The 57,671-nt window shown below is 47.5% G+C and carries 54 protein-coding genes and 1 tRNA gene (2 of these 55 running past the window's edge); 40 read left to right on the top strand and 15 right to left on the bottom strand.

Annotated elements, in window-relative coordinates; genetic code table 11:
* The 6 genes in view from AC3WU2_RS10360 to AC3WU2_RS10335 are tightly spaced (at most 35 nt apart) and all read left to right on the top strand, a layout consistent with a single transcriptional unit that may run on beyond the window.
* Positions 1-455, top strand: partial view of an ANTAR domain-containing response regulator gene (locus AC3WU2_RS10360; RefSeq protein WP_492453795.1) — the 3' portion only. It extends 205 nt beyond the left edge of the window; 455 of the gene's 660 nt are visible here — the last part of the coding sequence; the start codon falls outside the window, past its left edge; it ends in the stop codon at positions 453-455.
* Positions 452-1,960, top strand: coding sequence for an ethanolamine ammonia-lyase reactivating factor EutA (locus tag AC3WU2_RS10355; RefSeq protein ID WP_492453793.1), 1,509 nt, complete (start codon positions 452-454; stop codon positions 1,958-1,960). Before AC3WU2_RS10360 ends, AC3WU2_RS10355 begins: the two co-directional genes overlap by 4 nt.
* 33 nt (positions 1,961-1,993) lie before the next feature.
* Positions 1,994-3,355, top strand: a complete 1,362-nt coding sequence (locus tag AC3WU2_RS10350; protein WP_492453791.1) for an ethanolamine ammonia-lyase subunit EutB — start codon at positions 1,994-1,996, stop codon at positions 3,353-3,355.
* Positions 3,356-3,390: 35 nt separating this feature from the next.
* Positions 3,391-4,293, top strand: a complete 903-nt coding sequence (gene eutC, locus AC3WU2_RS10345; RefSeq protein WP_492453789.1) for an ethanolamine ammonia-lyase subunit EutC — start codon at positions 3,391-3,393, stop codon at positions 4,291-4,293.
* A gap of 32 nt (positions 4,294-4,325) precedes the next feature.
* Positions 4,326-4,451 (top strand): hypothetical protein, encoded by a 126-nt coding sequence (locus AC3WU2_RS10340; protein ID WP_018756962.1) that lies wholly within the window; start codon positions 4,326-4,328, stop codon positions 4,449-4,451.
* A 34-nt stretch (positions 4,452-4,485) separates the two neighbouring features.
* Positions 4,486-6,015, top strand: coding sequence for an amino acid permease (locus AC3WU2_RS10335; protein WP_492453788.1), 1,530 nt, complete (start codon positions 4,486-4,488; stop codon positions 6,013-6,015).
* A gap of 75 nt (positions 6,016-6,090) precedes the next feature.
* On the opposite strand, the gene AC3WU2_RS10330 is transcribed toward AC3WU2_RS10335, so the two are convergent.
* Together AC3WU2_RS10330 and AC3WU2_RS10325 are read right to left on the bottom strand one after the other, a co-directional pair.
* Positions 6,091-6,510: a universal stress protein gene (locus AC3WU2_RS10330; RefSeq protein ID WP_492453786.1), complete on the bottom strand. Its 420-nt coding sequence runs from the start codon at positions 6,508-6,510 to the stop codon at positions 6,091-6,093.
* A gap of 60 nt (positions 6,511-6,570) precedes the next feature.
* Entirely contained in the window at positions 6,571-7,782 is a 1,212-nt protein-coding gene (locus AC3WU2_RS10325; RefSeq protein WP_492453784.1) for an MFS transporter, read from the bottom strand.
* A gap of 210 nt (positions 7,783-7,992) precedes the next feature.
* Here AC3WU2_RS10325 and AC3WU2_RS10320 point away from each other — a divergent pair, with 210 nt between their 5' ends.
* From AC3WU2_RS10320 to AC3WU2_RS10310, 3 genes are read left to right on the top strand one after another with little or no spacing between them, the layout of a single operon-like run.
* Positions 7,993-8,415 (top strand): MarR family winged helix-turn-helix transcriptional regulator, encoded by a 423-nt coding sequence (locus AC3WU2_RS10320; RefSeq protein WP_492453782.1) that lies wholly within the window; start codon positions 7,993-7,995, stop codon positions 8,413-8,415.
* Positions 8,416-8,464: 49 nt separating this feature from the next.
* Positions 8,465-9,193 carry a class I SAM-dependent methyltransferase gene (locus AC3WU2_RS10315; protein WP_492454039.1) on the top strand — a complete coding sequence of 243 codons (729 nt, stop codon included), beginning with the start codon at positions 8,465-8,467 and terminating at the stop codon, positions 9,191-9,193.
* A gap of 12 nt (positions 9,194-9,205) precedes the next feature.
* Positions 9,206-10,186, top strand: coding sequence for an MBL fold metallo-hydrolase (locus AC3WU2_RS10310; protein ID WP_492453781.1), 981 nt, complete (start codon positions 9,206-9,208; stop codon positions 10,184-10,186).
* A gap of 51 nt (positions 10,187-10,237) precedes the next feature.
* Here AC3WU2_RS10310 and AC3WU2_RS10305 read toward each other — a convergent pair whose 3' ends face one another.
* From AC3WU2_RS10305 to AC3WU2_RS10295, 3 genes are all read right to left on the bottom strand, one after another.
* Complete coding sequence (locus tag AC3WU2_RS10305; RefSeq protein ID WP_492453779.1) at positions 10,238-11,476, bottom strand: RNA polymerase sigma factor; 1,239 nt, start codon at positions 11,474-11,476, stop codon at positions 10,238-10,240.
* Between the two features lie 516 nt (positions 11,477-11,992).
* A complete protein-coding gene (locus AC3WU2_RS10300) occupies positions 11,993-12,439 on the bottom strand; it encodes a Dps family protein (protein ID WP_018756970.1) in 447 nt (148 codons plus the stop codon).
* Between the two features lie 96 nt (positions 12,440-12,535).
* Positions 12,536-13,096: a phosphatidylglycerophosphatase A family protein gene (locus tag AC3WU2_RS10295; protein WP_379345604.1), complete on the bottom strand. Its 561-nt coding sequence runs from the start codon at positions 13,094-13,096 to the stop codon at positions 12,536-12,538.
* Between the two features lie 189 nt (positions 13,097-13,285).
* On the opposite strand from AC3WU2_RS10295, the gene AC3WU2_RS10290 reads away from it, so the two are divergent.
* From AC3WU2_RS10290 to AC3WU2_RS10280, 3 genes are all read left to right on the top strand, one after another.
* Positions 13,286-14,368 (top strand): GerMN domain-containing protein, encoded by a 1,083-nt coding sequence (locus AC3WU2_RS10290; protein WP_492453777.1) that lies wholly within the window; start codon positions 13,286-13,288, stop codon positions 14,366-14,368.
* Positions 14,369-14,530: 162 nt separating this feature from the next.
* Positions 14,531-15,292 (top strand): ribonuclease PH, encoded by a 762-nt coding sequence (rph, locus tag AC3WU2_RS10285; RefSeq protein WP_018756973.1) that lies wholly within the window; start codon positions 14,531-14,533, stop codon positions 15,290-15,292.
* A gap of 8 nt (positions 15,293-15,300) precedes the next feature.
* Positions 15,301-15,927 (top strand): XTP/dITP diphosphatase, encoded by a 627-nt coding sequence (locus tag AC3WU2_RS10280; RefSeq protein WP_018756974.1) that lies wholly within the window; start codon positions 15,301-15,303, stop codon positions 15,925-15,927.
* Positions 15,928-16,093: 166 nt separating this feature from the next.
* On the opposite strand, the gene AC3WU2_RS10275 is transcribed toward AC3WU2_RS10280, so the two are convergent.
* Both AC3WU2_RS10275 and AC3WU2_RS10270 read right to left on the bottom strand, forming a co-directional pair.
* Positions 16,094-17,179 carry a GNAT family N-acetyltransferase gene (locus AC3WU2_RS10275; protein ID WP_492453774.1) on the bottom strand — a complete coding sequence of 362 codons (1,086 nt, stop codon included), beginning with the start codon at positions 17,177-17,179 and terminating at the stop codon, positions 16,094-16,096.
* 198 nt (positions 17,180-17,377) lie between these two features.
* Complete coding sequence (locus AC3WU2_RS10270) at positions 17,378-19,297, bottom strand: acyltransferase family protein (RefSeq protein ID WP_492453772.1); 1,920 nt, start codon at positions 19,295-19,297, stop codon at positions 17,378-17,380.
* Between the two features lie 504 nt (positions 19,298-19,801).
* Between AC3WU2_RS10270 and AC3WU2_RS10265 the strand changes: the two genes are divergently transcribed.
* Positions 19,802-20,032 carry a hypothetical protein gene (locus tag AC3WU2_RS10265; RefSeq protein ID WP_492453771.1) on the top strand — a complete coding sequence of 77 codons (231 nt, stop codon included), beginning with the start codon at positions 19,802-19,804 and terminating at the stop codon, positions 20,030-20,032.
* 58 nt (positions 20,033-20,090) lie between these two features.
* On the opposite strand, the gene asnB is transcribed toward AC3WU2_RS10265, so the two are convergent.
* Positions 20,091-21,935 carry an asparagine synthase (glutamine-hydrolyzing) gene (asnB, locus tag AC3WU2_RS10260; protein ID WP_492453769.1) on the bottom strand — a complete coding sequence of 615 codons (1,845 nt, stop codon included), beginning with the start codon at positions 21,933-21,935 and terminating at the stop codon, positions 20,091-20,093.
* A gap of 176 nt (positions 21,936-22,111) precedes the next feature.
* On the opposite strand from asnB, the gene AC3WU2_RS10255 reads away from it, so the two are divergent.
* Positions 22,112-22,234: a hypothetical protein gene (locus AC3WU2_RS10255; RefSeq protein WP_018756980.1), complete on the top strand. Its 123-nt coding sequence runs from the start codon at positions 22,112-22,114 to the stop codon at positions 22,232-22,234.
* Positions 22,235-22,417: 183 nt separating this feature from the next.
* Here the strand turns inward: AC3WU2_RS10255 and AC3WU2_RS10250 are convergent, their stop codons facing one another.
* Positions 22,418-23,347 carry a DMT family transporter gene (locus AC3WU2_RS10250; RefSeq protein ID WP_492453767.1) on the bottom strand — a complete coding sequence of 310 codons (930 nt, stop codon included), beginning with the start codon at positions 23,345-23,347 and terminating at the stop codon, positions 22,418-22,420.
* Between the two features lie 148 nt (positions 23,348-23,495).
* Here AC3WU2_RS10250 and AC3WU2_RS10245 point away from each other — a divergent pair, with 148 nt between their 5' ends.
* The 8 genes from AC3WU2_RS10245 to ppdK all read left to right on the top strand — a co-directional run bounded on the left by AC3WU2_RS10245 (position 23,496) and on the right by ppdK (position 32,852).
* Entirely contained in the window at positions 23,496-24,800 is a 1,305-nt protein-coding gene (locus tag AC3WU2_RS10245; RefSeq protein WP_492453766.1) for an efflux RND transporter periplasmic adaptor subunit, read from the top strand.
* The gene (locus AC3WU2_RS10240; RefSeq protein ID WP_492453765.1) at positions 24,797-25,519 is read left to right on the top strand and encodes an ABC transporter ATP-binding protein; all 723 of its coding nucleotides are present in this window, start codon (positions 24,797-24,799) and stop codon (positions 25,517-25,519) included. The genes AC3WU2_RS10245 and AC3WU2_RS10240 overlap by 4 nt, the downstream gene beginning before the upstream one ends.
* Positions 25,516-26,673 carry an ABC transporter permease gene (locus tag AC3WU2_RS10235; protein ID WP_492453763.1) on the top strand — a complete coding sequence of 386 codons (1,158 nt, stop codon included), beginning with the start codon at positions 25,516-25,518 and terminating at the stop codon, positions 26,671-26,673. Before AC3WU2_RS10240 ends, AC3WU2_RS10235 begins: the two co-directional genes overlap by 4 nt.
* Positions 26,674-26,748: 75 nt before the next feature.
* On the top strand, positions 26,749-27,429 hold the full coding sequence (locus AC3WU2_RS10230; RefSeq protein ID WP_492453761.1) for a response regulator transcription factor: 681 nt from the start codon (positions 26,749-26,751) through the stop codon (positions 27,427-27,429).
* Positions 27,426-28,883 (top strand): sensor histidine kinase, encoded by a 1,458-nt coding sequence (locus AC3WU2_RS10225; RefSeq protein WP_492453760.1) that lies wholly within the window; start codon positions 27,426-27,428, stop codon positions 28,881-28,883. The genes AC3WU2_RS10230 and AC3WU2_RS10225 overlap by 4 nt, the downstream gene beginning before the upstream one ends.
* Before the next feature lie 46 nt (positions 28,884-28,929).
* The gene (locus AC3WU2_RS10220) at positions 28,930-29,559 is read left to right on the top strand and encodes an RNA polymerase sigma factor (protein WP_492453758.1); all 630 of its coding nucleotides are present in this window, start codon (positions 28,930-28,932) and stop codon (positions 29,557-29,559) included.
* 156 nt (positions 29,560-29,715) lie between these two features.
* The gene (locus AC3WU2_RS10215; RefSeq protein WP_492453757.1) at positions 29,716-29,916 is read left to right on the top strand and encodes a hypothetical protein; all 201 of its coding nucleotides are present in this window, start codon (positions 29,716-29,718) and stop codon (positions 29,914-29,916) included.
* A 227-nt stretch (positions 29,917-30,143) separates the two neighbouring features.
* The gene (gene ppdK, locus AC3WU2_RS10210; protein WP_492453755.1) at positions 30,144-32,852 is read left to right on the top strand and encodes a pyruvate, phosphate dikinase; all 2,709 of its coding nucleotides are present in this window, start codon (positions 30,144-30,146) and stop codon (positions 32,850-32,852) included.
* 168 nt (positions 32,853-33,020) lie between these two features.
* Here the strand turns inward: ppdK and AC3WU2_RS10205 are convergent, their stop codons facing one another.
* Positions 33,021-33,260: a helix-turn-helix domain-containing protein gene (locus AC3WU2_RS10205; RefSeq protein ID WP_492453753.1), complete on the bottom strand. Its 240-nt coding sequence runs from the start codon at positions 33,258-33,260 to the stop codon at positions 33,021-33,023.
* A gap of 20 nt (positions 33,261-33,280) precedes the next feature.
* Entirely contained in the window at positions 33,281-34,561 is a 1,281-nt protein-coding gene (locus AC3WU2_RS10200) for an adenylosuccinate synthase (RefSeq protein ID WP_492453751.1), read from the bottom strand.
* 129 nt (positions 34,562-34,690) lie between these two features.
* Here AC3WU2_RS10200 and AC3WU2_RS10195 point away from each other — a divergent pair, with 129 nt between their 5' ends.
* Entirely contained in the window at positions 34,691-35,569 is an 879-nt protein-coding gene (locus AC3WU2_RS10195; protein ID WP_492453749.1) for a LysR family transcriptional regulator, read from the top strand.
* A 65-nt stretch (positions 35,570-35,634) separates the two neighbouring features.
* Here the strand turns inward: AC3WU2_RS10195 and ku are convergent, their stop codons facing one another.
* The 3 genes from ku to AC3WU2_RS10180 form a co-directional block, all read right to left on the bottom strand.
* Entirely contained in the window at positions 35,635-36,492 is an 858-nt protein-coding gene (gene ku / locus AC3WU2_RS10190) for a non-homologous end joining protein Ku (protein WP_492453747.1), read from the bottom strand.
* Between the two features lie 133 nt (positions 36,493-36,625).
* On the bottom strand, positions 36,626-37,192 hold the full coding sequence (locus AC3WU2_RS10185) for a TetR/AcrR family transcriptional regulator (protein WP_492453745.1): 567 nt from the start codon (positions 37,190-37,192) through the stop codon (positions 36,626-36,628).
* A 344-nt stretch (positions 37,193-37,536) separates the two neighbouring features.
* Positions 37,537-38,298 (bottom strand): SDR family oxidoreductase, encoded by a 762-nt coding sequence (locus AC3WU2_RS10180; protein WP_492453743.1) that lies wholly within the window; start codon positions 38,296-38,298, stop codon positions 37,537-37,539.
* A 320-nt stretch (positions 38,299-38,618) separates the two neighbouring features.
* Here AC3WU2_RS10180 and AC3WU2_RS10175 point away from each other — a divergent pair, with 320 nt between their 5' ends.
* Together AC3WU2_RS10175 and yjcZ are read left to right on the top strand one after the other, a co-directional pair.
* On the top strand, positions 38,619-38,726 hold the full coding sequence (locus AC3WU2_RS10175; protein WP_492453741.1) for a YjcZ family sporulation protein: 108 nt from the start codon (positions 38,619-38,621) through the stop codon (positions 38,724-38,726).
* A 328-nt stretch (positions 38,727-39,054) separates the two neighbouring features.
* Positions 39,055-39,159 (top strand): sporulation protein YjcZ, encoded by a 105-nt coding sequence (gene yjcZ / locus AC3WU2_RS10170; protein WP_492453740.1) that lies wholly within the window; start codon positions 39,055-39,057, stop codon positions 39,157-39,159.
* Between the two features lie 941 nt (positions 39,160-40,100).
* Here the strand turns inward: yjcZ and AC3WU2_RS10165 are convergent.
* A tRNA-Arg gene (locus AC3WU2_RS10165) sits at positions 40,101-40,177 on the bottom strand.
* A gap of 111 nt (positions 40,178-40,288) precedes the next feature.
* On the opposite strand from AC3WU2_RS10165, the gene AC3WU2_RS10160 reads away from it, so the two are divergent.
* The 15 genes from AC3WU2_RS10160 to AC3WU2_RS10090 form a co-directional block, all read left to right on the top strand.
* Positions 40,289-41,233 (top strand): hypothetical protein, encoded by a 945-nt coding sequence (locus AC3WU2_RS10160; protein ID WP_492453738.1) that lies wholly within the window; start codon positions 40,289-40,291, stop codon positions 41,231-41,233.
* A 190-nt stretch (positions 41,234-41,423) separates the two neighbouring features.
* Positions 41,424-42,710 (top strand): trigger factor, encoded by a 1,287-nt coding sequence (tig, locus tag AC3WU2_RS10155; protein WP_379345653.1) that lies wholly within the window; start codon positions 41,424-41,426, stop codon positions 42,708-42,710.
* 380 nt (positions 42,711-43,090) lie between these two features.
* The gene (clpP, locus tag AC3WU2_RS10150) at positions 43,091-43,681 is read left to right on the top strand and encodes an ATP-dependent Clp endopeptidase proteolytic subunit ClpP (protein WP_018756999.1); all 591 of its coding nucleotides are present in this window, start codon (positions 43,091-43,093) and stop codon (positions 43,679-43,681) included.
* A 12-nt stretch (positions 43,682-43,693) separates the two neighbouring features.
* Positions 43,694-44,953 carry an ATP-dependent protease ATP-binding subunit ClpX gene (gene clpX, locus AC3WU2_RS10145; RefSeq protein WP_018757000.1) on the top strand — a complete coding sequence of 420 codons (1,260 nt, stop codon included), beginning with the start codon at positions 43,694-43,696 and terminating at the stop codon, positions 44,951-44,953.
* Between the two features lie 120 nt (positions 44,954-45,073).
* The gene (ispG, locus tag AC3WU2_RS10140) at positions 45,074-46,177 is read left to right on the top strand and encodes a flavodoxin-dependent (E)-4-hydroxy-3-methylbut-2-enyl-diphosphate synthase (protein ID WP_018757001.1); all 1,104 of its coding nucleotides are present in this window, start codon (positions 45,074-45,076) and stop codon (positions 46,175-46,177) included.
* Positions 46,178-46,400: 223 nt separating this feature from the next.
* Positions 46,401-47,831, top strand: coding sequence for an alanine/glycine:cation symporter family protein (locus AC3WU2_RS10135; RefSeq protein ID WP_492453735.1), 1,431 nt, complete (start codon positions 46,401-46,403; stop codon positions 47,829-47,831).
* Between the two features lie 272 nt (positions 47,832-48,103).
* Entirely contained in the window at positions 48,104-49,837 is a 1,734-nt protein-coding gene (lonB, locus tag AC3WU2_RS10130) for an ATP-dependent protease LonB (RefSeq protein WP_492453733.1), read from the top strand.
* 102 nt (positions 49,838-49,939) lie between these two features.
* Positions 49,940-52,279: an endopeptidase La gene (gene lon, locus AC3WU2_RS10125; protein ID WP_492453731.1), complete on the top strand. Its 2,340-nt coding sequence runs from the start codon at positions 49,940-49,942 to the stop codon at positions 52,277-52,279.
* Positions 52,280-52,311: 32 nt separating this feature from the next.
* Entirely contained in the window at positions 52,312-52,950 is a 639-nt protein-coding gene (yihA, locus tag AC3WU2_RS10120; RefSeq protein ID WP_492453729.1) for a ribosome biogenesis GTP-binding protein YihA/YsxC, read from the top strand.
* A 179-nt stretch (positions 52,951-53,129) separates the two neighbouring features.
* Complete coding sequence (locus tag AC3WU2_RS10115; protein WP_492453727.1) at positions 53,130-53,717, top strand: non-ribosomal peptide synthetase module; 588 nt, start codon at positions 53,130-53,132, stop codon at positions 53,715-53,717.
* 309 nt (positions 53,718-54,026) lie between these two features.
* Positions 54,027-54,425 carry an adenosylmethionine decarboxylase gene (speD, locus tag AC3WU2_RS10110; protein WP_018757007.1) on the top strand — a complete coding sequence of 133 codons (399 nt, stop codon included), beginning with the start codon at positions 54,027-54,029 and terminating at the stop codon, positions 54,423-54,425.
* Positions 54,426-54,547: 122 nt separating this feature from the next.
* On the top strand, positions 54,548-55,090 hold the full coding sequence (locus AC3WU2_RS10105) for a hypothetical protein (protein ID WP_492453725.1): 543 nt from the start codon (positions 54,548-54,550) through the stop codon (positions 55,088-55,090).
* Between the two features lie 170 nt (positions 55,091-55,260).
* Positions 55,261-56,661: a glutamyl-tRNA reductase gene (hemA, locus tag AC3WU2_RS10100; RefSeq protein ID WP_314587096.1), complete on the top strand. Its 1,401-nt coding sequence runs from the start codon at positions 55,261-55,263 to the stop codon at positions 56,659-56,661.
* Positions 56,662-56,675: 14 nt separating this feature from the next.
* On the top strand, positions 56,676-57,503 hold the full coding sequence (ccsA, locus tag AC3WU2_RS10095) for a cytochrome c biogenesis protein CcsA (protein WP_018757010.1): 828 nt from the start codon (positions 56,676-56,678) through the stop codon (positions 57,501-57,503).
* 5 nt (positions 57,504-57,508) lie between these two features.
* On the top strand, positions 57,509-57,671 hold the beginning of the coding sequence (locus AC3WU2_RS10090; protein WP_492453723.1) for a precorrin-2 dehydrogenase/sirohydrochlorin ferrochelatase family protein. 506 nt of this gene lie beyond the right edge of the window; 163 of the gene's 669 nt are visible here — the first part of the coding sequence; the start codon lies at positions 57,509-57,511; its stop codon lies beyond the right edge, outside the window.

The following is a 57,671-nucleotide window of genomic DNA, read 5'->3' as shown; positions in this document are numbered from 1 at the left end:
TTCAAGCGGCAAGACGGATTCATAAGATGAGTGACCGCTGGCCGCAAGGCTCTCCTGCTGTCATACTGCTAACCGCTTATAGCGATATGACTTATGTTGAACAAGCGAAGGAAGCGGGCGTTACGGCTTATCTCGTGAAGCCTGTAACAGAGGAGCGACTCATCCCAGCGGTTGAAGTTGCTTGCGGGCAGCGGGCACAATTCTTGCGAGTGAAGCAGGAACTGCAAGCGCTTAGACAGTCTCTAGAGGATCGGAAGTGGATCGAACGTGCGAAAGGCAGATTAATGACGGAGCGTGGTCTCATGGAGGAGCACGCCTATTCTTGGCTGCGAGAGCAGAGTATGAGTGAACGGATATCGATGGCCGGACTAGCGATGCAGATCGTACAAGAACCGTTGAATGATGTCCCGGAAGGGTATAGGGGCCATAGCACAATGGGAAGGAGCGTCCTATGAGACCGGGCCGACGGGAAGAATGGCTTACCAGCGTGGGGATCGACGTCGGAACAAGTACAACCAAGATGATCGTCAGCAGGTTGCGGATTGCCCGCATGTCCAGCACTTTTGCACTTCCGCGGTATGCGATTGTTGAACGCCTTATACAGTACGAGAGCCCGGTAATTACGACCCCATTGATCCAGGATCAAATCGATGAGCTAGCGATTGGTGAGTGGGTGCGTGAACAATATCTCGTGGCGAATATATCGCCGCAGGATGTGATGTCGGGGGCGGTTATTTTTACAGGGGAGAGTGCTGGGAAATCCAATGCAGCCCCCTTCTTGCAGCAGATTGCGGAAGACTCCGGCGCCTTCGTGGTTGCGACAGCGGGGAGCGACTTAGAAGCCGTGCTCGCAGCGAAGGGTTCGGGGGCTGAAGCCTACTCCAGGGAGAGTAAGGACATCATCGTCAATGTGGACATTGGCGGTGGGACGGCGAATGCTGCTTATTGCTATCGCGGCAACGTCATCCACACCGTAACCTATCATGTTGGCGGGCGCCTGATCCGCCTTGAACCGGATGGACGTATCCAATATGTTGCGTCGGCACTCGAACCCTGGTTGCGCATGAACGCGTTCCAGCTCCGCGCAGGGGAGCGATGCACATACGATGATCTTCGCGCCATCGCTGCGGCATTGAGCCGAAGTCTTCTATCCGGATTATCCGGAGCTCAAGGGCTAGCAAACGGGGTGGATCCTGCTGCAGAACTTCTTCGAATCGGTCGTGAGAAAAGCCGCCATAAAGCCCCTCCGATCTATACACGCCTTATGGTATCCGGGGGAATCGGCCAATGGTTCTATGCGAAAGAGGCATCTCCGCGCAGCTTACATGAAGTTACAGTACACGGCGACATGGGTCCACTGCTCGCGAGCGTACTGCGAGAAAGTTGTGATCAAATGGGGATTATCACCGCTGTGCCCTCCCAGACGGTTCGAGCGACGGTGCTCGGGGCCGGGATGCAGAGTACCGAAGTAAGCGGATCTACGGTCTACGTTGAGGATGATATTTTACCGCTTCGTAACGTACCGATCATTCAGCTTCCGCCATTGGATCGAACAAGGACTTACGAACAATGGATGGCTACGTTTGGTACGTTTTTTGAACAAGCAGCCAAGTGGTATGGTGGATTATCAGGCTCCATCGCTTCCGGAGAACAACGAAGTCAAGAGATGGGGATTGCACTTCCAGCGCTCGAGCATCTTTCTTATATGGCGTTTGACAAGCTCGCGGAGCAGTTAGCCGCGCAATTTCGCACCCATTGCCCGCATGTGGAGACACTCGTGCTGGTCTGTGAGCAGGATATGGCGAAAGCTTTAGGGCATCGACTGCGTCTCCTGTTACAAGGCCATCCCAAATTGGTCTGTATTGATCAGATTCGTGTGACGCATGGAGACTATGTCGATATTGGGCTGCCAGTACAGGATAGAGCGATTCCCGTCATGGTGAAGACACTAGCCTTCTAGAGGTAGTTCAAATAGAGAAAGGAGGTGGCCCCAATGAAGATGACCATCCATTTACTTGGCAGAACCTATCAATTCGCAAACCTTAAGGAGATTATGGCCAAAGCCAATGAAGAGAAGTCCGGGGATCAACTCGCTGGGATTGCGGCTTCGGATAATAGTGAACGGATGGCAGCGAAGGCGGCGCTCGCAGATGCATTGCTCTCAGATATTCGCAATGAGCCCCTCCTTCCGCCAGAAGAGGATGAAGTCTCTCGCATTATCGAGTCGCAGGTGAACGAGAAGATCTATACGGAAATTCGCAATTGGTCGGTTGCGGAACTGCGCGAATATCTATTGCACCCGAAAACGACACAGCCGGAGATTATCCGAATGAGTCGCGGCTTAACGAGTGAGATGATTGCGGCAGTAGCGAAGCTCATGTCGAATCTGGATCTGATGCAGGCGGCATCGAAGATTGAAGTGCTGACGCATTGCAATTACACGATTGGGCAGCGTGGCGTACTGTCGGGCCGGGCGCAGCCCAATCATCCGACGGACGATATTCTCGGGATTAAGGCAGCACTCTATGAAGCACTCAGTTATGGGATCGGGGATGCTGTAATTGGAATTAACCCGGTGATCGATACGACGGATAGTGTTCGTGAAGTGATGAAAATGACCAAAGAAGTCATGCAGAAGTGGAGTATTCCGACACAAAACTGCGTCCTCGCGCATGTCACGACACAGATGAGAGCGATTAAGCAGGGGGCACCAGCGGATATGATATTCCAGAGCCTGGCAGGGACGGAAGCGGGTAATAAAGCCTTCGGTATTCATGAGCAGCTGCTCGATGAAGCGGATGATCTAATTCATCGTGACGGAACTGCGGCAGGGCCCAATCTATGGTATTTCGAGACGGGGCAAGGATCAGAGCTCTCAGCTGAGGCGCATTACGGCATAGATCAGGTGACGCTTGAGGCCAGATGTTACGGATTGGCGCGCAAGTATAAGCCCTTTCTTGTGAACACGGTGGTTGGATTTATTGGCCCAGAGTATCTCTATGATAATAAGCAGGTCGTTCGGGCGGGTCTGGAAGATCATTTTATGGGCAAAATGCATTTGCTCCCGATGGGGGTAGACGTCTGCTATACGAATCATATGAAGGCAGATCAGAACGATATGGATAATCTCGCGGTGCTGCTTGCTGCAGCTGGGGTGAATTATTTGATTGGCGTTGCTATGGCAGATGATTGCATGCTGAATTACCAGTCGACTAGTTTCCATGACATTGCGACTGTACGCGAATTGTTCGGGAAACGCCCTGCGCCGGATTTCGAACGCTGGCTGGAGGATATGGGGCTGATGCAGAACGGTCGACTGACTCCGTTAGCCGGTGATCCGACGTTGTTCATGTAACGAGCTTAAGAGTCTAATCGAGAGGAGGAACTCGGATGAACGATTCGAGCACGCTCAATTGGCTAGTCGATCAAGTGATGAAGGCGCTGGAGAAGAAGGTGGAGGATAGGGAATCCAAGCCTCATATGATTGCTGAAGCTGCAACCTCTTATGAAATGTTAGCTCAATCTCACAGTGGCGAGCTGCCTTCAGACCATTCGATCGATGAAGTGCTTCCTCATAACATTCCCGAACCTAGATGGGCAGAAGGAATGGAGGAGCTGCTCGCGAGCACGCCGGCGCGCATAGGCGTCTGGAGAACGGGAACTCGGCCGCTCACTTCAACCATGCTGGCACTGCGTAATGCACATGCGGCTGCGATCGATGCGGTGTTCAGCGAAGTATCGCCAGACCTTCTGCAGGAGATGAATTTGTTCACCGTCGAGACGCATTATGGGGACATGGAGACCTTCCTGCGCAGACCGGATAAAGGCCGTCGGATCAATGATGAGGGAGTCGCCCTCATGAGAGAGAAATGTGTGCACAGACCGCAAGTACAAATTGTCGTGGCAGATGGCCTCAGTGCAAATGCCATAGAGAGCAATATACGTGACGTATACCCCTCCTTAATGAATGCGCTTGAGGTCTATGGCTTATCCTGCGGAACGCCTTTCTTCGTCCGAGGCGGGCGTGTAGGCTGCATGGACCACATTGGTGAAATTCTACAGCCCGAGGTGCTCGTTCTGCTCATTGGCGAGCGTCCGGGTCTTGTCTCCTCTGAATCGATGAGCGCTTATATGTGTTATCGCCCTCATGCCGGAACGGTCGAATCCGATCGTACCGTCATCTCGAATATTCATCGCGGCGGAACCCCACCGATTGAAGCGGGAGCCCATATGGGCACCGTGCTGCACAAGATGCTAGAGCAGCAGACCAGCGGCATCAAACTCATCATGTAGCGATCCGAATCCACGTGTGAGGAGGTGAGAAGATGAACTTGATTCTCGGGATTTTATTGGTGATCTTAACCTGTGCTGTCATTCTCGGTATTGTATTGCTCGCAAATCGCAATATTCGGAATTATGACGAGAAGAATCACGAGAACTTCTTAAGTTAATGGTATGAAGCGGAACTGATAAGGAGGGAAATCCATGAGTCAAGTCTCAGAACAACAACGGCAAGAGGACAAAAAAGATTTGAATCGATTCGGTTATGCGCAAGAATTATTGCGTAGTATGGGCGGGTTCTCGAACTTTGCGATTTCATTCTCGGTCATATCCATTCTCACAGGAGCCGTCTCCTTATATGGACATGGACTGCTCTATGGCGGTCCAGGGATGATGGGGTTTGGATGGCCGCTCGTTGCGCTCTTCGTCATCTTGGTCGCTGCTTCGATGGCAGAGCTTGCTTCAGCGATTCCGACGGCTGGCGCATTATATCACTGGGCATCGCTGCTCGGAAATAAGCGGTGGGGTTGGTATACGGCTTGGATCAACTTGATCGGCCAGATCGGTATCGTGGCAGGAATCGATTATTCGGTTGCCTTATTCGCCGATCCATTGCTGGCTTCCGTGTTCGGCTATACGTCGAATGATACGACGATACTGATCGTCTTCGCGATCATCCTGCTCAGCCATGGGATCTTGAACCATGTGGGAATCAAGCTGGTGGCGAAATTTAATGACATTTCAGCTTGGTACCATATCATCATTGTAGCTGTACTGGTTGTAAGTCTTGCCTTCTTCACGAACTCAGGGCTGAAGCCGCTTGATTATATTTTTCAAGTCGGACAGACGTTCTCCGATAAGCCTTATGCCTTTGCATTCTTGATCGGACTCCTACAGGCGCAATGGACGTTCACGGGTTATGATGCTTCCGCGCATACGATTGAAGAGACGATCAATCCGCGGATTCGCGCGCCATGGGGGATATTCACATCGGTTGCCTATTCCTTCGTCTTCGGATTTATTATGCTCGTATTCGTGACGCTATCCATCCAAGATGCAAGTGCGGCAGCGGGGGCGAGCAATGCATTTATCTATGTCATCACGGAAGCGCTTGGCGGTACGTTCGGCAACATTCTCCTCTGGCTCGTGACACTCGCGATGTGGTTCTGCGGCCTATCTTCGATTACCTCGTTCTCTCGCATGATGTACGCATTCTCCCGCGACAAAGGCATGCCGTTCAGCAAGCAGTGGGCCGAGATCTCGCGTAAATTCCGCACACCTGCAAAAGCGATCTGGCTTGCCGTCATTCTCTCTTTCATTCTCGCTGCGATTGACTATATTCTGAAGCTCATTAATCCAGATAACACCGTTGGGACGATTGTCTTTATGACGGCGATCAGCGTCGTAGGTCTCTATGTCGCTTATGGGATTCCGATGCTGCTGCGCTTAGTCGCACAAGCCAAAGGCAAATTCCAGCCGAAACATCTCGGACCGTGGAACCTTGGCAAATACGGCCGACTCATCAATGTTATCTCCTTGCTGTGGATCATCTTCATTAGCGTCTTGATGGTCATCCCGCCGAACCAGAACGCAGGATATGCGCTGATTGGGATGTTCATCCTGCTGATTCTGATGGATTTGCTCTATTACAACAAGCACTTTGAGGGGCCACAGGCTGCGTTGAAGACATCGATGAAAGACATCCTTAAGCGAGAGAAGGAACTTGAAAGCTAATATGGATGGATAGCTAGTAAAAGAGACCTTCAACTATTCGGATCATAGTTTGGAGGTCTCTTTTGTGTTGTTTTCTTATTTGACAATCATCACAGCACAATGGGCATGCTGCACAACTTTATGACTGACGCTGCCGATGAACAATTCGGAGAACAAGCTCAGCCCGCGGCTGCCCATCACGATAAGATCAGCATTCTCTTCTTTAGCTTTATTGACGATAAGTTGTGCGGGATCACCAGTGTAACACTCTGATTTGTGTGAAATGCCTGTCCCGACAATCAACTTCTCCGCATCTGCCAGAATTAGACGGCCTTCCTCCTCTTGCAGGGCAATGAGATCCACGCCGATTGCCACTTCATTGATGGAGATGTGCGGATTAATATGCAGGAGCGTGATCGAGCAGGATGCTTCGTTCTGCGCGAGCTGTATGGTATGCTGCAAGGCGAGCATGGCATGCTTTGACCCGTCGATTGGAACAATAATATGTTCATACATGGTGATTCCCCCTTTAGATTGATCAGAATAGGTGGACCCTATGCAGGTAACTGCATTCGATTAATGATGAGTTACTGCGTCGTCGATGCCAGCGAGATGTCTGCGTCTTGCGATTAGGAAGAAGACCGCGATCAGAACCATCGCGCCGCCAAAATAGAAAGGAATTCGGCTGTTGAACCATTCTGCTAATTTACCGGCTAGGAACGGAGCTGCAGCACCACCTAAGAACCGTACAAAGCTGTAAGCGGCAGAGGTAATTGAGCGTTCAATCGGTGCAGATTCCATGACCGCTGTGGTGATCAATGTATTGTTAATACCCAGGAAAATCCCGGATACGATAACAGCGACAATTACAACCTTCGGCGTTTCAGCCCCAATACCCATCACAATAAGCGTGAGAGCGAACAAGGTTAACACGATGCTGATCGACTTGATCGTACCAAGCCAGCGCTGGAATTTCGGTGCTACGAATACGGAAGTAATGGCGAGCAATAGTCCCCATCCGAAGAAAACATATCCAAGTCCATGTTCATCAAGCTCCATAACAAAAGGTGCATAAGCCATCAACGTGAACATCCCGAAATTGTAGAGGAATGCTGTTACGCCGAGCGTGAGCAGCCCTGGGTACGTAAGAGCTTTGAATGGAGCAGACAGCGGAATCGCTTTTTTCGGTTTTGCGACATTCGGCATCATGAATAGGATGAAGATGAGTGCCAGAGCCATCAGACCGCTAACGCCGAAAAATGGACCGCGCCAGGAGATGGAACCCAGCTCTCCACCTAGCAATGGTCCGACCGAGATTCCTAGGCCTAGTGCAGCTTCGTAGAGAATAATCGCTTTGGCTGTACCGGATCTGGATAACCCGACAATCGCAGATAATGCCGTTGCAATGAACAAGGCGTTGCCAAGTCCCCATCCGCCGCGGAACCATACGATGCTGCTAATGGCATTAGAGCTGCCCGCGAGCGCTGCGAAGACGATAATCATGAAGATCCCGGTAATTAGTGTCCATTTCGTTCCGAGCCTTGAAGAGACGAAGCCGGTAATGAGCATGGCGATCCCTGTCACGAGGTTATAGCTGGTGAACAAGAGGGACACTTGACTTGGCGTTGCATGCAATTGCTTGGCAATCGCAGGTAGAATCGGGTCGACAAGACCCAATCCCATGAAAGAAATGATGCTGGCAAAGACAATGGCCCATACGGAGATAGGCTGGTTCAACATCCCTGCGCGCTTTTCAATTTCCTGATACTGTGAATTGGATGAAATCATACATCAAGCCCCCATAATTTTTCGTTGTACCAATACAATGACCAATTAGGCAAGAAACAAATCATAATAATTGGATTATTTTACATCTACATGTATAGTGCATCAATATATATGTATTATACATCTATTTAATGAACTGTCAATATGGTTTGAAGGAACTGCCGAATTTTGTTACATTAAGCGAAAGAGAGTTTAAGAAGCAGGTGATGAATGATGGAACAGAAGCTGATGGATACGATGGATTTCGAATTAGCGATGTTGATTCGTAGAGCATTATCGGTACAGTCGGAGATGCGTCTTGGGAAATTAGACCGGGCGGCCTATCTGCTGCTCTATTTATTGAAGAATAAAAGTCCGATGGGGATTAAGGCGATTGCTGAGGAGCTTCGACTCGACGGCTCAACGATCAGTCGGCAGATTGCCTCCATTGAGGCGAAAGGTTATGTAGAGCGGCTCCCGGATCCGAAGGATGGACGAGCTAGTCTGATTCAGATTACTTCTGCGGGAATGGACGAGTTTATGCTTGCCAAAAACGCGCGTGTACAACGCTTCGAAGAAATTTTCGAGAGCTGGACGGAAGAGGAAATGGTACAATTCACTACGTATCTGGCTCGATTGAATCATGCGGAATAAATAATAATTTTTTATAAGAGGATTGTGTGTGCAGAAGGGAATTGTTGGTATGAGTGAGTGGTTTGAACAAAGTTTTGGCGAGGACTACTTAATCGTCTATAAGCATCGAGATCGTTATGGGGCTTACGAGGAAGTGCAGCAAATGATCAGTTGGCTTCATCTGCCTGCTGGGGCCAAGGTGCTCGATCTCTGCTGTGGGATGGGAAGACATTCGAACGTGCTTGCAGACTCTGGATACCATGTGACGGGCGTCGATTTGTCGGAGGTCCTCTTAAGTGAAGCAGAGGCGCAAGATATCGAACAACGTGTGTGCTGGGTTCGTTCAGACATGCGCTCGATTCCTTTAGATGGCGGATATGATGCGGTGGTGAATTTATTTACTTCTTTTGGATATTTCGATTCTGATGAAGAGAACGGCAGGGTACTTCACGAAATTAAACGGATGCTGGCGCCGGGAGCGCCTTTCATTATCGATTTTCTCAATCCGTCTTATGTTAAGCGAAATCTTGTCCCTTATACAGAACACAAAGAAGACGGGCTGCGCATTGATCAATACCGTAAGATTGAAGCGGGTTATGTGAAAAAAGAAATTGTTATTACAGATGCGCAGGAATGCGTTCGCCGATATCATGAGCGTGTGAAGTTGTATCATCTGGATGCATTTCGATCGATGCTGTCGGAAGCCGGTTTACATATTGAACAGATATACGGCAATTATGATGAGAGCGTCTATGAGGAAGATACATCACCAAGAATGATCTTCGTTGGCCGTGGATAGGAGAGATCGGAAATGACAAATCAGGTTGTGACATCAGAGTGGGGAGAAGATCTGATTCAAATTCAAATCCCGCTGCCGAATGCACTCAAATGGGTTAATAGCTATCTGGTGCGAGGTTCTCAAGGATATACGTTAATCGATCCGGGACAGCATACAGCGGATGCGCTCGAAGCTTGGCGTGCTGCAATGTCGGAATTAAACATCACAATGCAAGATATTGAGCGAATTGTACTGACCCATCATCATCCGGATCATTATGGTCTGGCGGGGTGGTTCCAGGTGCAGACGGGTGCGCCGGTCTATATGACAGAGATAGCTCATACGCATGCACAGATGATGTGGGGGAAGGATCAGGCGGCCACCGCCGCGATGGATCAACTGCTCGCGCATCACGGGATGGATGCTTCTATCCGTGCTGAGATCAAGGAGCATTTTGACAGCTTCATCGCTTATGTTTCTCCGCAGCCAGAGGTTACATACCTAGAACAATCGAACATTCGACTAGGGGATCGCGAGTGGCAAGTGATTGTGACGAATGGACATGCATCAGGGCATGCTTGCTTCTATCATGAGGCTTCACAGGAGATGCTCTGTGGAGATCAGATCCTGCCGCAAATTTCGCCAAATATCAGTTACATACCGGGCAGTGACCCCCAGCCGTTGCAATCATTCATGGAGAGTTTGAAAATGCTGCAAGCCTATGATGTTGAGATCGCTTATCCGGGGCACCGGCATCCATTCCGTCATTACCAGGAACGTATCGTGGATCTGCTCACGCATCATGAGGAACGGTTAGTGAAGTTTGTTGAATTACTAACGGAGCCGAAGACGGCCTACGAATGCTGCAATGCAGTGTTTAACGCCAAATTGACCGTTCATCAGCTGCGGTTTGCGATGTCGGAGACACTTGCCCATTTGATTGAGCTGGAACGGCGCGGACTTGTGCGTGCCGAGGAGAATACCGAAGGATTTATCGCGTATAAGAAAGCTTAATGCATGCTTGAAAACCCACCCGGGGATAGCATCCCGACGGTGGGTTTTTCGTTATCTAACGTTTGCTTTTAAATTGCTGATCCATTGCTGATGGAATTCAGATTCTGTACGCTGTAATACACGTGGGAAGTCCGTAGGATTGCGAATTAGTTTGTTAAGTGCATCGATCCCGTATTCCTGAAGAATGTATTCCACCAATAGATAGGAGAATTGAAATCCTCCCATCGTTCCGAAATCCCATGAATCGTCGTTTAATGCTTGGAGTGTAGGGACTGCGTGGTTGTTAATCGCATCATAAGTCGTGTTCTTAATATATTCGGGCGTCATTTGCTTGGCTTCAAAGCCACCGATGCCTTGTCGTAACCATTTGGGCGCGAGCGGATTGATGTCGCTGATCAACCACATCGTAAATAAATGTACAGTGGATTTCAGAATCGATTGATACGTATGCTCAGGTCCTGGGTTCAATGGAGACACGATCTTTAATATGTTATGGTCATAGGTTCCCATGAACCAATTTGGTGCATCCGTTTCGCCTACAGCTTGATGGAAAGTAGGCAGATCCGGATAGATTTCGATCACGATTTTCTGGGAAGGTTGATGTCGATAAGTTGTAGTAATCCGCTCCACTTGACCTTTAAGTTCATCGAATAAATCTTGGTATACCTTTTTCATCGCATCATTCTTGCTGGACGCTTCGCTTTTATTCACAATCGATATCAGTTCTTGAATAGACATGATTGTAATGTCACCCCATTCTTTTAATTCTTTTTTTAGTTTCTCTAAGGCACGATAGAGCCTGTTCTTAACCGCACTTTCGCGCATCCCGATAATTTTGGATATTTCCAATAAGGTACAGTCGACGAAAAATCGTAAAGATATGATCTGTTGGTCTAATTCATTTAATTTGGCTAATGCAGCACTAATATCAATGCGGATGTCGACATCCTTAGCCATATCGAGGGAAATCGATTGGGACTCAAAGTCGATAACTTCGTGTGCGATTTCTTTATTACGAGATCTCGTACGATACTCGTTTTTCACAATATTCTGGGCAATTTTGAATATCCAAGTGAACAGACTGGCGTTGTCTTTGAATAAATGGAAGTTCTCCATTGCTTTCAAGAAAGCTTGTTGCGTCAAGTCGTCGGCTACCGCCGAATTTGTCTTCACTGCGATATAATTGCGAATTCTCTCGCGATATTGATCATAGATGGCTTCAAATTGCTGGATGTGCTCCTGCTCCTCCGGAAGAACAGGGTTTTGCGATTTGTCTTGAGCTCGTGACACCTGAAGAACCTCCTCTTGAACTTACAATTCATTAGACACCACTGGCACGTAAAAAGCCACATCCATGTTCTATGAATTTCAAAATCCGCAGACCTGTCACCAAAGAGACATAGTGACTGGATTAAAGTTACAGAAAACGTAGTGACCAGCCAAGACAAAAAAGAGCTCAGCCCGACGGATCGCTCTTGATCATGTATGCCTATGTTGTATCTGTGCACTGTAGATACGTCAAATACGCTTCTATTAGGAGCTATACTGGATTGCAGCAATATAGCGGGGTCAAACTGTTCTCAAACCTTGCATCATGTCTAAAATTACTGCGAGATCCATCATAGAAGTTCTATCGTAGCTATTATGACTTCCTACAATGCAAAACTCCAAGATAGAGGCGTAGGAGTAGGAGTGGATAGGTGCGAGAGCAGGTGAGGTGTAACGCATGCCGCCTTCATCCATTACTATATAGAAAACGCCTAGCGGCGCCCTTTAGGGGGACAACGCTAGGCGTTAATCATGCTTTTAGGCCAAGAATGCTCTTAGCATCCAAGCATGTTTCTCTAGTGTTCCTTTGATACCGAGGAGCATATCGGAGCTCGCTTCGTCCTCTGCCGCTTGAGCTACTTCCATACCATGCTGTAATTCAGCGATGACGACTTCGAAGTCGTTCTTGATAGAGGCAACCATTTCTTTGGCATTTTCTTTGCCCGTTGCTTCTTTCACGCTGGAAGTCTCAAGGTACTCACGCATTGTTGCAATTGGAGCGCCTTGAAGTGTGAGGATACGTTCAGCAATATCATCGACATACGTTGCCGCTTCGTTGTAGTACTCTTCGAATTTCTCATGCAAAGTGAAGAATTGATCCCCTTTGACATACCAGTGGTAGTTGTGCAATTTCACGAAGAGAACGTTCCAGTTCGCTAGTTGTTTGTTAAGGACCTCGACGACTTGATTATTATTTTGTGTCATGTGTAATCTCTCCTCTTTTGAATTTATTACTAAATTAGAATAATTCTAAATAACCTGTGAATTCATAATAACATACCGCGCGATGTTTGGCTACCCCTATTCCGAAGTTTGTGGATTAGGTTTGATTTTGCCTTCCGCAATTTCTTTCTCAGCCTGCTGTCTGTGGGCAATTCGGCTGCTCGCAGCAGCGGCGATCGCGCCAACAATATCATCTAAGAAGGTATGGATCTGACCATCATGTTTATCGTTGAGCTTCTCCAAGATCCCTGGCTTGAGCTTGTCCACATAACCGTAATTCGTAAAGCCAATGCTTCCGTATACATTGACGATTGAGAAGGCTAGAATTTCATCGACCCCATAGAGGCTCTCATCGTTGCGCACCATTTCTTGAAGTGGAGAGAGTAATTTGCCTTCTTCGGCGAGCAGGTCGAGCTGAATGCCAGTGAGGACAGCATTCTGAACCTCGCGTTTGGACAGCACCATGTTGATGTTCTCGATACACGCCTCCATCGTTAAAGTAGGGAAATATTTCTGTTGCAGGAACAGCACGAGTTCACCGATTTGTTCGACGGTTACCCCGCGCTCTGTTAGTAATCTCCTTGTTGCTTCCGCGACCTTGGTGCTGTCGAGACTATAAGGCGTTGTGGAGTCTTCCATATGTAGTACACACCCCGATGTTGTTTTGGATTCCTCCTTATAGTATACGCGAACCGTTATTTTCATCCGTATGAAAAAATATACATTCATGCGAATAGATTTGGACAAAAAGTAGTTATATCGCACGAGGGAGGCTCGTATACATAGTAGTACAAGTAAGATTAAACCGTTTTAAGGAGGAAATCGTAGATGCTTATCCACAAATGGCTTCGCAATTTGGCTCTTGGGGGACTTATTGCTGTACCCTTAACACTGTCGGGCTGCGGTCTATTTTCCAAAGAAGCCAACGAGAAGATTGATGCTCCCCCCGCTGACGTCGAAATGCACATGATGAATGAAACGGACACCTTAAACGTCGTCAAGCCAACAACTACGAAACCGCAAATCAAAAATGGACTAACGGTATTCTTGAAGGACAGCAGCGGCATGCTCGCTCCGATCACACTGGATGTACAGGTGAAGAAGGGTGAGGATGCAGTGAAGCGGGCGCTTGAAATGATGGTTGAAGACAATAAAGATAAGAAGTTGCTGCCCGTCGGCTTCCAAGCTGTACTGCCTAAAGGTACGGTCGTGAAGAATATTACACGTGATACTGAGAACAAAATTGCGACGGTGGAGTTCTCCCAGCAATTCGCAGATTATAATGTGACGGATGAACGTAAAATTGTTGAAGCGGTCACATGGGCTGTAACCAATGATCCGAGCATTCAGAAGGTCCAATTGAAGCTTGAAGGGCAAACGCTGAACGAGATGCCTGTCGATGGATTGCCGATGGATGAGCCGATGACGCGTGAGATGGGGATCAATCTGGAGATAACAGATAATGGGAATGTGACGTATATGAACTCGATGCCGGTCACGGTCTACTTCTCCGCGGTATCACCGGATAATGTGCAATATTATGTTCCGGTTACGCGCCTGATTGAGCCGTCGGCGGATATCGCGGCTGCTTCGCTGGAGCAACTTATCGTTGGTCCGCATAACTCGGATGCGCTTGAACCCGTCATGACGCCAGAGACGAAGGTCAAACAAATCGAGCGGACGAAGGATGGCACGACGATTACCGTCGACCTGACGGACTCGATGTTCGAAGCGAATCAGAAGACGCCTGCCGAAATGCTGCAAGCCGTGATTTTAACCCTTACTGAGAATACGGCGGCGAAAAAAGTTCAAATTAAAATCAACGGTGAGACCAATGTCGTAGGTGATGACAATCAGAATTATGGCAAGCCTGTAACGCGTCCAACTGGTGTGAATGGAATGAAAGCATAAATCGAATGATATAGCCTGTAAACAAAGGGGGATGCGAATCCCCCGCTTTTTGTCTTTACTTTTCCGGCTGTAAAAGGTGCTTTTCCGCAGGGTCTTTGGTAGAATAAGAAAGTTATGTTCATAACGAATACAGGCAAGGTTCAAAATAGAGGAGGTTGCTACATGAGAATAAACGGACGAAAACAGGATCAGCTTCGGACGGTTTCCATTACAACAAATGCGAATAAATATGCTGAGGGCTCTGTCCTTATAGAATTTGGAGATACGAAGGTGATCTGCACGGCGACCGTCGATGAGAAGGTTCCTCCTTTTATGAAGGGGCAAGGCAAAGGTTGGATTACGGCGGAGTATTCCATGCTTCCGCGTGCAACCCAAACACGTAATCAACGCGAATCTGCAAGAGGCAAGCTAACAGGACGTACGATGGAAATCCAGCGTCTGATCGGCCGTGCATTACGCTCTGTCGTAGATCTTCATGCACTTGGCGAACGTACGATTACACTCGATTGTGATGTTATTCAGGCTGATGGCGGCACGAGAACGACTTCGATCACAGGATCATTCGTCGCGATGGCGATTGCGATCAATCGGATTGCGGAGCAGCATAAATTAGCCAGATTCCCGATTACAGATTTCCTCGCATCCGTTAGTGTTGGGGTGATTCAGAATGAAGCGCTGCTCGATTTGAACTATGAGGAAGATTCCAAAGCGAAAGTCGATATGAACGTCGTCATGACAGGAAACGGCAAGTTTGTTGAGCTGCAAGGTACGGGTGAAGAAGCACCGTTCTCTCGTCAAGAGTTGAACCAACTGCTGGAGCTTGGTGAAATAGGCATTCTGGAGCTCATCGAGATACAGAAATCGGCATTAGGTCCCGTTATTTCCGCGAAGATTGAAGCTGTGGCTGCAGCAGTACGGGGGTAACGAACACCATGACTCGCATTGCTCAAGATACGATTATCGTTGCAACAAGGAATAAAGGGAAAGTGAAGGAATTCGCTCATGCTTTTGCTGCCATCGGCAAACAGGTGAAGAGCATGTACGATTACCCGGATATCCCGGATGTTGTTGAAGATGGAGAAACGTTCTTCGCGAACTCCTATAAGAAAGCGAAGACCGTTGCTCTCGCTCTTGGCGTTCCGGTTCTAGCGGATGATTCGGGTCTATGTGTCGATAAGCTGAACGGAGACCCAGGTGTCTATTCTGCACGTTATGCGGGCGAAGGAGCGACCGATCAAGCGAATAACGATAAGCTGCTGCATGCCCTTGGCGAATTGACAGAGGGCGAGGATACGGAGCAATCATTGCTTAGTCCTGCGCAGTTCGTCTGTACGTTGGTTCTCTTCGATCCAGACACCCAAGAGCATGTGGAGGCATCTGGTCAGGTTGAAGGCTGGATTATTGCAGAACCGCGTGGTCTTGGCGGATTTGGATATGATCCACTATTCTTCCTGCCAGCGTTCGAGAAGACCATGGGAGAGCTCACGGTGGATGAGAAGCAATCCATTAGTCATCGTGGCAGAGCATTAGAGCAATTACTTAAGAAGATTGAGAAATAGCACATAAGATCAACAAAAAAGCTAACTTTACGGCGTCTTGAACCGGAGGTTAGCTTTTTTAAAATATAAGAATTTATAAGTTTCACGGATAAACTGTTCTTATATTTCTCGCTTAAACGCTTACGTCCTTTGGAAGGACGCCGAAGGAGTTTATGCTTGATGCAAATTAACGGTTGCGCAGGATCGATTTGATGCGGCGCTTGTTGATTTGATACAGCGTGTAGGTGCGCAGCAGCTTGGTCTTTTTCCGATCGTGATGATTGAAGATACGGATGTGGTAATTCATATTGATCGTGTCGGACCAATAGAATTTATAGTCCTGATCGCCGGGTAGAAAATCGATCTCGTTCACATCTTGCTCAAGAAAATGCTTGATGACTTGGTTGGAAAGGATAAGCCCAATACCATATTTGGGATAGTCTTTGGACGTGGCTGACAGGTACAGGTATACTTTGTGCGCATGCTTGACAGAGATTGCGATGGAAACGATGCTGCCGCTGATCTCCATGTAGGAGAATTGCACGCGGTTGCTCTGTTCAAGGTGCGAGATGATATCTCTCAGGAAAGCAGTCTCATTGGGGTTTTGAAATAAACTATCCGGCCATCGCTGCTGATGGAGGACAGACAATCTGTCCCAGAGTGCATCAGAATAGGAGGCATTGCAAACGATGCGGACGGTGTGCTCGCGGGATAATTTGCGTTCCTTACGTTCAATCTCTTTGATCTGGTTCTTATCTATTTTCATTTCGGCATAGGGTTGGATTTTCATGTAGGGGGAGACGGACAATGGCCGAGTCAACACTTCGAACTGCTCCCCTAGGGTCTGTTCCACCAAGGCGGTTATCGGATTGCGCGATTGGAAACTGTATAGGTCAATCCAATCCCACTCCTCCTGATGGGTTGTGAAGGCTTTGGCAATATGTTTGAGCAACTTAATGTAGTGGTATTCGCGGTGTAGATAGAAGCTGTTGTTCTCGCCAGTACCGGAGACAATGCATTGCAGCGATCGTACCGAGCGCCACTTCAGCTTTTGTGGCACGATACATAGAGGAGCAAGCGCAACCCAGCGATCCTGATCGGTGACGACCACAACAAATAATTGTGCAGTGGGATGAAGCATATGATGAAGATACGCGCTCATCCATTCCCATGTCGCGAAAATTTCCGGCTGCTCCAGATGTTCAATTAATTCCTTCCACTGCGTCTCGTACTGCGACAAATCTTCTCTATTCCGAATGACCATCGTTTCCATCCTTCAACACCTCAACCTACAAAATCTTAATTCCTAGTAATTACGCGCTAAATCCATGGAAATCCTGCCCCTTGCCGTCATTCGACAAAAGTTCCTATTATACGCCAAAGAGGCCAGGAGGCATAGAAAAACCAGCTAAATTGTCAAAGTCCGTAGGACAGTGCAATTAGCTGGTCTAAAAGTTCGTAGGGATGAGTGCTATGTACGTTTTATCGCATTTGCTATAAGTGCGGCATAAGCCTTGGAACCTTGTATCGTGAGATGTACGCCATCCTCGCTAAAATAACTATCATGGTGTCCACTAGCGGAGTACCAATCAATGAGCGTGACGTTCGGCATGGTACTTGAAACGTCCTCGAGTGCCGTATTGACGAGACGCTCCCATTTGCGCGGCACCCTCGTATTCACAAGGAAGATATGATCCACACCGTCAAGGGAATGAAGGAACGATATCAGTTGTTTTTTGTTGAAATTCCCGTTCGTGCCGAGGCCGATCACAACCTTATTGCCGAGTTGATTATTTTGCGCGAGTTGCCCTAATACATTTACAGCTTTGGACATTTGGCGTCCGATCTCTGCATCCACAGAGATGCCAGGAAGTAGTTCTTCCAGATAAGGTTTGCCATCCAACATAACCGAATCACCGATGGCCGTTACATCGCTCCACGACTTGGAGGCTGCATCTTTCGTGGATGTATTCTTCTTCTTAGGAGTGGATGGATGTTGTTGTATCGTTTCTGTACCTTTCGTCGAAGTGCGATCAGACTGTTCTTCGGTTTTCTCTTCGTGTGGCGTATCAACAGGACCGAGCGATGGATTCGGCGGCAATGGCCCGAGTAGATCTTCAGGGTTACTCTCTGAGGCATTGAAATGTGAATCTGGAATGACTGTCCCTGAAGTTGCAATCGTCGTTCCGCTGAACATGCCAACAAAGAATATAATTCCAACCAAGCAGGAGCTTGCGGATACAATCCACTGGGATCTGGAGATCCGGCTCCATTGCCAGCTCCGCGACTGAAATTGCTTCCATTTTGCTGTAATAGCTCCACGACGAATTGGTTCTTCGATGTAGCGGTAAGAGAGTGCAGCTAGGATGACACTGCCGATAACTTGCATGATGGCCAGCAGCACATTGAATCCATCGGTGTCCACGGCGGGTTTCGTTAATTCGATGATCGGAAAATGCCACAGATAAATGCCGTAAGCTCGAACGCCGATCCAGCGCAATGGTGTCCAGCTGAATAGTTTGCTCAACAGCGTATCGGGTCTTAGCAGCGCAGCGATGAGTATCGCTGTCGTGAGCGCCACAGCTACGAGTCCGCCCTCATAGATATAATCCTCGAATTCATTCATCACACTGATCTGATAGAACAGAATGATCAAAGCCCCTCCACCTAGGAGGTTCAGCAATTTTCGGCTCGAAGCGGTCTTGATTTGTGACCATTTCTTGCTTGGCAGGAGCATGGCGAGTGCAGCGCCGATGAGAAGACCGAATGCCCTCGTATCTGTTCCATAGTATACGCGGCTGGGGTCATTCCCAGGTTCATACATCCATGCCATTGCAATTGCAGATAAGGCGATGAGCAAAAGGGTGATACCTACGCAATGAATGCGTTTGGGTGTATATCGTAAGCCGATGGCTAAGAGCAGTGGCCATACGATATAGAATTGCCCTTCAACCGCGAGCGACCAGAGATGGACGAACGGATTCGGAACGCCAAATCGATCGAAATACGATACTTCATGGAATATAAGCCACCAATTATTCCCGTACACGGTTGTGGCGAACACATCTCCGCGAAGCGTTCGCAGTAAGTCGTAGTCTGTGATGGTAATCCAGGCAACAACCGTAACTATCATCACGGCTAACGCGGGGACTAATCGACGAAATCGACGGTACCAGAAGCGGCCTAGATGGAGACCTTCAGACGACCGCTGTGTGAGCAATAAGTCGGTAACAAGGTAACCGGAGAGGACGAAGAACATGTCCACACCGAGGAATCCCCCTGGGACCCATGGAATATCCAAGTGATAAGCAATAACGGCGATAACGGCAAGGGCTCGTAATCCATCCAGTCCTGTAAAATAACGTTTCGTTCCAAGAGTCTTGTTAGACATAAATGACGACCTCTCGATCGATATTCATGCGGAGCAGAAGGTTCACTACTTTTATTTGATATATAGTCTGACGATGCTTGTCAGATAACTTTAGGTAGTTATGTATTGCATTCTTCGTACGGGCTCGACTCACGTAAATTCTTCCTTTCCATTCCTGCAACAATATGAAATCCCCCCGGACTGATTCAGATCACGGGGGGATTTCATGTCCGCAAGATTTTCCGTCATCATGATGTAAGTGCAATGCTGCTCATTTTCTTATGTATGTACTCAAAAAGCCTGTTGGTATTTGACGAAATAGTGATATAAAAAGTTTCGTATCGATCCATTTGCCACAGTTCAGACACAAAATTCGACCATAGTAGCTTATTCTAGGAACCTTTGTCGAAGCTATTGTGCCATTTTGAGTTTTGGAATAGTTTTAGAAGAGTGGAAAAAACGAATTAATGACGAATTCCATCATGATGGAGATTGTAATGATCATTTAATGTTTTGGGAGGATTTATGGTGAAAGGGATATTTAGAAGAATATTGGTGTCTACTTTAGTCGTAACAACGATATATGCAGGGGCTTGTTTTCCATTAGTTTTCTTAATGAAAGGAACCACGCATTCGGAAGTCGTTGTGTTGAAAACGAATCAGCTCTCAAATATGCCAGCGTCAGACACACAGCCGGTCGTTGAACTGGTATTAAGAGCGAAGGAGACAACAGCCGCTAAGAACCGAGGACTTTGAACTAATTTTACTATGAAAGAGACGCCTGCGAAGGAGTTCCCGCAGGCGTCTTCATTTTCTATCGAATGCTCACTTTATATTGACGCAGCCAAGCGTCGACTTGAATGAGATAAGCAAATAATTGCGGACCACTCATGAGCTGACCGAACCATGGGATGTTTGACTTTGCCTCATCTGAAGCAGCTAGCTCGCGCAGCTTCTTCACATTAATGAGCGGGAGCAGCGGGGAGGACGGATCGTCCACAATCTCTAAGAACCAGCGTTTGACAGCTGTGAGATAGTTCGGATTATGCGTTTTCGGATATGGGCTTTTCTTGCGAGTAATGACATCATCGGGGACAATGCCATGCAGCGCTTTGCGAAGAATTCCTTTCTCTCTGTCGCCAGCGGCTTTGATTTCCCATGGAATATTCCAGACATACTGGACGAGTCGGTGGTCACAGAACGGGACGCGAACCTCGAGTCCGACCCCCATACTCATGCGATCTTTACGGTCGAGCAAGGTCGGCATGAAGCGGGTAACATTCAGATAGGACATCGTACGCATTTTACGCTGTTGCTCCGTCTCTCCGTCTAGATGTGGAACTTCAGCAACGGCTTGACTGTATCGATCGCCAATGTACGGGAGCGGTTCAATCCAATCATGGATTTCAGGGGAGAGCAGATCCGCACGCCAGCTCGAAGCGAGTGACCAAGGGAACGTCCCTGCGTTCAAGGCTTCTTCTCGATGGAACCATGGATAACCACCGAAAATTTCATCCGCCGCCTCGCCAGAGACAGCCACCGTTATTTCTTTCTTAATTTCTTGGCAGAATAAATATAGCGATGCATCCACATCGGCCATGCCTGGTAAATCTCTAGCTTTCATTGCTTGGAGCAGCGCGTCCACCACTTCAGGGGTATCGAATTGAATCCAATGATGTTTGGTGCCGAGGTGTTCGCTCATCCTTTTAATCCATGGGCTATCCGCGTTAGGTTGAAATGTATTCGCGGTAAAATATTTATCATTATCGACGTAGTCCACCGAAAATGTATCCAGCGTGCTTTTACCCATTCGATGATTGTAGAGAACGGCCAACGCCGTAAGTGCACTCGAATCTAGACCACCCGACAGCAAGGTGCCGATCGGAACATCGGAGACGAGCTGTCTCTCGAGTGTATCCTGCAGTAATTCTCGAACCTTCGCAGCGGTTGCATCGACATCATCTTCATGAGGGATGGCTTCAAGCTTCCAATAGACAGAAATATGAGATCCATTATGATCATAGACGAGGCAGTGACCTGGACGGAGTTCGGAGAGTTGACTGTATACGCCATGACCCGGTGTTCTTGCAGGACCTACGATAAAAATCTCGGCAAGTCCTTCGGCACGAACGACGGGTTCAATCGCTGGATGCGCCAAAATGGCCTTCGGCTCGGAACCGAAGAGGAACATCCCGTTCACTTCCGCATAGAACAGCGGCTTCACGCCAAGGCGATCCCGAGCCATGAAAAGATGCTGTTCCCGTTCATTCCATATGGCAAACGCAAAAATGCCGTTGAATCGGTCCAGACAAGCAGGCCCCCACTCGATATAAGAGACGAGCAGGACTTCGGTATCGCATGACGTCTGGAACGTATGTCCTCGTGATTCCAATTCTTTGCGCAGCTCCAGTGTATTGTATAATTCACCATTATAGACAAGGGCATATCGGTCATCGCCAGCCGTTCGAATCATCGGTTGTGACCCGTTCTCTGGATCGATGACACTTAAGCGTCGATGCCCAAGGGCGCAAGACCCTGAGATCCAAGTGCCTGATGCGTCAGGACCGCGTTCCGACAAGGTCTCTGTCATATTTTCTAGAATGGTCGAATCTTGTGTAAGGTCTTTTTGCCAGTTGATCCAACCTGTAATTCCGCACATCTTCGCTCATCTCCTTCTGGATGGAAATTCGTTCTTGCTCTGTAAGTTTTTCCGGCAAGTCAGGAATGTTTCTAGATATATGCGTCCCTGTAGAATAAAATGTATGTCCCGCAGGATACCATAAGAAAATTGGGGCTCATCATGTACATGAAGCACATAGATGGGAGGTGAGAGGGATGGCTGAGAAGTTTAAGAAGAATAAGGGCAATAAATTCGCGAATCAGGCGGAATTTGCAAGTGAAGTGGTGGCGAAGAATGTGAAGCAAGAAGCGCAGAATAATCCGAAAGATAGAATTTAAATGGAATGTGAAGGTGATAACCGGTTTTCCCGTGTGTACGGGAGCCGGTTTTTTTGACGTTGAGTCAGACACCTCATGCCCCGATCGAACAGATCGAAGATTATAAGCAGGCTACTGCTCGATCCTGGAGCGAACTTACTATAGGGGAGTTACCTGTAGATGGTGACATGGCCGTGCAATCCTCTATGCGGTATGACTGGAGATCTCGGGAGAGACCTTCGTTTCTTTGGTTCGTGTGCTTAGGGTATAGACGAGAATCCCAATCAGAATGACACAGGATCCAATCCATTGCTCCAATGTAAGCTTGTCGCCTAAGATCAGATAGGCTAGAATGCAAGTTCCTACAGGCTCGCCGAGAATACTCATCGAGATGGTTGATGCGCTCATCCAGCGAATGAGTCCGTTCATCACGGTCTGACCGAATAGCGTAGGAACAACCGCAAGCCCAAGGAATAAGAGCCAGTCTTGATCTGCGTAACCGATGAATGGTGCATCAAGGACGGCACAATAGATCGCGAGGAATACACTGCTGCTGAGATAGACGATGAACGTATAGACCGGCAGCGAGTACACCTGACGAACTGATTTGCCGATGAGAAAATAAATCGTAATGACTGCCGCCCCAAGCAGCGCTAGCACATCCCCGAGTAGTGCAATCCCACCAATACGGAAATCCCCAATTCCGATAACGAAACTCCCCACAATCGAAAGAACGCCACCGAGAATCGCCATTTTGCGCAGACGTTCACCGAATAAGAAGTAGCTTCCTGCAAATGCGAAAATAGGCTGCAGCGTCACAAGCACCGTCGAGCTGGCGACACTGGTATATCGAAGCGATTCGAACCAAAGCACGAAATGAACGCCGAGCAGCACGCCCGATAGAATCATCGTATAGAGCTCGCGACGTTTCATGGACCGTAATTCCGGTAGGCTGTGTTTATTGAAGATGAGCCACGGCAGAATTAAAATCGTGGAAAATAACATGCGGTAAAAGGCGACGATAGGCGCAGGAGCAGCTGAAAGCTTCACGAAAATGGCGGAAGTGGACAAGGCTGCAACACCGATGAATAATGCGATATATAAATAAATGGACCGAGGTTTGATCACGTTCATAGTCCTCCAAAAATTCAAATGTAGATTGCCGTACTCAGTCTATCTTCTCCCCCTATATCCGTCAAGCAGGAAGTGGTTGCGGGTGTTCATAGGTTGTTCATATTTTCTTGCTAGACTGATGGAAGAATAGGCGAGAGGGGTATGAAAGATGAAGAAGAAGATTGGGATCGTTGTCATTTCGGTGGTGATCCTTGGAGGGCTTATTTTCGGATATAACTTGTATGCGAAGGGCCAAAAAGCGGAGCCGGTCGTTCAGATGTCGGCAAAAGCCTCGAGGACAGACCTCGTCGTGAAAGTGTCCGGTACGGGAACCGTATCGCCCGTCAATCAAGCGACCGTGAAATCCTCCGACTCGGGCAAAATCAAGAGCATCACCTTCAAAACAGGGCAAAAGGTCAAGAAGGGTCAGGTTTTGGTCACGTTCGAACAAGATGACATGAGCTCACAGGTTCGCAAATCTGAGCTGCAAATTGAGCAGAAGCAGATGGATTACGATGCGCTGAAGCAGAAGTTCATGCAGGCTTCTGACGAAGAGCGCGATACGATGAAAACGCAGATTGAGCAGAAGAAGCTGGACATCGAGGTTGCGCAGTTGGACTTGAAGGATTTGCAAGCGAAGCAGAAGGAGACGGCGGGTGTTGTCTCTCCAATCGATGGCACAGTTGTCACCAGCGATATTCATGTCTCTGACCAAGTATCGCCGAATACCATCTTAGCAGAAATCACGGACTATGATCATCTGGAATCCGTCGTTCAGATCGACGAGCTGGATATCGGTAAGGTTAAGGCCGGACAGGGCGTGGAGATGACGCTCGATGCGGTAGCGGATCAAGTGGTGCAAGGGAAGGTGACTTCGGTGTCCCAGGAAGGAACCGCACAGAACGGCGTTGCGAGCTTCGACGTCTCCATTGGGCTCGATAAGTCGGATGCGATCAAGGTCGGTATGTCCCTGCAAGCCGATATTATTGTAGAAAAGAAAGAAAACGCAGTGGTCGTGCCGATTGAAGCCGTTCATCAATTCGGTGGCAAGTCGTATGTGCAGCTGGCATCCAGCGGAACACAAGCGCAAAAGGGAGAGCCTGCGGCGGCGAAGGACAACAGCAATAATAAGTCCGCGCCACCCGAGGGGAACCAGCCAGGCAGCGGCAGTGCAAGCACCGGCAGAGGCGCTCGAAACGCAGAGATGATGCGGAATATGAAGGAAATTACCGTAGGCATTCACAATGAATCGTATATTGAAGTATTGAGCGGACTGAATGAAGGCGAATCCGTGCTGCTTCCTGCCGTCGCAGCTTCGAAGACGGGGGCGGTCCAAATGCAGGGCGGCTTCGGCGGGTTTGGCGGCATGGGCGGAGGCCAGGTATTCCGTCAGGAAGGCAGCTTCAACGGCGGTGGCGGAATGCGAAGTACACAGCGAAGCAGCAGCAGCGGCAGCGGAGGCGGATCGCGATGAGTTCCATAGCAATCACGCCATTAACGCAGCGCAAGCCATTATTGAAGCTTGAAGATGTATTCAAGTGTTATGCCATGGGCGGTGAAGAGGTGACTACACTGCAAGGTGTTTCACTTCAAATTCTTCAAGGTGAATTTGTGGCGATTGTTGGCCCGTCCGGGTCAGGCAAATCAACACTGATGAATATGATCGGTTGTCTCGATGTCCCCACGAGCGGGTCGTATTGGATTGACGGTCAAGAAGTGAGCCGTATGAAAGATTCTCAACTGGCTGAAATTCGTAATCAGAAAATCGGGTTTATTTTTCAAAGTTTTCATTTGCTCTCGGCACTATCGGCACTGGAGAATGTAGAGCTTCCGCTCGTATACCGCGGGATGTCGGCCAAGGCCCGCAAGGAGCAAGCACAGCATGCGCTGCGTGAAGTTGGGCTGGAAGAACGGATGCATCATCGTCCATCGCAATTATCAGGCGGTCAACAACAGCGGGTTGCGATTGCAAGGGCGCTCGCAGGTCAGCCGCCGATTCTGCTCGCCGATGAGCCGACAGGTGCGCTCGATACGAAGACAGGTCTAGAAGTGATGCAAATGATTCATACGCTGCATCGCAAAGGACACACCATCGTTCTGATCACGCATGATTCACAAATTGCCTCGCAAGCGGAGCGGGTGATTCATATCGTGGACGGTCAAATCTCGCATACGGAGGTGATGCAGGCATGAAGCTGTCCCAAGCATTTAAGATGGCCTGGAAGAGTATACTCTCGAACAAAACAAGGACGCTGCTTACGATGCTCGGCATTATTATCGGCGTCTCCTGCGTTATTCTACTCGTGTCTGTCGGGCAAGGGGCGAGGAGTGCCGTGACAGCTCAAGTTCAAGGACTTGGATCGAATCTGCTGTCGGTGTCAATTAGTGGTCGAGGTGTACAGACATCGGTGTCCTTTGAACAAGCCCAATCTTTCCAAGATATTGAGGGTGTGAATGCCGTTGCTCCAACCGTTAGCGGCAATGTTCAAGCGAAGAACGGGAATAAGAATGTAAATGTCTCGGTTGAGGGAATTACAGCTGATTATGAGGAAGTGCGTTCGACGAAGGTGCAGAGCGGCCGGTTTATTTTGCCTATCGATGTGGATTATTCCCAGAAAGTGGCGTTAATCGGAACAGAGACGGCAACCGATTTATTTGGTACGAGTAATCCCGTCGGTGCGTATGTGATGCTCAATGGCATGCGATTCAAGATTGTTGGGCTGCTCGAAGAGAAGAGCACTTCGAACAATACGATTAAGATCCCACTGACGTCAGCGCAGCGATTACTGCGTTCCAAAGGAATTCGTACAATTTATATGCAGGCCCAAACGGGAGATCTGACGTCAATTGTTAAGGCACGTACGGAGCAGAAGCTAAGCCAGATCTTTCGATCTACCGATGATAGCTATACGGTGACTGATCAGAAGGAGATGCTCAAGACGGTCAGTTCGATCACGGATACGTTATCTATCGCGCTTGGTGGCATTGCGGGGATCTCCTTAATCGTCGGCGGCATTGGCATTATGAACATTATGCTGGTCTCCGTGACCGAACGAACGCGTGAGATTGGTATACGCAAGTCCGTTGGCGCGAAGAAACGCGATATTCTTCTCCAATTCTTAATTGAGTCGATCGTGATCAGCGGAATTAGCGGCATGATCGGGATTCTGGTCGGGCTTGGCGGCGGTGTTCTTGTGAGCCAAATCACCTCTCTTACCGTACAGGCTTCGCTCAACATCATCTTGATCTCCTTTGGATTCTCCGTCTTTATCGGCGTTTTCTTCGGCATATTCCCGGCGAACAAAGCAGCAAATTTGAAACCAGTAGATGCGCTGAGGTACGATTAAGGGGAGAAATGTTCAAATCTTCGTGATCATAAGGTGAATTTTGAACTACCTCTAAGGGGAAGGGATGTGCGAGGGATGAGGCAGCCAAAGGTCCTTGTGATTGAGGATGATGAATATATTCGCGATATGCTTTCCTTATATTTGGATAAACATCAATTTGATTACGATATGGCGGAGACGGGGAGTGAGGGGGTTGAGCTCTTCCTCGCGAATCCGCCTGATATCGTATTGCTAGATATCATGCTGCCAGAAATGGATGGCTTCGAGGTATGCAGAGAAATTCGGCGTTATAACAACGTGCCGATTCTAATGATTACAGGCAAGGGCGAGAGCTATGATAAGCTCAAAGGCTTCGAACTTGGTGCGGACGATTATATCGTGAAGCCCTTCGATCCGAAGGAACTGATTGCCCGTCTCAAGGCCGTGCTTCGCAGAACGCAGGCAGGTCTAGTGCAGGAGATTATTCAGTATCCGGGCTTAACCATTCGAATGGACGAGTACAAGCTTGTGTTGAACCATACCGAATATATGCTGCCGCCCAAAGAAATGGAATTGCTGCATCGATTCGCGACCCATCCCAATAAAGTGTTCACGCGTGAGCAATTGCTCTATCAGGTATGGGGGCATGACTATGCGGGCGATTTCCGCACGGTCGATGTGCACATTAAGCGGCTTCGGGAGAAATTGGGTGAAACTGAGCAGTGGCGGATCGTTACCATTTGGGGCGTCGGTTACAAGTTCGAGGTGACCTTATGATACGCATGCCGAAGCTGAAGTGGAAGTTTGGTATTTTCACCAAAATATTACTAACCATTCTCGGGTTCCTGATCGTCTCAACGTTGACACTAGCTTTGGTGTTTAACTGGTTCTTCCGTGGTGACTTATTAAATTCGCATCGAGATCAAGATCTACGTCAGTTGAAAGATATTACGAACTACATTGAACAAGCCTATGTCGAAGGCTGGAGTAAAAATGCCTTGTATGCCGGACTATCCTTGGTTGTTCCGAAGGAGATGCGCTCCCTGTATCTATTCGATCGGAAGACAGGGAAGGTCATTCTTCGCATTGCCAATGAGAACCGGGCTGATCTGCAGCCGGACCCTAATCTGATTCGAGAAGTCATACGAGACACAGAGATGACACAGAGCAAGTATATCATCGACAAAGAGGACGGCAAGGAAATGATCACGGCGGGCTCTGTGCTGATCAATGGGAAGCCAAAATGGACAGTCGTGGTGATTTCACGGGCATTCCAGGCTGATTTCTCCAGATTTCACAGTCGAATGCTCATGGCGATATGTGTAACCCTCATTGTATCGTTTATCTTCACGTTGATCTTGTCACGTCAGTTGACGCGGCGGGTGAAACAGCTGACCGAAGCGACACAGGCGATTGCCAGAGGAAATTTCAAGCCGTTCATCCCGCTCAAGTCCAAAGACGAACTAGGTGAGCTGGCGAGCACGGTGCAGCAAATGGCGCATGACCTAGAAGGGGTGGACCGGATGCGCAAAGATTTCATTGCGAATGTCTCCCACGACTTGCGTTCTCCGCTTACATCAATGAATGGTTACATGGAGGCAATCCTGGATGGGACCGTGCCGGAACAGCGGATGAAGCATTATTTGCGCATCGTCAAAGATTTGAATACGCGGTTAATTCGATTGGTGAATGATTTGCTCGATATGAGCAAGATCGATAACGGGCAGCTAGAGATGCAGTTTCGGCCCTTTAATGTCACGGAGACGATTCGCAAAGTGCTTGCGAGTATGGAGCCACAGTTTGTGAATCATCAAGTGATTTTCCGCGTCTATCCGAAATCGGGATTAGTCTCGGAAGGAGAGGCAGAGGATATCGAAGTTTATGGCGATCCAGACCGTATTAAGCAGGTTCTTACGAATTTGATCCAGAATGCCGTTGAATTCTCCCCAGATGGTAAGCCGATTCTCGTGGATTTGATCGCGAGCGATCAGGCCGTCATTAGCGTGAAAGATTATGGGATTGGCATGGAGAAGGAACAACTGGAACGGGTTTGGGATCGATTCTACAAAGCTGATCAAGCTCGAACACGGCGCAATGGAACCGGAATCGGATTATCTATTGTCAAGACCATCATCGAACGTCATGGAACGACGATTCAGGTGGAGAGTGAGCTTGGTGAAGGCACGCAATTTACATTTGCTCTACCGTATGCAAGTCATTCTGATTCATAAGGCATGAAGAATAGCTTAGGACACGGGATAAAAGGAGGTACTTAACATGATGGAAATGTCAGTCCATTACGCGGATCGAAGCAAGGTGAAGCGAAACCGAGATTTCATGGAGGAAGTGGCGCCGTATCTCGATGAGCTGCGCTCTTATTGTATATACGTTGCTGCATCGACTTGGGAAGGAGAAGATCTGTACCAGGAAGTATTGTTAAAAGCGTTCGTCTATCGTAACAAGGTATGCTGCGGCACGGTGCCATTTACGAAGGCTTATCTCTACCGAATGGCTCAAAATATCTGGGTCGACATGTATCGTAAGCACCGGGGGCGTATCATCCCTTGCGAGCAGATCGAGGTTGGCGGTGTGGACTCAAACCGTTATGTGGAAGTACGCGAGCTTGTGGAGCATGTAGCTGACCAAGTTCCTGAGCGCCATATGGAGATGTTCTTGATGCAGGATGTATTCCGTTACTCAATGGAAGAGATTGCAGTCATGCATAATATATCAGTTCCGGCCGTGAAGTCAGCCCTTCATCGAACGCGGACGAAGCTTCGTTCGCCAAAGCGGCCTCAACATGCGAGGCCGAAAGACGCGAAGCATCCATCCCGCGTTGAACGGTGGATATATGCTGTATTGAAGGGTGACCCGAGCAAAATGTTGTCGAATGTCTCACAAGGATAGGATGTAGAGGGCAGCTAGTATAAAGGCTGCTCTTTCTTGTTTTGTGTAGAATTTTGAGGGAAAATGGTATACAATGAATATTGTCGTTTTTTTAAACAATCGTACGGGATTCCGCTTGCAGGATGACCGGTATTAATAATCATTGGAGTGGGCAACATGAGCAGCAATAATCGAAATCAATTTTTTCCTTATTTGGATATGGATCGGATCATGGGACTTATCGGTCAGATTGAATCTAGCGATGGTAGAACCGGTGCAAGATCAGAGGAACTGAATCGTACGAAGGTCATTGAGCCGAAGAAACGTAGACGTCCGCAGAGTGTGGATGCGCTGTTGCATAGTGTCTTGAACAATTAAATATGTAGCTAATCAATGCTGATCGATATAAATAAGCTGCCCAAAGGGTCATATGGTATGACTTTTTGGACAGCTTATTTCTTTTTGTGTGCATAAATGGACGCTAGTTTCACCGAAAATACACTTATTAATGTGTCATAATAAATAAATAATGCATTATATATTGCAATGTGAGTGTTATTTAGTTATATTTATGACATCATAATTATTTTGGGGGGAAATGGGCGATGAACATGGCAACGATGGTGAACCGCAAATGTGTATTTGCTTTTCAAGAAGGTCATGCAAAAATGGTAGATTTACTCGGTGGCAAAGGGGCAAATCTCGCAGAAATGACGCGTGCAGGTCTGTCCGTTCCTCCAGGATTTACGGTGACGACGGAAGCGTGTCTCGGTTACTTCAAGGATGGGAATCAGTTAAATGATGATGTTATGCATCAAATTCTGATGGGGTTAGCACAGCTCGAGCGCGAGAAGGGACAGTTTTTTGGTGAACGGGATAAGCCGCTGCTCGTCTCTGTCCGTTCGGGTTCGGTAACTTCCATGCCAGGGATGATGGATACAATTCTAAATGTTGGCTTAAATGATGAGACGGTTGTAGGAATCAGTGAACTAACAGGCAACCCGCGGTTTGCCTTTGATTGTTATCGCCGATTAATTCAAATGTTCGGTCATGTAGTTATGGGCGTAGATTCGCAGCTGTTCGAGCATCAACTGGAACGGATGAAGAAACGTGAAGGGGTACTGCGCGATGAACAGATTTCAGCAGATGGCTTAAAACAACTGGTGCAGGAATATAAGCTGCTCGTTCAATTGAAGACCGGTAGAATCTTCCCGCAGGACGTCGTAGATCAGCTGCGTCTTGCCATCGAAGCTGTATTCAGCTCGTGGAATAATGCCAGAGCACAGGTATATCGGCGGTTACACCGGATACCGGATGACCAAGGTACGGCTGTGAACGTACAGAGCATGGTGTTCGGGAATATGGGCGATACTTGCGGAACGGGCGTTGTCTTCACGAGAAACCCATCTACAGGAGAGAATGCATTGTTCGGTGAGTTCCTGCTAAATGCACAGGGCGAGGATGTCGTTGCGGGCATTCGAACACCGATGCCGATCGCAGCGCTTGAACAGGTTATGCCAGACGTATATCACGAATTGCAACGAACGGTGAAGCAATTGGAGCTTCATTATCAGGACATACAAGATATTGAATTTACGATAGAGCATAACAAGTTATACCTGCTTCAGACGCGCAGCGGGAAGCGAAATGCACAGGCGGCATTAAAGATTGCTGTGGATTTGGTACGTGAAGGGATCATTACGAAGCGGCAGGCAATTGAGCGAATAGACCCGATGCATCTGGAACAATTGTTACATCGGGCAATTAGCGAAGAGGCACAGCAGCAATCACTTGCGAAGGGTCTTCCTGCTTCGCCAGGGGCTGCTGTTGGGCAAGTCGCATTCCATGCCGAGACAGCCGTAGTTTGGAGCAAGGAAGGGAAGCGGGTTATTCTCGTTCGGCCAGAGACTACACCGGAAGACATTGAAGGGGTACTGGCATCTGAAGGCGTCGTGACGCTTCGGGGCGGGATGACGAGTCATGCTGCGGTCGTGGCGCGTGGGATGGGAAAACCGTGTGTCTGCGGCTGTGAGACGATTCAATTCCTTGAAGCAGAGCACTGCATCCAAATCGGGAATCAGGTTATTCAAGAGGGAGACTGGGTGACAATAGATGGTCATCGCGGCTTGATCTGTCTAGGCGAGTTCGAGCTGAAGGAACCAGAGATGACGCAGGAGTTATCGGAGTTGCTGGCATGGGCTGATGAAGTTCGCACGCTGCGCGTACTAGCGAATGCAGATCACCCGCACGATGCACAAGTGGCCAGACAATTCGGCGCGGAGGGCATCGGTCTCTGCCGCACGGAGCATATGTTCTTCGATAAGGAGCGGCTTCCTGTTGTCCAACGCATGATTCTTGCAGAGCATGCTGATGCAAGGCAAGATGCCTTAGCACAGCTATTGCCGATGCAGCAATCGGATTTCGAAGGTATGTTCGAAGCAATGGAAGGTCTCCCGGTGACGATTCGACTACTAGATCCACCGCTGCATGAATTTTTACCGAAACGAAAGGAACTACAAGATAGATTGCAAGAACTACGCGGACAGGTCGGAATGGCTCGTGAAATCGCTGGTGTAGAAGCAGCGATGAAGAAGGTGGAAGCCTTGGAAGAAGTCAATCCGATGCTGGGACAGCGTGGCTGCAGACTTGGTATTGTCTACCCAGAAGTATACGATATGCAGATTGAAGCCATCTTTAAGGCGGCGGCAAGCTGCTTGGAGCGTGGGATCGTTGTTCGACCAGAGATCATGATACCGCTCGTCGGTCATGTAACAGAGCTGAAGTTCTTCCGGGATCGGATTGAACAGATCGCGAGTCAGATCCTGAGCAAGATGCAATTGCAGCTATGCGCCTACAAAGTCGGCACGATGATTGAAGTACCGCGTGCTGCGCTAACAGCTCGCCAAATCGCTGTTCATGCGGATTTCTTCTCATTCGGGACGAATGACCTAACCCAGATGACGCTTGGCTACAGCCGTGATGACGCGGAAGGGAAATTTCTATCGCAATATCTGAACCATCGGATTCTGCCTCACAACCCGTTTCAGGTGCTTGATGAGGATGGGGTTGGTCAATTGATTCAGCTTGCGAACACGGCGGGTAAATCCGTTAAGCCCCAGTTAAAGGCAGGGGTGTGCGGGGAACACGGGGGTGATCCGCAATCGATTCAATTCTGCCATGCCATTGGGCTCGAATATGTGAGCTGCTCGCCATACCGCATTCCGCTTGCTCGAATTGCAGCGGCGCAGGCTGTTATTGCGCAGGAGCGGAGCGTGGAAGAGGTTTCAGCGCAGGTGAAAGGAAAAGCGGTATAACGCGTATTGAGATATTGTGACCACCTATTTGCCGGTCAACGCTTTACTGGAGGAAGGTGAAGGCAGCAGGCCGGTTGTAAGCTTCGGAGGTCATATATAGTTGGAAAGGCTTCTCTCGACGTAGATGAACTACGATGAGAGAAGCCTTTTTGGCATGCTCAGAGTAAGCTATTCTGTTCGAGAGGGCGGAAGGTGAGGCGAGGGAAGGGTTTCATACAATTCTCCCACCTCACACCCGATCGTGTCTGCAATGGATAAGGCGATCTTGAGCGACATGATGCGCTTGTTCTCAGCCAAGTCGATTAACCGCTCCGGTCGAAGCAGCAGATTCTGCGCGAGCTGATCGATAGTCATATTCGCTTCGTCTAACCGATCCATCAATAAGCAACGGCCTAATTCAAGCTTCATATCGTGATCGCCTCCATTCTTTACGCGCGTTCCATCATTTGCTCACGGTTTGGACCGACGGAGATGAAGCGAATAGGTACGCCGATTAAGCGTTCTAAATGCTCTACATACTGTTTCGCTTCCGATGGTAGTTCGTCGAACGAACGGATATGGGAAATATCGCATTTCCAGCCTGGCATCGTCTCAACGACAGGTACGGATTTCTGCAGTTGCGGCGTATTTGGGAATTCTTGCGTAATCTGCTCGTTGTTTTTATATGCTGTGCAGATCGGAATTTCATCCAGATAGCCGAGCACGTCGAGGTTCGTCAGTGCCACTTCCGTTGCGCCCTGCAGCTTGCAACCATAGCGCGTAGCTACCGCATCGAACCATCCAACTCTGCGCGGTCTTCCGGTTGTTGCGCCGAATTCGCCTGCATCCCCGCCGCGTCTGCGCAATTCGTTCGCTGGTTCATCGAAGATTTCTGCGACGAATGGTCCTTCGCCGACACAGCTGGAATAAGCTTTGGTTACTGCGACAATGCGTGTCATTGCATAGGGAGGTACGCCTGCACCGACAGGAGCGAAGCCAGCTAAGGTCGAAGAAGAAGTGACATACGGATAGATCCCGTGATCTGGATCGCGAAGGGCTCCTAATTGTCCTTCCACCAAGACTTGCTCCCCTTGCTTCAACGCTTGATGCAATAGCGTTGTTGTGTCGCTCACATAGGGCTTCAGGAAGACAGCTTGCTCGCGCAATTCGTTCATGAGTCCTTCAATCTCATAGGCCGGTTTATGGTACAAGTGCTGAAGCAACACGTTCTTCGCTTCAAGTGAACGAAGTAGCTTGGTTCTAAGGAGTTCTTCGTCATACAAATCGCTGACTTGAATACCGAGTTTAATATATTTATCCGAGTAGAATGGCGCGATACCCTGCTTCGTAGAGCCGAACTTGCGATCTGCAAGGCGTTCTTCCTCTAATTCGTCGAACAGAATATGATACGGAAGAACAACCTGTGCGCGGTCCGATACATGAAGTTTGGGCGCAGGTACGCCTCGGGAGATCAATTCGTTTAATTCTTTTTGCAAATTGGGAATGTTCAGTGCAACGCCAGGCCCAATCACATTGCCTACGCCCGGATTAAATACGCCTGATGGGAGCAAGTGCAGCGCGAACTTTCCGTAATGATTAATAATCGTATGTCCTGCATTGCTTCCGCCTTGATAACGAACAACATAGTTCGACTTCGCCGCAAGCACATCCGTAATCTTACCTTTTCCCTCATCGCCCCAATTGGCACCCACAATCGCTGTAACTGTCATTTCTGCACTCCTATTCATGGTTGGAATTTCGTTCTTACTTCAGTATAATAAAGTTCTCCTTATTAATATAATTAATATTTATAATAGTTGATATTAATCTGATTTATACATGGAGAGGTGACATCCCCTTTGATTCAGAATATGGAATTGTATCAGGTGTTTTATATAACGGCCAAAGCAGGCAGTCTCTCCAAGGCTGCGACCGTGTTGTTCATCACGCAGCCTGCAGTGACGCATTCCATCAAGCAGCTGGAGGCGAAGCTAGGAGGACAATTGTTTTTCCGCACGTCTAAGGGTGTGCGATTAACGGCTGAAGGCGAGGTTCTCTTCACTTATATTGAGCAAGCCTACCATTTTATACTCAACGGCGAACGAAAAATGGCCGAAATTCAGCAGCTAACCGAAGGGGAGGTCAAGATTGGCGCGGGTGATACGCTATGCAGGCATTTTCTATTGCCACATTTGCAGACGTTCCACGAAGCTTACCCGCAGATCAAGATCCAAGTGACGAACCGGACGACCAGGGAAATTATCGGATTGTTAAAAGAGGGGAAGATCGATATTGGGATCGTCAATCTGCCGATCACAGATCATCAAATCGATGTGCAAGAAAGCATGGAGATTCACGATTGCTTCGTGACGGGCGAGAAGTTTAAGTTTTTATCGGAGTCCCCGATTTCACTTGAACATTTGCTCAAGCACCCCATCATTTTCCTAGAGCAGGGAAGTAGTACGCGTGCCTATGTTGATCGGTTTGTGGCCTCGCAGGGTCTAGTCCTGAAGCCCGAAATTGAACTCGGAAGTGTTGATCTACTGGTAGAGTTTGCGCGGAGTGGGTTTGGGGTGTCCTGCGTTACGCGAGAATTTGTTGAAGCGGAATTGTCTGATCAATCACTATATGAGATTAAGCTTCAGACGCCGATCCCACCAAGACGGGTAGGTATCATCAAGCTGCGGAGCACGCCGCTGCCTGCGGCTGCAAGACAGATTTATGAAATGCTGTTGTGAGTGGATGTGAGGGGAGCATAGATTCACACACATGAAAAGAGTCCCGGGATCCCGAGACTCTTTTTTTATGAAACAGACTCCTCAGGCGACGACTTCATCGCTTTTTTGCTCGTTACTTTCTTTTTCGTGCTTTTGACCTCTGCCACGACTTCGGCTGGTTTGGCTGCATCAATGCTAGCCTGAAGGGCCGCCATCAAGTCAAGCACATTCGATTGAGCTGCTGCTGGCGCCACCGTGATTTCTTCACCCGTAATTTTCTTCTCAATCAGGTTGACCAACTGATGACGGTATTCGTCCTTGTACTTCTCCGGGCTAAATGGATTGGATAGATGCTGAATCAGCAGCTGTGCCATCGCTAGCTCTTTTTCATTGATCTCGGGTTGGGACGGCAGATTGGGAACCTGTCCAATCGGTCTAATCTCATCGGGGTAATAGATGGTCTCCATCACGATACAGTCATCGATGATTCGTAGGGCGGCGAGGTTCGTTCGCGAACGGATCACGACGTTGCAGATGGCGATTTTGCCGGAACGCTTAAGAGCCTCTACAAGCAGGCTATACGCGTTAGCTCCCGTCTCAGCCGGTCCAAGATAATAAGATTTCTGGAAGAATAATGGATCCACCTCATGCAGATCGACAAAATCTAAAACTTTGATCGCTTTATTCGCTTCCGGCAGCAGTTTGTCCAGCTCGTCTTTATCGAAAGTAACGTATTTGTTCGGTTCATATTCGTAGCCGCGGAAGGTGCTCTCTGATGCGATTTCTGTATTGCATGTCCGACACGTCTTCACATGATTGATGGGTGAGCCGCAGTCTTTATGCAGCATCTTCATCGAGATATCCTTCTCTTCGGTTGCTGAGAACATTTTCACAGGTACGTTGACTAGGCCAAAGCTGATCGCGCCTTTCCAGACCGTATGCATTCGTTTCCCCTCCAACACTTCTTTTTATCATTTATATCCGCATGGGGAGGGGTTGATACCAAGTATTTAGAAAATTCACGTGTAGGAATGCTGTTTGCTTATCCGGAACAGACGAAAGCTTTCCGTGTGGACCTTATGTCTTAACCTCTGCCCCCAAGATATAGGTGAGCTGTTCGTTCATATATTCGGGGCTGTGTGCAAAACCGTCTTCGCACCACTGGATGAGCAGACCCATAATCGCATTCGCTTGATAAGAGAGCAGCAACGAGAGGTCTTTATGGCCTAGCGGGTAAGACGATGCGCTTTGCTGCATTAAGCTTTTTATTTTCTCCAGCAGCGAGTAGTAGTAGGTCAGCGATGATTTCCGATTGAACACGATCTCATAGAACGGCTGGTACTTCTTCACGTGATGAAAGATCCGAATCGTCGAAGGGTCCAAACGGTTTGGGGTGATCTGGTTCTCGTGCCGGTAGGGTTCGTAATACGAATCCTCCAAATCTTGAAGCAAATGTTGAAGATGCTCGTCAAATATTTCTTCGACGTCTTTATAGTGCAAGTAAAACGTGCCTCGATTGACCCCTGCCTCCCGGCAAAGGGCGGACACCGAGATAGATTCGAGCGTTTTTGTTTTTAATAGCGTAAGCAGCGCCCGTTGAAATGCTTGTGTTGTTTTAATAACCCTTAAATCACTTTCATTCATTCCCGGTATTCATCTCCTATTTAAATCACGGCTATGATCCGCTTAATGAACAACTCCATCATTATCTGTTCAATAATTTTCAATGAAGTGATTATATAATGTTGCCTACGAAATGTACATGACCGAGAGTACGCTCATGATAGCATGCAAGCATAAACACGCCTTCGGCGTCCTTCCAAAGGACGTAAAGCGTTTAAGCGAGAAATATAAGAACAGTTTATCCGTGAAACTTATAAATTCTTATGTTTTGAAAAAAGCTGTAAGCAGCCAAGCTGTCTACAACCTTACATTCAAATTCGATATGATGTTAGAATTTCGCTAATCTCTCTTGTCGATTGCCTGTATTAGAAGCCCGCTGTCCAACCTGCATCCGCCGCAATCACCGCGCCGTTCACGAAGCTTGATTCATCCGATGCCAGGAACAAAGCCACTTGCGCGATTTCTTCCGCTTTTCCGACACGTGGAATAACGCCTTGCGTCACCTGTGTTCGCGAAGCGCCAAACTCGTTGACATTTTTCATCGTGGAAGCGATGTTCGTCATGGTTGCTCCAGGCGCAATCGCATTACAGCGAATCCCTTGTTGTGCATACATGAAGCCCGTATTCTTGGTGAGGCCGACCACCGCATGTTTGGAAGCGGTATAAGCTGCCCCCGCATGCGCGCCGCTGAAGCCGCCCGTCGACGCCGTGTTAATAATGACGCCTTTTCCTTTCGCTAGGAAGATCGGAAGTGATGTGCGAATGGCCCGCATGACTGCTTTCGTATTCACTTCAAAGATGAAATCCCATCTGTCATCCTCCACGTCTCCGACAGGAGCCATGTTATCCATAATGCCAGCATTGTTCACCAGAATATCGAGCGTTCCGAATTCGTTGACGGCCTTATCGATCATCGCGTTAATATCGTTCACGTCAGCGACGTTCGTTTTGATAGCGATGGCTTTACCCCCGCTTGATATAATGCTGCTCGCAACAGCTTCCGCACCTTCAATGTTCAAATCGGAAACGACAACACTTGCGCCTTCTTTTGCGTATAATTCCGCAATCGCTTTCCCCATACCTGATGCTGCTCCTGTTATGACCGCTACTTTACCTTCTAAACGCATGACGAATCCCTCCGAAAATTTTATTGAACAGTTGTTCATTAAAAATTATAGAGATGTCTTCGGGTCCGTGTCAAATGAGTGCTTGCAGGTTAGAGGCGACGGTTCGAAACCACTACTGAGTAGAACCCCTCCAAGAAACGATAACTGAAGACTCCTTTCAAGCTACGTGTTTGTTATTACAGTGACAGATTAACTTAACGGGACCAGACGATGAATGTCTTGATTCCAATATAGTGGAATAACCAGTGACAATCGTCCAAACAAAGTGAGATCAGCCTTCATAACATAACCGTGTACTCAATAATAAGGAGGTGTTTTACATGGGTGAGTTTCGTGGAGGTTTATTTACAAGCACAGGTACAATCCTTGTTTTGTTCATCTTGTTAGTAATTGTCTCTTGTGCATGTATTGGTGGTTTCGGTATCTAAATATAGAAATGAAAAGAAAAGAGCCTCGGAGTGATCCGGGGCTTCCTAACCCAATAACTAAATTCTAGTGTTTTTTCTTCTTTCGATTACATAGGTTGAATTTGCAGTGACAGATTAACTTAACGGGGAACGATAGTTGAATAATAAATGGATAACCCCGGTTATGCCGGGTTATTTAGTGCATAAATCATCGAAGACGAGGGCATTTTCATATATTCGCGTTGCGATCTTGATTCCAATATAGTGGAATAACCAGTAACAACCATCCAAACAAAGTTAGCTCAGCCTTCATAACATATCGGGTACTCAATAATAGGGAGGTGTTAAAATGTCCGATATACGTGGAGGTTTGTTTACAAGCACTAGTACTATCCTTGTATTGTTCATCTTGTTAGTTATTGTCGCTTGCGCTTGCTGTGGTTTTGGTATCTAATAATGCCGAATAGTACAGTTAGTGCTTAATGATGATAACGTAGATATAGAAATGAAAAGAGCCTCGGAGTGATCCGGGGCTTCCTAACCCAATAACTAACTTCTAGTGTTCTTTCTTCGTCTACATAGGTTAAATTTGCAACGGGGAATGATAGCTGAATAATACATGGATAAACCCGGTTATGCCGGGTTATTTAGTGCAGAAATTCATGTGTAAAAAATGTGTAAAGTGATATGAGCTTCTATCGTATCCAAACGTATTCTAATGACCCTATCGAACTCCCGACCGACGGCTTAGAAGGCCGTTATCGCCCCGCTAAATCCTCGAAGACGAGGGCATTTTCATATATTCGCGTTGCGACCTTGATTCCAATATAGTGGAATAACCAGTAACAACCATCCAAACAAAGTGAGCTCAACCTTCATAACATAACATGTACTCAAAAACAGGGAGGTGTTAACATGGGAGAGTTTCGTGAACGCTTTACAAGTACAGGTACTATCCTTGTATTGTTCATCTTGTTAGTAATAGTAGCTTGTAGTTGTGGCTTCGGTTTTGGTATCTAATAATGCCGATAAAGTACAGTTAGTGCCTAATGATGATAACAATGAAAAGAGCCTCGGAGTGATCCGGGGCTTCCTAACCCAATAACTAACTACTAGTGTTCTTTCTTCTTTCGTCTACATAGGTTAAATTTGCAGTGACAGATTAACTTAACGGGGAATGATAGCTGAATAATACATGGAATAGACCCGGTTATGCCGGGTTATTTAGTGCAGAAATTCATGTGTGAAAAATGTGTAAAGTGATATGAGCTTTTATCGTATTCAAACGTATTCTAATGCCCTTATGTATAATAAAGCAAAAAGCCGTAAACCCTTAATTATCAAAGGTTTACGGCTTGTTATCTATACAATCAATCTATGTAATATAAGAATAGATGGCGTCCCAGAAGAGATTCGAACTCCCGACCGACGGCTTAGAAGGCCGTTGCTCTATCCAGCTGAGCTACTGGGACAACAGAACCTATTGTAACAAAAGATTTGATGAAGTGCAATAGAAAATTTTAATTTTATTCGGTATAATTAGTTTTGATCAGAATAAGCACGCGTTGCATAGGAGAAAGTTGGTGCATCTTATTACGAAATCGCATGAGCAAGACACCTATCCGAACAATATTATATTATTCCCAAAGATGCTGGATGTGTATCAGATTCAGCTGACGCGTTTCCTGGAGACGGAACAGTATGGAGAAGCCGTTCGTTTGCTTCAATTTCTGCTGGGTTGTCAGGGCGTTGAACAGCATAAGACCGAATGGCAGGCTCTATTGGACTGGCTGCTCGGGGCTTTTCCAGATGCAGGGGCGATTGAAGGAGTTCCGCTGGATGAAGTGGACGAGAGCGAAGGAGACATGGCTGAGCAGTATTTTCGTAATAAGGTGGACCAAGACCCTGATTATGTGAATAAGCTTCTCGATAGCATCGTGAACGGTCCCTTGACGCCGCAGAAGCTGTTAGGGCTTGAGCAGCTCACTTATTTGGACCACCCCGAGATCGATGACGTCCTGCGTTCGTGGTTGGTTATGGAGCGGCTTCCTGCACTGCTGCAGTTCCATATTCTTCAGACACTGCGCAAACGCGGGGCCAGAGGGACCATTCAATTTACCCGCGGCCAAGAGACGGTTGAGCTCGAGATTCAAGATACGCCTGTTGGATATGATGATTTCCCATCCGCGGTACGCAGTGTCCCAGAACGGGTCCGTGAGCAGACAGAGGTACAAGATCCTGGGCTCTCTTTACTTGCGTTAGATCTGTGGCAGCAATGTGTAATGGCAATGTACGGTACACCTGCTTACCGAAGCATTCTGGCCGATGAGGATGCGACGATTGATATTTGGGCGGCGGCGCTGCATATTTGGATGAGAGAGATGCTGTCAGGCGGCCATGACATCGATGCAGAACGTATCGAAATTAGGGAGTGTTACGGAATTACGGACGCGCTAAGGTTCCGAATGGAGCAAGCGCATAAGCACCTCAAAAACTTAATCGAAAGCCCGCTATTACGCATGGAATAACGAACTATAGAGAGGAAACGCATTTTAGGCGGTTTCTGTCAAGTCGCATTCTTGCTTAAAGTCGAGATGTTGTATATAATATAATGGTTGTTTCGAACGTGGACGAGTCATGGGTCTTGCGCATTGAATCAACGAAAACGCTGATCATGTGCATCGAGCCATGTGAATTTTTTGGAGGGGAAGGCATAAAATGAAAGCAAGCTGGGAAAAAATAGAGAAGAACCTTGGGGTTCTACAAGTTGAAGTTGACGCAGAGCGCGTTACAGGTGCCTTAGACAAGGCATTCAAAAAAGTTGTACAGAAAGTAGCTGTGCCTGGATTCCGTAAAGGTAAAGTTCCACGCCCTATTTTCGAAAAAAGATTTGGTATTGAAAGTTTGTACCAAGATGCAATCGATATCTTGCTTCCGGAAGTGTACACTGAAGCGGTTGCGGAGACGAACATCGAGCCAGTTGATCGTCCTGAGATCGATGTTGAACAATTCGGTAAAGGCGAGAACTTCGTATTCAAAGCAAAAGTATTGGTTAAGCCTGAAGTGAAATTGGGCGAATACAAAGGTATCTCCGTTCCAGTTGAAAGTGTAACGGTTACAGACGAAGAAGTAGCTGCTGAGCTTGAGCGTCTTCAACAACGTCACGCTGAATTGGTTGTTATCGACGAAGATACAGCTAAAGAAGGCGACACAGTTATCATCGACTTCGAAGGTTTCGTTGATGGTAATCCATTTGAAGGCGGTAAAGGCGAGCGTTACTCTTTGGAACTTGGTTCCAAATCGTTCATTCCAGGCTTCGAGGAGCAATTGATCGGCCTTGGAACAGGCGACTTCAAAGATGTTGATGTAACATTCCCTGAAGTGTACCACGCTGAAGAGCTTGCTGGTAAACCAGCGGTATTCAAAGTGAAGCTTCATGAAATCAAACGCAAGCAACTTCCAGTTCTTGATGATGAGTTCGCTAAAGACGTAAGCGAGTTCGATACACTTGACGAGTTCAAAGCAGATTTGACAAAACAAATCTCTGATCGCAAAGTGAAAGAAAACGAAGCGAAACGTGAAGGCGAAATCGTTGAGAAAGCAGCAGAAGCAGCTGAAGTTGAAATTCCTGAGCCAATGATCGACACTGAAGTTGATGCAATGGTTCGCGACTTCGACAACCGTCTTCGTGCACAAGGTATGAACCTTGACATGTTCATGACATTCTCCGGTCAAACGATCGAAGACATGAGAGGTCAAATGAAAGTGGATGCGGAGAAACGCGTTCGCAACAACCTTGTTCTTGAGCAAATCGCAAAAGAAGAGAACATCGTAGCGACGGAAGAAGATGTAACGGAAGAACTTTCGAAAATGGCTGAAGCGTACAAACGCTCCACAGACGAAATCCGCAGCATCTTGAGCGCGAACGGTTCCCTTGCAAATCTTCAAGAGGAAGTTGCAATCCGTAAAACGGTTCAATTCCTCGTTGATAACAGCAAGAACTAATCACAACTGAAGCAGGTCAATAAGGCACGTATATCACATGCGTGCCTTTATTTGTACCAATTCAGCCTTCGTAAGATATGAATACATACATAATGAACGTTGAGGTCATCTACTTCGAGTCGCTCATGCAGCCTATGATAGCTTTGCCTTCGCAAGGCTTATAAGTCGTTCGCTAATGAAATGGATTTGAAGGTGGTGTAATCACGTTCAACCCATTGTTTTTTCACATATTGCTGTGCCCCAAGGTTTGTGCAAGACACAATTTCCTGTTCCATGATACATAGAATGTAATAGCGTCGTTGCAGAGGAAATGACATGGCACCTGGAACGTGATAAAATAACAGTAATTCACTAATTGAAGAGGAAAAGAGGTTGGTCAAATGAATCTGATACCTATGGTTGTAGAGCAAACAAATCGAGGCGAAAGATCTTACGATATCTACTCGAGATTGTTAAAGGATCGCATTATATTTTTGGGGAGTGCGATTGATGATGATGTAGCCAATACAGTCATTGCCCAACTCCTCTTTTTGGCAGCCGAAGATCCGGAGAAAGATATCTCACTATATATCAATTCCCCGGGTGGGTCGGTAACAGCTGGATTGGGTATCTTGGATACAATGAATTTCATCAAACCGGATGTATCAACGATCTGTGTCGGTCTAGCTGCAAGTATGGGCTCTCTACTCTTGACAGCTGGAGCGAAAGGCAAACGATTCGTCTTGCCGAATAGTGAAGTGATGATTCACCAGCCATTAGGCGGTGTGAGAGGTCAAGCGACCGATATTAAGATTCATGCGGATTGGATCATTAAGACGAAGCAGAAATTGAATCAAATTTATGTGGATACGACGGGTCAACCCCTTGAGAAGATCGAACGTGATACAGACCGCGACAATTTTATGGGTGCAGAAGAAGCCGTAGCTTATGGTCTGGTTGACCAAGTTCTCACTCGGCCCATTTTGAACTAAGGGGGGAATTCCATGTTTAAGTTTAACGAAGAAAAAGGTCAGCTGAAATGTTCGTTCTGCGGCAAATCGCAAGAACAAGTGCGTAAGCTCGTAGCTGGTCCTGGTGTATATATATGTGATGAGTGTATCGAGCTCTGCACAGAGATTGTGGAGGAAGAACTTGGTCACGATGAGGATATCGATCTCAAAGATATTCCGAAGCCAATGGAAATCCGCAATATTCTAGATCAATATGTCATTGGTCAAGAGCAAGCGAAGAAGTCATTATCCGTGGCGATGTATAACCATTACAAACGGATTAACACCCAAAGCAAGATTGAAGATGTTGAGCTGCAAAAGAGTAACATTTTATTAGTTGGACCCACAGGTTCAGGTAAAACGTTGCTTGCCCAGACAATGGCTAAAATCCTCAACGTTCCGTTCGCAATCGCGGATGCAACTTCCTTGACGGAAGCGGGATATGTGGGTGAAGACGTTGAGAACATCTTGCTGAAGCTAATCCAAGCTGCAGATTACGATGTGGAAAAAGCGGAACGCGGTATTATCTATATCGATGAAATCGATAAAGTTGCTCGCAAATCGGAGAATCCTTCGATCACGCGTGATGTGTCTGGTGAAGGCGTGCAGCAAGCACTCCTCAAAATTCTTGAAGGTACGGTTGCATCGGTTCCTCCGCAAGGCGGACGGAAGCACCCACATCAAGAGTTCATTCAAATCGATACGACGAACATCTTGTTCATCTGCGGCGGGGCATTTGATGGCCTAGAGCAGTTGATTAAGCGCCGGATTGGTAAGAAAGTCATCGGATTTAACTCCGTTGGAGATAGCACGAAAGAATTGAAACCAGGCGAGTACCTATCGATGGTATTGCCGGAAGACTTGCTCAAATTCGGATTAATTCCTGAGTTTGTAGGACGTCTGCCTGTCATCTCGACACTTGAGCCACTGGATGAGAGTACGCTCGTTCGCATTCTATCCGAGCCGAAGAATGCGCTTGTGAAGCAATACCAGAAGCTGCTTGAGATGGATAACGTCAAATTGGAGTTTGAACATGCGGCATTAGAAGCCATCGCGAAAGAAGCGATCAAGCGGAATACCGGTGCACGCGGTTTGCGTTCCATTATTGAAGGTGTTATGCTAGATGTAATGTACGAAGTTCCATCGCGCGACGATATTACGAACTGCGTCATTACAGAGAAAGTCATTCAGGAGAAGGTTGTGCCTGAGTTGACGGCGAAGAAACCGAGCAAGAAAAAAGAAGAGAGCGCCTAAGCTGGCGTGAAGTGAATATATAACGCGACTCAAATTCTCCACTTGTTCATTCGGAAATCCGTGCTAGGTAGCGCTGGTGGATGACGGGTGGAGTTTTGACGTTCTTGGGAGAGAATAAGTATGTTCTTGAGAAAGCAGACACGACCGATCAAAGTCGGCAACCTAACGATTGGCGGCAGTGATGAAGTCATCATTCAGAGCATGTGTACAACGAAGACGGCAAATGTGGAAGCAACCGTGGCGGAAATTCTTCGTCTCGAAGAAGCAGGCTGCCAAGTAGTCCGTGTAACGGTGAATAATATGGAAGCGGCTGAGGCGATCAAGGAGATCAAGAAGCAGATCCATATTCCGCTCGTGGCGGATATCCATTTTGATTACCGCCTTGCATTAGCGGCCATCGAGAATGGGATTGATAAGGTACGGATTAATCCGGGGAATATCGGTCGTCGTGAGAAAGTCGAAGCGGTTGTGAAGGCGTGTAAAGAGAAGGGGATTCCGATTCGGATCGGCGTGAATGCGGGCTCGCTTGAGAACCACTTGCTTGAGAAGTATGGTTATCCAACGGCCGAAGCGATGGTCGAGAGCGCCAAGTTCCACATCGGAATCTTGGAAGAACTTGATTTTCACGATATTATCGTCTCTCTTAAAGCATCGGATGTTCCGATGGCGATTGAGGCTTATCGAATGGCTTCGGAGAGCTTCGACTATCCGCTTCATCTCGGGATTACAGAAGCAGGAACCTTATTCACAGGCGCTGTGAAGAGTGCTGCAGGGATCGGTGCGCTTTTATCGATGGGCATCGGTTCGACGGTACGTATCTCCTTGAGTGCGGATCCGGTGGAGGAAGTAAAGGTTGCACGAGAAATCCTCAAATCGTTCGGTTTGATTTCTAACGCAGCGACTTTAATTTCTTGTCCGACTTGCGGGCGTCTCGATATTGATCTCTTCTCGATTGCCAATGAAGTCGAAGAGTACATCTCGAAGATTAAGGTTCCGATCAAAGTCTCTGTGTTGGGCTGTGCCGTGAATGGACCGGGTGAAGCGAGAGAAGCTGACATCGGAATTGCAGGCGCGCGCGGTGAAGGGATGTTATTCCGTTATGGAGAAATGATCCGTAAGGTGCCAGAAGCGGAACTATTGAATGAATTGAAGAAAGAAATAGATATAATCGTTGACGTGTATAATCGTACGGGAGAAATTCCAGGACGTAAACAGCACGCTTAATAAACACATAGCATGTCTTTCATTCGCATGTTCTCATGCAGAAGGAGGGCATGCTTTTTTTTGTTGGTATAGTTGGGATTATTTTGTATAGTTTGTGGCAGATCTGCGAAAGGTAAAATTTATATAAGGTGAATAACGATAAAAAAGTGTTCATTTTCTGAAAGTTACGTTAAAATGTATCTTATGTCAAGAAACATGACATCAAGATTCGGCAGAAGAAGGGATGATAGCTTTCGTGGAGTGGATTCATGAGCAAATAATAGTATTAAATGATTTCGTGTGGACTTACATTCTAATCGCGATCCTTATCGCATTAGGAGTATACTTCTCGATTCGTTCTCGGTTCGTGCAAGTGACGGCGGTTCGTGAGACGTTGAGATTATTGGTGGAGAAGGAACAGGGCGATGCAGAAGGCAAAAAGGGCGTTTCTTCCTTCCAAGCTTTTTGTATTAGTACAGCGTCAAGGGTCGGAACAGGGAACCTTGCGGGCGTAGCGATTGCCATATCACTAGGTGGACCCGGCGCCGTGTTCTGGATGTGGGTTATGGCGATCTTTGGCGCGGCATCTGGCTTTATCGAGTCAACACTAGCCCAAATTTTCAAAGAACGAGACGGATCGGCCTTCCGAGGTGGACCTGCTTATTATATGGAAAAAGCGCTGAATGCGCGGTGGTTAGGCATTATTTTTGCTATATTAATTACATTTAGCTTCGGGTTCGTATTTAATGCGGTACAAGTCAATACGATGAGCTCTGCCTTCCAAGGGTCGTTCGGGTGGGATCCGTTATGGATCGGGATTGTCCTCGCTATTATGCTGGCACTTACAATTTTCGGCGGTGTGAAGCGAATTGGGCAAGTAAGCTCCATCATCGTACCGATTATGGCAACAGGGTACATCTTATTAGCGCTTTTTGTTATTGTTATGAATTTCACGGCGATTCCAAGCGTGTTCGCATTAATCATAGAGCATGCATTCGGTTGGAAAGAGGCGGCTGCTGGGGGTCTCGGTACAGCGGTTATGATGGGGATCAAGCGCGGTCTATTCTCCAATGAAGCCGGGATGGGGAGTGCCCCGAATGCGGCGGCTACAGCAAGCGTAAGCCATCCGGTTAAGCAAGGGATGATTCAATCCCTCGGGGTATTCGTAGATACGCTTCTCGTATGCAGCGCGACGGCGTTCATCATTCTATTCTCAGGCGTTCATACGAGCGGGGATTATGATGGCATTCAATTAACGCAGCAAGCACTAGCTTCACAAGTCGGCGACTGGGCGAATGGATTTATTGGTCTTGCCATTTTCTTGTTCGCATTTAGCTCCTTGATTGGGAACTATTATTATGGTCAGAGTAATATTGAATTCATAAGCAAAGGACGTCATACACGAATCTGGATGCTGATCTATCGGCTCATCGTGCTTGCCATGGTCATTCTAGGATCCGTAGCCAAGGTCTCGCTCGTGTGGGATATGGCCGATCTATTCATGGGCTTTATGGCGCTCATTAATCTAATCGTTATTGCGCTGATTGGCAAATATGCGCTCGCTGCGCTCAAGGATTATCGAGAACAGAGGAAGCAGGGACTGGATCCGGTCTTTACGGCGGACCGCATTCCGGGTTTGAAGCATGCGGACTGCTGGGAAGTTAAAAGTAGTTAATATAATAAAGATTCAAAAATCACCGTGATGAGATAAACCTTGATCGAAGTAATTCAATGGTGATCGACCGCGATATAAAGGTTGGTTTATTCGCCAATCAGAATGTTCACATTCTGATGTGGGCAAAAGATGATTTTTGAATTACCTCTAAGCGGTTAATTGAGCCGAGAAAGGGAAATACTATGACGTATTACACTTTCTCGGTTTCTTTGTGCTGTTCAAGAGATTTGATTCAAGAGAGATAACGAGGATGCATTGAGGAGGAATGATGGATGGATTTCAGTATGGCGTTAATGTTCATTCAAGTATTTTTTGCGATTATTATCGGCCTTTATTTCTGGAACTTGTTAAGATCGCAAAAAACGAATCGGACGGCTGTGGATCGCGAATCACGTAAGGAGATGGATAAGCTGCGCAAAATGCGCTCGATTTCCCTGACGAAACCGCTCGCGGAGAAGACAAGACCGACAACGATGCGGGACATTGTAGGACAGAAGGACGGCTTGCGGGCGCTGACGGCTGCGCTATGCAGTGCAAATCCGCAGCACGTCATCATATACGGACCACCGGGTGTTGGGAAGACAGCCGCCGCGCGTGTCGTCCTAGAAGAAGCGAAGAAAAATTCAAATTCTCCATTTTTGTCAGATGCGAAGTTTACAGAGATTGATGCAACCACTGCAAGATTCGATGAACGAGGGATCGCCGATCCGTTGATTGGGTCTGTGCATGATCCGATTTATCAAGGTGCAGGAGCAATGGGGGTAGCTGGCATTCCGCAGCCCAAACCAGGTGCGGTCACCAAAGCGCACGGGGGCATCTTGTTTATTGACGAGATTGGGGAATTGCATCCGATCCAGATGAATAAGCTGTTAAAAGTATTAGAAGATCGCAAGGTGTTCTTGGAGAGTGCTTATTATAACTCCGAGGATACGAATATTCCTGTCTATATTCATGACATATTCCAAAATGGCTTGCCTGCAGACTTCCGTCTTGTGGGTGCAACGACACGTTCACCGCAAGAGATATCGCCTGCGCTTCGCTCGCGCTGTATGGAGATCTTCTTCCGTCCATTGCTTCCGGAAGAAATTCGGGTGATTGCATCGGATGCCGTACGCAAAATTGGGTTCGATCCATGTCCTGAAGCGGTAGATGTAGTATCGCGTTATGCAACCAATGGACGTGAAGCCGTAAATGTCATCCAGCTGGCTGCAGGACTTGCGATGGCTGAGAAACGTAATTCGATTACATCCGGAGATGTAGAGTGGGTTGTAAATAGCAGTCAAATCCCACCGCGTCCTGATCGTAAAATTCCACAAGCGCCAAGTATTGGCTTCGTGAACGGTCTTGCCGTCTATGGGCCGAATATGGGCACGCTGTTGGAGATTGAGGTAACGGCGATACGAAGCAAACCGGGTCAAGGGAAAGTGAATATTACAGGGGTCGTCGACGAAGAAGAATTGGGCGGAGGGTCGCGTACGCTGCGCCGGAAGAGTATGGCGAAGGGATCCATTGAGAACGTCTTAACCGTTCTTCGGACCATTGGGCTCGATCCGTATAGCTTTGATTTGCATGTGAACTTCCCGGGCGGAACGCCGATTGATGGTCCTTCAGCTGGTATTGCAATGGCTACAGCGATTGCGTCAGCGATGAACCATGTTCCGATTGATAACAAGCTTGCGATGACAGGGGAAGTGAGTATACACGGGAAGGTGAAGCCGATTGGCGGGGTTATTGCGAAAGTAGAGGCTGCTTTCCAAGCGGGGGCAACAACCGTTATTATCCCTCGGGAGAATTGGCAGGAGATTTTCTCGGGCTTGAACGGTCTGAAAGTCATTCCTGTTGACACAATCCAAGAGGTATTCCAGCATGTGTTCGGTGAAGCGGTGCAAGAAGTTCTGTTAGAGCTTCCACACGATAAGGACCTCTTTATCACGCCGCCCGCGACGTCGTTTTTGCAGGCCAAATCGATGGATGATGTGCGTTCCACAGAGTCCGGCGGAGTATAATCGCTTGATTGATCGGCGCTTTCAGGCCAATTGGTTTTTTTAAGCAACATTTGATAAAATGTTATAAACATCTTATTGAGAGCCACTGGAGGTGCGTAACACATGGGCCTAAATAAAGCAAAAGGTCGCCGTATCCCTCTACTGCCCTTAAGGGGACTGCTTGTCTATCCTAGCATGGTATTGCACTTGGATGTGGGACGGGATAAGTCAGTTAAGGCTTTAGAGCGAGCAATGGTAGATGACAATATGATTCTGCTGTGTTCTCAATCGGACGTCAATATTGAAGATCCGGGTCAGGATGATATTTACTCGATAGGCACGATTGCCAAGGTTAAACATATGCTGAAGCTGCCGAATGGTACGATTCGTGTATTGATTGAAGGTGTAATCCGCGCTGAGATCCTACAGTATGTGGATAATGCGGAATATTTCGAAGTCTCGGTGCAGGAGCTGCCGGAACAAGAATTATCCGATGCGGAGACCGATGCGCTGATGCGTACGGTGCTCAACCAGTTTGAATACTACATAAATCTGTCGAAGAAAGTAACGCCGGAGACGCTTGCTGCCGTAACGGATATTGAAGAACCTGGGCGCCTCGCGGATGTGATTACAAGTCATTTGTCGCTCAAAATGAAGGATAAGCAAGAAATTCTTGAGACGATTGATGTGACGGAACGGCTGGAGAAGCTGCTCGACATCCTGAATAACGAGCGTGAAGTGCTGGAGCTTGAACGAAAGATCAGCCAACGCGTGAAGAAGCAGATGGAGAAGACGCAGAAGGAGTACTATCTGCGCGAACAGATGAAGGCCATCCAGAAGGAACTTGGCGAGAAAGAAGGACGCCTCGGCGAAGTTGAGGAGCTGCGTGCGAAGCTCACGGAATTGAATGCGCCGGAGTCGGTGCAGGAGAAGATCAACAAGGAAATTGATCGTCTCGAGAAGACGCCTGCTTCTTCAGCAGAAGGCGGCGTAATCCGTAATTACGTCGATTGGTTATTGTCTTTGCCGTGGTCGAACAAGACGGAAGACCATCTGGATATTGAGGAAGCGGAACGAATATTGAATGAGGATCATTACGGTCTGGATAAGCCAAAAGAACGTGTGCTTGAGTATCTTGCGGTCCAACAGCTTGTCAAGCGGTTGAAAGGCCCTATTCTCTGTCTCGTTGGGCCGCCTGGGGTTGGGAAGACCTCCTTGGCGCGTTCAATCGCAAGATCGCTTGGCCGTCAATTCGTGCGCATCTCGCTCGGCGGCGTTCGGGATGAGGCAGAAATTCGCGGACACCGACGGACGTACGTAGGGGCGATGCCAGGCAGAATCATTCAAGGCATGAAGACCGCCGGCTCCATGAATCCGGTGTTCTTGCTCGACGAGATCGACAAGATGGCGTCCGATTTCCGCGGCGATCCATCGGCAGCCTTGCTCGAAGTGCTGGATCCGGAACAGAACAGCAGCTTCAGCGATCATTTCGTCGAGCTGCCGTTTGACTTATCGAATGTCATGTTCGTGACGACGGCAAATGCGGTTCATAATATTCCAAGACCGCTGCTTGACCGGATGGAGATGCTATATATTCCGGGGTACACGGAAATCGAGAAGCAACAAATTGCAACGCAATATTTGGTGCCGAAGCAGACGAAAGAGCATGGCTTACAGCCAGAACAGCTTGAAATTGAAGATGCTGCACTCTTAAAGGTTATTCGTGAATATACACGGGAATCAGGGGTTCGTAATCTGGAACAGCAGGTTGCCGCGCTCTGCCGGAAAGCTGCCAAGCAGATCGTCGCTCATGAGCATGAGAAGGTCGTCATTGCACCGGATGATCTGAAGGATTATCTGGGCATAGCGAAATTCCGATATGGTCATGCTGAAGAAGAGAATCAGATCGGTTCAGTGACAGGCCTTGCTTGGACGGAGGTTGGCGGAGAAATGTTGAATATCGAAGTCACCGTGATGCCGGGAACCGGGAAGCTGACGCTCACAGGCAAGCTTGGGGATGTCATGAAGGAATCAGCTCAAGCGGCGTTCAGCTATACGCGTTCACGCGCGGAAGCGCTGAAGCTAGAACCGAATTTCCATGAAAAATATGATGTGCACATTCACGTGCCGGAAGGCGCGATTCCGAAGGATGGACCATCCGCAGGGATTACGATCGCAACAGCGCTGATCTCAGCGCTTACGAACCGTTATGTATCGAAGGATGTTGCGATGACAGGAGAGATCACCTTGCGTGGTCGTGTGCTCCCGATTGGCGGCCTGAAGGAAAAGTCTCTTGCAGCACATCGTGCCGGGATTAAGAAGATCCTCTTTCCGAAGGAGAATGAACGTGATCTGCGGGATATTCCAGACAGCGTCAAGAACGACGTGACTATCGTCTTCGTCGGTCATATGGATCAAGTCCTGGAACACGCACTGGTCGAGCCGATTACGTTATCTGAATAAAGTTGTTGAATAAGAAAGGAATTACAGACGACATGAAAGTAACACAAGCAGAATTTATCATTAGCGCTGTAGGACCTGACCAATATCCTGATGATGCCTTGCCGGAGATTGCTCTGGCAGGGCGTTCTAATGTTGGGAAGTCCTCGCTTATTAACCGTATGATTAACCGCAAGAACCTGGCACGGACAAGCTCGCAGCCCGGCAAGACACAATGTCTGAACTATTACCGCATTAATGATTTATTATATTTTGTAGACTTTCCGGGATACGGTTATGCGAAAGTATCGAAAACCCAACGTCAAGCTTGGGGCAAAATGATTGAGCGATATTTGCTGGAGCGCGATCCGCTCCAATTGGTGCTACAGGTCGTAGACCTCCGCCACCCCCCTTCAAAGGACGATATCATGATGCGTGAGTGGTTGATTCATTATGAGATCCCGACCTGCGTCGTTATGACCAAGGCGGATAAATTGCCGAAGAGTCAGTGGCATAAGCATATGAAAGTGATCAAAAATGACCTGCAGTTGACCGCAGAGAATCCAATGGTCATGTTCTCGTCAGAACTCGGCCTGGGCAAGGACGAGCTGTGGGAAATTATTAGCCGCTACACACAGCAGGCAGAGGAAGTTGTGGAAGATTCAACAGATGATGTAGGGAATCCTCAAAGTTAGTGTAGGAAACAGAGTATCTTCATTAAAACCTCAATTTCTTCACGGATAAATACGTATTTTTCGTGAAAAATGAAGAAAAATCAATGCTGATGAGCAGGAATAATTGTGCTTGGTAGTGTATAATATCCTTAAGGCATTGAATTTTCGAAGTTGTAAGTTAAAGAATTGAGGAGATTTGTATGGGTCAACGGTTGGCCACAGAGTATGTTAAAGCCAGTTTACAGTTAACGGAAGCAGAGATGTCCAAGTTTGTGCATAGTTTTGAAGAGCAGCACATCCATTCGTATGTGCTCGTGCTCGATAACGGCAATCAAGAAGTTGTTCTTGAGGATGGTGCAGGGGAGGAGATTCGGTTACCGTTTCAACGGAAGGCGAAGACGTATGTATGTGAAACGTCCTGCCGTCTGGTTAAACCGAAGTTGACCAATGCGATGCGTCAAGCGCTAGCAGCGTTTAAAGGAAACGCGATCGTGAATCGAATTTACAGAGGATATACGATGGAATACAAGTATGATCAGGGCAAAGTATCTCGAATTATTGAACATGTAGATGGTCAAGATCGTCTCGTATTCGAGTATAAAGATACACTTGGTCAATTGCAGCAATTATTTAATCTGTGTCAAGTGGAAGCCCAGATTGAGGGGATCCAAGATCATATTAATATGTTGCTCGATGCAAGAAATCGGGCGGAGAACCCTGAACAAATCGCCCAAATTGATGCGAAGCTAAGCGTGTATACCCAACAATTATTCGTACTAGAAGCGTAAAATCGTGCACTTATATGTGAAAGGAGTCCGTGAGGATTCCTTTTTTTGTATTGACACATATACAGGTGGATTGCATATGTTGTATACGGGGCTGAGGGCTCCAGCTCATTTCAAATAATCACCAAAAAAAAGTATTGCTTTTCTGGGCAGAAGATGTTATTTTTATTCTCGTTGAAAAGAATATAGGAACCAGGATTCACTCAGGACATTGTATGTTGCGAGAGAGTTTTCCCTCGGGAAGTGAATGACGTAGGTCCTAGCGGATGAAATTTTTCAAACATTTTATTCCTAGGAAGGGGGAACCGGAAGATGGAATATTCAACTTTCGGAAGACACGTTGCAGTTGACACTTGGGGTGTTGATTTTGAACTCCTAAACAATGCTGAATTTTTGCAAGCTCAAATGGTAGAGGCGGCTGAAGCTAGCGGTGCAACTGTACTGTCTGTTCAAGCCAAACAATTCGAACCACAAGGTGCAACGGTATTAGTAATGTTATCTGAGAGTCATCTCTCGATTCACACGTATCCTGAAAGAGGTTTTGCTGCAATTGATTGTTATACATGCGGCGAGACAGTAGACCCGCAAGTTGCAATTGACTACCTGGTATCCGTACTTAAACCGGATAAAACGTATGCGAAAAAATTGGTTCGCGGTATCGGGGAGCTTCAAGTTGAGAACCCTGTGATGAAGCAAACTCAATTCGCATAGTACGCCATAGCAAGTGAAAGATAACCATGGAGAAGATTGATTCATCTCCATGGTTATTTGTTTTCTCGGAACCCCATAGAATGTACAAGGTTGAACAATGTACATGCAAAGGGGTTCGAAGTATGCGCCGAGGGCAAAGTCGAATATCAGGAAAATGGTTCATCGTCGTTATGGTTTTTCTCGTCATTGTCTGGCCGTCTTATCAGATTTATAAGCTGATGGGTGGCAGTGATGCCAAGGAAGATGCAGGACGAATGCTCTACGAAGTCGCCTCATTTCAAATGGGTCTAGTACAGAATTCGTTAAATGAAGCGTCTGCCATTGAGAATACAAGCCAATTGGATGCCGTCAAGCTCGCGATCTATTCAGCGAACTATACGCATGACCGACTCGTGAAGGCATATGGGAACGATCATTTGAAGCGATTAGAGTCTTTGAATAAGCTGCTCGAATTTATTACAAGTGTTCAGATCGCAGGATACCGTCCGCTGCATGAAGAGGAGAAGGTCTTACTCCAGGAGGTTCAGAAACGATATGGAGAGCTCTACGAAGCTTACGAGCAGCTCGTAACAGGTAGCGGTCAGTTGGTTAGCTCAGAAGCGGTCATCGTAACGGAAGCGGATGAAGCAATGAGGGGACTTCTGGAGAAGCAAATGAATCCTTAATGGAATAGATTGTAACATGGGGTGTCGGTCTTGGTATAAGTGAAAGAGCTTAGGTCTACACTAAATACGAATGTTTCCCATTTCATAATTTTTTCAAATTTGAACGTAATGGATTTGTCGAACTGTGATATAATTTACATGATATAGCGATAGAGAAGGCAGGTGACACAATGCACATTTTAGCGGTCGGACTCAATTATCGGACGGCCCCGGTCGAAGTGAGGGAGCGGTTCGCCATTGCCGAACAAGCTTTACCAGAGGCGTTACAACAACTTAAGGCAACGAAAAGCGTTCTAGAATGTGTGATTGTTGCGACTTGCAATCGGACGGAAATTTATGTTGTTGTGGATCGTCTGCACATGTGCGGACATTTCATTCGCAGCTTTATGGAGAAATGGTTCCAGATTCCTCGTCAAGAATTTACAAATTATTTGTACATCTATGAGGATGATCGCGCACTGGAGCATTTATTCCAAGTGACAAGCGGACTTGATTCGATGGTCATTGGGGAGACGCAAATACTTGGGCAGATGAAAGATGCTTTCCTGCTTGCACAAGAGTACGGAGCAACTGGAACATGGTTTAACATGCTCTTCAAACAAGCCATTACGATGGCCAAGCGTGCCCATGCGGAGACAACCATTGGTGAAGCGGCTGTCTCGGTTAGTTATGCGGCGGTGGAGCTCGGCAAACGAATCTTCGGGCAATTTTCGAAGAAGAAGGTTCTCATTCTTGGAGCCGGGAAGATGAGCGAGTTAACGGTGAAGCATTTATATGCGAACGGAGCGGACGAAGTGATCGTCGCGAACCGTACACTAACGCGTGCGGAACAATTAGCGTCGAAGTTCAATGGACGAGCTTGTTCGATTCAAGGCGGGATATCGCTGCTTCATGAGGTGGATATCGTCATTAGCTCGACAGGGGCAGATGGTTTCGTACTGGATGTGAAGCAGGTACAGGAGAGCATGAAGAAGCGCAAGAATCGACCGATTTTCATGATCGACATTGCGGTGCCGCGTGACTTAGACCCTGCGATTGGTTCGATACCGAATGTGTTCTTGTACGATATTGATGATCTTGAGGGGATTGTTGAGAGCAATCTCGAACTTCGCCGGAAGGAAGCGACGAAGATTGATGCGATGATTGCGAAGGAAATAGAAGCTTTCCGTCAGTGGCTGAAGACCCTTGGCGTTAGCCCTGTCATTTATGCTTTGCAGCAGAAGTCAGCGCAAATCCATCAAGACACCATGGAGAGCCTATTCAAGAAACTGCCGGATCTGGATGAACGACAAGCGAAGGTCATCCGCAAATTGACGAAGAGTATTGTCAATCAGATGCTGCATGATCCGATTCTACGGATTAAAGAAATGGCTGTTGAGAAGAACGGCGACGAGGCAATCGAAATGTTCACGCAGATTTTCGCGCTCGAAGAGCAGATGGAGAAGGCGGAAGCAGAAGAGCAGCGTCAGAACAAGGCACATGAGCAAACATCATCACCTGAGATGAGAATGAACGAAAGATCGTCTGCCGGATCAAAATCTGGATTTGCATGGGCGACCGTAACGAAGTAGGTGGTGAAGGATTGATGTTAACTCAGAATTGGATGTATGATGCGATTATCTATATATACGCCCTGAGCCTTCTGTTTTATTTCTCCGATTTTGCACAGCCAAATCGGAGTGCGAAGCGGATGGGCACGGGGCTTCTTCTTTTTGTATGGGGCCTGCAGACACTCTTCCTTGCAGGGAAATTAATTGAGCAGCCGGCCGTTCCATTGTTGTCTGTACTTGAATTTATGTTTCTTTTATCTTGGTTACTCGTCACGATCTCGCTGCTCATCAGTCTCTTTTTTAAGATTGAATATATCGTGTTTATCGTGAACGTAATAGGGTTTGCCGTACTTTTACTTAATTTATTTAGCAGTCCGATCGGGGAGCAGCGGCTAGAACACTGGCAGATTGTCAAAGAAATTCTAATTCTGCATGTTGCGTTTGCGATATGCAGTTTTGCTGCATTTACGATTGGGAGTATATTCTCAGGGATGTACATGTACTTACACCGGAAGCTGAAGGAAAAGCAGTGGGATGACTCCGTTCGTCGATTGCCGAGCTTGGAGAAAATCGATCGCTACGCGAATCTGTCGATCATGATTGGTACGCCGCTGTTGATCCTATCACTAGCAGTCGCCATCTCATCGATTTATATGGAAGAAAAGTTGGATCTTCTCCTCGATGTGAAGGTGCTGCTCACGCTCGTGGCCGCGATTTGTTACGTGTATTATTTTATTAAAAGAGTTTCACTTAAGCATACAGGATATCGATTGGCACGGTGGGCGCTGCTTGCGTACACACTCATGGTGCTCAATTTCGCAGTGAATTCTTTCTCTACATTCCATCATTGGATATGGGAGTGATTGCTATGGAAGAGGCCTCGGACGCGGTGTTTTATCCGATATTACTGCAGATGGAACACCTACGATGCATTGTTATAGGCGGTGGACGTATCGCGGAACGTAAAATTCGAGGTTTGCTCGAAGCAGGAGCGAAAGTGCATGTTGTCAGTAGTGACTATTCCCCGCAAA

The sequence above is a fragment of the Paenibacillus sp. EB106-05-06-XG162 genome (assembly GCF_058791655.1).
The sequence above is the reverse complement of the archived record's forward strand: the minus strand, read 5'-3'. Positions and strand labels throughout refer to the sequence as shown.

Excerpts from the sequence above, each read along its gene's own strand:
- AC3WU2_RS10350 (WP_492453791.1), top strand. The coding sequence starts at position 1,994 with ATGAAGATGACCATCCATTTACTTGGCAGAACCTATCAATTCGCAAAC.
- ccsA (WP_018757010.1), top strand. The coding sequence starts at position 56,676 with ATGTTAACTCAGAATTGGATGTATGATGCGATTATCTATATATACGCC.
- AC3WU2_RS10300 (WP_018756970.1), bottom strand. The coding sequence starts at position 12,439 with ATGACACAAAATAATAATCAAGTCGTCGAGGTCCTTAACAAACAACTA.
- yihA (WP_492453729.1), top strand. The coding sequence starts at position 52,312 with ATGAAAGTAACACAAGCAGAATTTATCATTAGCGCTGTAGGACCTGAC.
- AC3WU2_RS10265 (WP_492453771.1), top strand. The coding sequence starts at position 19,802 with ATGGTGAAAGGGATATTTAGAAGAATATTGGTGTCTACTTTAGTCGTA.
- AC3WU2_RS10220 (WP_492453758.1), top strand. The coding sequence starts at position 28,930 with ATGATGGAAATGTCAGTCCATTACGCGGATCGAAGCAAGGTGAAGCGA.
- lonB (WP_492453733.1), top strand. The coding sequence starts at position 48,104 with ATGGATTTCAGTATGGCGTTAATGTTCATTCAAGTATTTTTTGCGATT.
- ispG (WP_018757001.1), top strand. The coding sequence starts at position 45,074 with ATGTTCTTGAGAAAGCAGACACGACCGATCAAAGTCGGCAACCTAACG.
- AC3WU2_RS10225 (WP_492453760.1), top strand. The coding sequence starts at position 27,426 with ATGATACGCATGCCGAAGCTGAAGTGGAAGTTTGGTATTTTCACCAAA.
- AC3WU2_RS10235 (WP_492453763.1), top strand. The coding sequence starts at position 25,516 with ATGAAGCTGTCCCAAGCATTTAAGATGGCCTGGAAGAGTATACTCTCG.
- AC3WU2_RS10330 (WP_492453786.1), bottom strand. The coding sequence starts at position 6,510 with ATGTATGAACATATTATTGTTCCAATCGACGGGTCAAAGCATGCCATG.
- AC3WU2_RS10310 (WP_492453781.1), top strand. The coding sequence starts at position 9,206 with ATGACAAATCAGGTTGTGACATCAGAGTGGGGAGAAGATCTGATTCAA.
- eutC (WP_492453789.1), top strand. The coding sequence starts at position 3,391 with ATGAACGATTCGAGCACGCTCAATTGGCTAGTCGATCAAGTGATGAAG.
- AC3WU2_RS10290 (WP_492453777.1), top strand. The coding sequence starts at position 13,286 with ATGCTTATCCACAAATGGCTTCGCAATTTGGCTCTTGGGGGACTTATT.
- AC3WU2_RS10175 (WP_492453741.1), top strand. The coding sequence starts at position 38,619 with ATGGGTGAGTTTCGTGGAGGTTTATTTACAAGCACAGGTACAATCCTT.
- AC3WU2_RS10215 (WP_492453757.1), top strand. The coding sequence starts at position 29,716 with ATGAGCAGCAATAATCGAAATCAATTTTTTCCTTATTTGGATATGGAT.
- AC3WU2_RS10355 (WP_492453793.1), top strand. The coding sequence starts at position 452 with ATGAGACCGGGCCGACGGGAAGAATGGCTTACCAGCGTGGGGATCGAC.
- yjcZ (WP_492453740.1), top strand. The coding sequence starts at position 39,055 with ATGTCCGATATACGTGGAGGTTTGTTTACAAGCACTAGTACTATCCTT.
- AC3WU2_RS10270 (WP_492453772.1), bottom strand. The coding sequence starts at position 19,297 with ATGTCTAACAAGACTCTTGGAACGAAACGTTATTTTACAGGACTGGAT.
- AC3WU2_RS10315 (WP_492454039.1), top strand. The coding sequence starts at position 8,465 with ATGAGTGAGTGGTTTGAACAAAGTTTTGGCGAGGACTACTTAATCGTC.
- clpX (WP_018757000.1), top strand. The coding sequence starts at position 43,694 with ATGTTTAAGTTTAACGAAGAAAAAGGTCAGCTGAAATGTTCGTTCTGC.
- AC3WU2_RS10115 (WP_492453727.1), top strand. The coding sequence starts at position 53,130 with ATGGGTCAACGGTTGGCCACAGAGTATGTTAAAGCCAGTTTACAGTTA.
- AC3WU2_RS10200 (WP_492453751.1), bottom strand. The coding sequence starts at position 34,561 with ATGACAGTTACAGCGATTGTGGGTGCCAATTGGGGCGATGAGGGAAAA.
- AC3WU2_RS10250 (WP_492453767.1), bottom strand. The coding sequence starts at position 23,347 with ATGAACGTGATCAAACCTCGGTCCATTTATTTATATATCGCATTATTC.
- AC3WU2_RS10180 (WP_492453743.1), bottom strand. The coding sequence starts at position 38,298 with ATGCGTTTAGAAGGTAAAGTAGCGGTCATAACAGGAGCAGCATCAGGT.
- speD (WP_018757007.1), top strand. The coding sequence starts at position 54,027 with ATGGAATATTCAACTTTCGGAAGACACGTTGCAGTTGACACTTGGGGT.
- AC3WU2_RS10335 (WP_492453788.1), top strand. The coding sequence starts at position 4,486 with ATGAGTCAAGTCTCAGAACAACAACGGCAAGAGGACAAAAAAGATTTG.
- lon (WP_492453731.1), top strand. The coding sequence starts at position 49,940 with ATGGGCCTAAATAAAGCAAAAGGTCGCCGTATCCCTCTACTGCCCTTA.
- AC3WU2_RS10320 (WP_492453782.1), top strand. The coding sequence starts at position 7,993 with ATGATGGAACAGAAGCTGATGGATACGATGGATTTCGAATTAGCGATG.
- AC3WU2_RS10240 (WP_492453765.1), top strand. The coding sequence starts at position 24,797 with ATGAGTTCCATAGCAATCACGCCATTAACGCAGCGCAAGCCATTATTG.
- tig (WP_379345653.1), top strand. The coding sequence starts at position 41,424 with ATGAAAGCAAGCTGGGAAAAAATAGAGAAGAACCTTGGGGTTCTACAA.
- AC3WU2_RS10230 (WP_492453761.1), top strand. The coding sequence starts at position 26,749 with ATGAGGCAGCCAAAGGTCCTTGTGATTGAGGATGATGAATATATTCGC.
- hemA (WP_314587096.1), top strand. The coding sequence starts at position 55,261 with ATGCACATTTTAGCGGTCGGACTCAATTATCGGACGGCCCCGGTCGAA.
- AC3WU2_RS10280 (WP_018756974.1), top strand. The coding sequence starts at position 15,301 with ATGACTCGCATTGCTCAAGATACGATTATCGTTGCAACAAGGAATAAA.
- AC3WU2_RS10255 (WP_018756980.1), top strand. The coding sequence starts at position 22,112 with ATGGCTGAGAAGTTTAAGAAGAATAAGGGCAATAAATTCGCGAATCAG.
- AC3WU2_RS10295 (WP_379345604.1), bottom strand. The coding sequence starts at position 13,096 with ATGGAAGACTCCACAACGCCTTATAGTCTCGACAGCACCAAGGTCGCG.
- AC3WU2_RS10205 (WP_492453753.1), bottom strand. The coding sequence starts at position 33,260 with ATGAAGCTTGAATTAGGCCGTTGCTTATTGATGGATCGGTTAGACGAA.
- AC3WU2_RS10245 (WP_492453766.1), top strand. The coding sequence starts at position 23,496 with ATGAAGAAGAAGATTGGGATCGTTGTCATTTCGGTGGTGATCCTTGGA.
- AC3WU2_RS10135 (WP_492453735.1), top strand. The coding sequence starts at position 46,401 with ATGATAGCTTTCGTGGAGTGGATTCATGAGCAAATAATAGTATTAAAT.
- ku (WP_492453747.1), bottom strand. The coding sequence starts at position 36,492 with ATGCATACGGTCTGGAAAGGCGCGATCAGCTTTGGCCTAGTCAACGTA.
- rph (WP_018756973.1), top strand. The coding sequence starts at position 14,531 with ATGAGAATAAACGGACGAAAACAGGATCAGCTTCGGACGGTTTCCATT.
- ppdK (WP_492453755.1), top strand. The coding sequence starts at position 30,144 with ATGAACATGGCAACGATGGTGAACCGCAAATGTGTATTTGCTTTTCAA.
- AC3WU2_RS10340 (WP_018756962.1), top strand. The coding sequence starts at position 4,326 with ATGAACTTGATTCTCGGGATTTTATTGGTGATCTTAACCTGTGCTGTC.
- AC3WU2_RS10185 (WP_492453745.1), bottom strand. The coding sequence starts at position 37,192 with ATGAATGAAAGTGATTTAAGGGTTATTAAAACAACACAAGCATTTCAA.
- asnB (WP_492453769.1), bottom strand. The coding sequence starts at position 21,935 with ATGTGCGGAATTACAGGTTGGATCAACTGGCAAAAAGACCTTACACAA.
- clpP (WP_018756999.1), top strand. The coding sequence starts at position 43,091 with ATGAATCTGATACCTATGGTTGTAGAGCAAACAAATCGAGGCGAAAGA.
- AC3WU2_RS10325 (WP_492453784.1), bottom strand. The coding sequence starts at position 7,782 with ATGATTTCATCCAATTCACAGTATCAGGAAATTGAAAAGCGCGCAGGG.
- AC3WU2_RS10105 (WP_492453725.1), top strand. The coding sequence starts at position 54,548 with ATGCGCCGAGGGCAAAGTCGAATATCAGGAAAATGGTTCATCGTCGTT.
- AC3WU2_RS10275 (WP_492453774.1), bottom strand. The coding sequence starts at position 17,179 with ATGGAAACGATGGTCATTCGGAATAGAGAAGATTTGTCGCAGTACGAG.